We start from the raw sequence: 56856 nt of genomic DNA, 5'->3' as shown, positions 1-56856 counted from the left end.
TCGTCCAGCACGATCGCGGCGGACTTGCCGCCGAGTTCCAACGTGACGGGGCGAAGCAGTCGCCCGCACGTCTCGGCGATCGAGCGACCGGCTGCGGTTGATCCAGTGAATGCGACCTTGTCGACGCCGGGGTGCGAGACCAGGTAGGCGCCGACCTCTCGTCCACCGGGGACGATGTTGATCACGCCCGGCGGAATCCCGGACGCAATAACGGATTCCGCGAACGGGATCGAGTCCAGCACGGTTTCCGGCGACGGCTTGATGACGATCGTGCAGCCGGCGGCGAGCGCCGGTGCGTGTTTGAATGCGGCGAGGGTCTGGGGAAAGTTCCACGGTGCGATTGCTCCGACGACACCAATCGGTTCGCGTCTGACGGTGGTCGTACCGCCGAGCATGTGGGGATGTGATTCCTCGAACGTCGCCGTGCGCGCAAGGGAGGCGTAGTAGCGCACCACCGCGACGGGAAAGCCGGCCTCCAATTGCAGCGCAATCGAGATCGGCATTCCGTTCTGTGCGGAGACTGCGCGGGCGATCTGTTCGCCGCGGGCTTCGAGTTCGTCGGCGAGGCGGTCGAGCGCATCGGCGCGGTCGGACGGCTCCCAGTGGCTCCAGCCGTCGGGGGCGTCGAATGCCCGACGGGCGGCCCCGACGGCGGCGTCGACGTCGGCTTCCTGCGCCTCCGGGACCGAACCGATGATCTCCTCGGTACTTGCGGACCGCACATCGATCCGGGAGGAGGAGCTCGGCGGTATCCACTCGCCCCCGATGAACAGCGACTCCGCATGTATTGCTGTGTTCGTATCCATGCATAGATCGTGACGTGGGTCACGGCCGGTGAGTGTTCAGATACTGGACATTCTCTACCCGTGAATGCCCAGTTCCTTCATCCGCTTGTACAGCGTGGTGCGACTGATGCCAAGGCTTTCCGCGGTCGCAGCTTTGTTGCCGCTGCATCGCGCAAGCTCGTGGACGATCGCGTCTCGCATCGCCGAGTCGAGGGCCGTCAGCCGGCTCGACATCCCACGCCCACGAGGTCTGACCAGGTCACGTTCGGTGATGTCCCCGACGGATCTGCGGGACACCGCGTCGGTGACCTCGTCCCGCAGTTCGCCGATGTTTCCGGGCCAGTCGTAGTCGATCAGAGCGCGCATCGCAGCCGGGGTGAACCGGGCATGCGAATCGAGCTCGGCCATCATGCCGCGGACCAGATCGGGAATCTCGTGACGGCGTGACCTCAGCGGTGCCAGTTCGACAGTGTCGGTACACAACGACAGCAGCTGTCGGTGTTCCGGGTCGGAGGGCTCCCGCGACGAACTCGACAGCGCGAACCATCCTCGTGCGCTCTTGAGCAGTGCATGGAGCCGATGCGCGACGGATGCGTCGGCGAGGTGGATGTTCTTCACCACAACGTCGGCTCCGGTTGCCACCTGGGATTCGATCGAGGACAACCATGCGGTAGGTGTCGTGACGAGGATGTCGGCCGAGTCGAACCAGTGGGGATTTCGGGCCGCTGTGAGTCTGGCCAACGTAGTCGACTTCCCGGTTCCGGGCTCGCCGACGACGCACAGCGGCTTCGACGTCGGCACCTGGGCAGACTGTCGGACGGGGAGGTCCTTGATATCGATCTCGATGACGACGCCGGTCGCGGCAACCGGCCGTTCCCATCGAAGGGAGGCGTGCGCACCGGAATTGAGTGTGAGAGAGTCGATCACCCCGCTCCGACGGATCGAATCGTCGGTCAACGAACGCAGTGCGGCGTGGTCGACGCTGTCGATGAGCTGTGCGGCGGCGGTGTTTTCGAGAAGCAGCTCGTCGCCGATGGCGATGACCGGCCCGCCGCGGCGCTGAGCAGACGCGTACTGGAACGCGTGGAACAGACGCTGTTCCCCGCTGCGGGTCTCTTCGAGCAGCCGCCCTTGGATGTCGTTCGCCGAATGGACGAGAAGCGGTTCGAGAAGCGGATTGTCCTCGCTGGCACGAAAAGTAATGTCGAGGACACCTTCGATGTGCTTGGTGATCGGATGGATGAGCGGGTAGCCGTAGCAGCTGAACCCCTTCATCGACTCCATGTAATGCTCATCGCCCCGGACTGCGAGGGGCGAGCGAAGCTCGAACGTCGTCGCAATCGAGTTGGTTCCCGACGCCTCTTCGGTGAACGACCGCCCGACGACCGCACCGACGCCGAACACGAGGTCGCGAAGCTCGCGGGTTCCGAATCGCAGGTCGACGAGGCGCGCATCCCGGTCGGCTAGGAGTACGCAGTACCCGGATCCCTCCAACATGCTTTCCATCCGATCCAGGATCGGATTGGCGGCAGCGAGGAGTCGGCTGCGGCGGTCGACGTCACGCAGGCTCGACTGCTCGAGCGAGTGGGCAGGCTCCAGGCCGCTCGACGCAGAGCGCTGCCACGACAATGCGATCTGACTACGCACCACGATGTGCTCCTCGATCTTCGCGACTTGCCCGACTCTATCGATCCGTGGTGGCCGGCGTTGCGACATTGCGCCACACGGGGCGCTCCGCGCCAGTGACACGGGGCGCTCCGCGCGAGTGGCACGGTTGAGTGCATCGGAGTGCACTCGACCGTCCCACTGGGGGCGTCAGCGCAGGTGATGAACCTCCTGCAGTCCGTACACCGGAGTATCGATGCCCTCGTAGCGCGCCTTGATCTGCAGCGCCAAGTACAGCGAGTAGTGCCGCGACTGATGCAGGTTGCCGCCATGGAACCAGAGGTTCTCCTGCTGCGTCGGCTTCCACATGTTGCGCTGCTCGCCCTCCCACGGACCGGGATCCTTGGTGGTATCCGAGCCGAGACCCCACACCTTGCCGACCTTGTCCGCGGTCTCCTGATCCACCAGGTCGGCGACCCAGCCGTTCATCGAGCCGTAGCCGGTGGCATAGACGATGACGTCCGCCGGGAGTTCCGTTCCATCGTCCAACACGACGCCGTTCTTGCTGATCCTCGACACTTGACCGCCGACGAGCTTGATCTTGCCGTCCGCGACCAACTCCGAAGCGCCGACGTCGATGTAGTAGCCCGACCCGCGCCGCAGATACTTCATGAACAACCCCGAGCCGTCGTCGCCGAAATCGTGCTGAAAACCCGCCTTTTCGAGCCTGTCGTAGAAGTCCTTGTCCTGCTCGGCGATCTGCTGGTACACCGGGATCTGGAACTCGTGCATGATCCGGTACGGCAGCGACGCGAACGTCAGATCGGCTTTGTTCGTGGTCATTCCAGCTTCGACGGCACGCTCGGAGTACAGGTCTCCCAACGCGATCTCGCACAGCGAATCGGACTTGACGATGTGCGTCGAGGACCGTTGCAGCATCGTCACGTCCACGCCCGACTCGTAGAGCGCCTTGCAGATGTCGTGCGCCGAGTTGTTGGAGCCGACGACGACGACCTTCTTGCCGACATACGCGTCGGGACCCGGGTGCTCGCTCGAATGGTGCTGCTCGCCCTCGAACAGGTCCATGCCCGGGAAGTTCGGCACATTCTTCTTGCCGGACATTCCGGTAGCCATGACGAGCTGCTTCGGACGCAGTACAACTTCCTCGCCGTCACGATCGAGGACGACGGTCCACTCCTCGGCCTTCTCGTCGTACGTTGCGGACTTGGCCGTTGTGCGGGTCCAGTACGGAACCTCCATGACCTTGGTGTACATCTCCAGCCAGTCGCCGATCTTGTCCTTCGGCGCGAATACCGGCCAGTTCGCCGGAAACGGCAGGTACGGGAGGTGGTCGTACCAGACCGGGTCGTGCAGGCACAGTGACTTGTAGCGGCCACGCCACTGGTCACCGGGCCGGTCGGCACGATCGACGACGATGGCAGGTACACCGAGCTGCCGGAACCGTGCACCGAGGGCGATACCGCCCTGGCCGCCGCCGACGATCAGTGCGTACGGCTGGATCGTGTAGCCGAGTTCCTTCTCCTCGATCTCCTTCTTCTCCGCCCAGTTCTGGGTGTCGGCGTTGGAACCGTGGACTGCACCCTTGACTCGGGAGTGGCCCTGGCGTTCTTCGTGGCCCTTGAGTTCCTGCATCGTCGTGAGCAGGGTCCAGCCTTCGTCTCCTTTGAGTCGTAGGTGGCCCTTTCCGCGACTGGTGGCGGTTTCGAACTCGATCCACGCTGAGGTGACGCCGTCCGCTTCGTCGGGCGTCTCGGTCGTGTGGAAGTTCGACGGATCGGTGTCGTCGAGACGCGCGCTCAGCATGTCCACGATGCCGTCGCGCCCCTCGACCGTCTTGATGTTCCAGGTGAAGGCGACCAGGTCACGCCAGAAGCTGTCGACGGCGAACTTGGCGGCGACCCGATCGAGGTCGCGGGATGCCAGAGCGGCCTCGAAGTCGGCCAACCAGGCGTCGACCCGTTCCTGGGGACTGGGCGTGCGGGTGATCTCGATCGGCTCGATGGTCTGGGTCATGAAAACTCCTTGCGATGAAGAGGTGCTCGTTGTGTGACCCAGCACACTCCTTTCGGGGTGTCGGGTCGAGAGTTGCAGCGGGTTGCAGCGCGAATCGGGTGCAGCTGACCGCGCTCACCGCGGCGGGTTGCACCCGATTCGACCGAGGCCCAGTGACTGGAATCCGACAACGTAGATCAGCGTCCAGAGCACGAGCCAGTCGATGAACCCCAGCGCGTTACCGGAGATCCCGGCGGCAACTGCGGGTTCGTGCAAGATGTGTTCGGCGGCGAACCGGTAGTAGAACAAGAAGGTGCCCAGTGCGAGCGCGCAGGTGAGTGCCGCACGGACCGCAGGCCTGAACTTGTTGCCGAAACCGTTGGCCCAGAAAATCATCCAGAAAGCCCAGCAAACACCGATCTGAGCAGGGAATTGATTGACGACGCTGCCGAGTTCGGTGGTCGCCGCCGGGCCGAGGAGGAGCTTCGCGAGCGGCACCATCAGGAAGTAGAGGGCGGTTCCGAGCGCAACGTTGCCGACGGTTGCGGCGAGTGCCGTTCTGCCGCCTCCGCCGAACAGCTTCCATGGCCAGTTGTCGAGGGTCTGACCGGTGAGGATCACGGCGACGACCATCGAATAGAACCAACCGAGCACGGTATCGACCGTCATCAGTGGTTCGGTAGCGGACAACGAGACGGACGGTAGCCCGAACACGAAGTACAGGGCCAGCGTCGGGACTGCAACGAACGCGATCTCACACAGCCCGATCAGTGGCTGCTTCATGCCTAGCGCAGTCCACGGCCAATGCTGCCAGTTCAGCACCACCATCACCCACGTGGCAAAACCGAACAGGACGAAGAGCGCGCCGGCGAAATAGCCGAGTCCACCGTCGCGGGTTCCGGCGAAGTCCGGGAACAACGAGCCGACGCCACTGCCGAGCAGCCAGGTCACGGCCACTGCGAAGACCCCGGTCGACGCCAGAATCGCCACTCCGCGCAGCGGTTGGGCGAGTGCATCGAATCCGGCGAATTCGCAGTCGAATCCGATGAAGACGATGAACAGGATCGCCCAGAACAAGGCCGCGTTGAACGGCAGCGGATAGAACGAGAACGGACTCGTCGTCGGATCGGCGAGCAGATACCAGGTGCCGAGCGAGAGTGTCACGACGACGGCGAGATTCACCGATCCGAAGGTGAACCAGTTCCCTGAAGGTTTCGAGACCGGTTGTGCGGAAACAGGACTGGAGCTTGCTGTTGTGGTCATGTGGTCGGCTCTCCTAGGGGCGCGAGGCAAAGGGCGCCGTAACTATGAGCTGGATCACAACGGCTTCGTCAGGGTTGCCGAGGGTTGCAGGGCGCCGGCCGAATGCAACGCGCTGCAACCCTGTTGCCTTGTGGGTCAGGTCACATAGATATGAGTGCATCGAACCGACCGAAGGAGTGAACCGATGCGCGCAGCTGTGTACTACGGCCCGAACAAGGTGGAAATCGCCGACGTACCCGAACCCTCACCAGGCGAGGGGGAAGTGAAAGTGAAGGTCGGCTTCAACGGGATCTGTGGCACCGACTTGCACGAGTTCTACGCTGGACCGATCTTCATCCCCACCGAGCCGCACCCGCTGACCGGCCAGCAGTTGCCGCTGGTGCTGGGACACGAGTTCTCCGGCACGATCGCCGAGGTCGGCAAGGGCGTCACCGGCATCCAGGTCGGAGACCGCGTCGCCATCGAGCCGCTGTATCGGTGCGGCCATTGCGGGCCGTGTCGGGCCGGCAACTACAACATCTGTCAGCAGATCGGTTTTCACGGCCTGATGTCCGACGGCGGCATGGCGGAGTACACCGTCGTCCCGACCGACATGATTCATCAGCTGCCGGAGAACGTGTCGCTCGAACTGGGTGCACTCGTCGAACCGATGTCCGTCGCATTCCATGCCGCGACGCTCGGCGACCCCGCCCCCGACGACACCGCGATGGTGTTCGGTGCCGGCCCGATCGGCATCGGTCTGTGGTTCGCCTTGCGAGGCAAGGGACTCGACAACGTGTTCGTCGTGGAACCGTCGCCGACGCGCCGGGCATCGATCGAGGCGTTGGGTGCGAAGACGCTCGATCCTACGTCGATCGACGTCGTCGGATTCATCGCCGACGAGACCGACGGCCGCGGCGCCGACGCGATCTACGACGCCGCGGGGGTGCAGCCTGCCGTCGAAACCGCTCTGGGATGCATCGGCGCCCGCAAGCCGTTGATCAGTGTCGCCATCTACGAAAAGCCTTTGATGACACCGCTTCAGAAGATCGTCATGAACGAATCACGGATCCAGGGTTCGCTCTGCTATACCTCGGCGGACTACGACGCAGTCATCGATCTGATGTCTCAGGGCAAGTACGACACGACCGGATGGGTGGACAAGATTGGGCTCGAATCGGTCATCGACGACGGTTTCGAGGCGCTCCACGCGGGCACGAAGATGAAGGTTCTGGTCGATCCGAGCGAGGGACGCGCATGAGTGTCGTACTCGTCACCGGTGGAGGTCAGGGGATAGGCCGCGGTATCGCGCTGAGACTGGCCGCCGACGGGCATGACATCGCACTCGTCGACCTGGCGCCCGAGAAGATCGAGAACGTGGCTGCGGAAGTCCGCGAGATCGGCAGCACAGCAACCACATTCGTCGCCGACGTCAGTGACCGTGATGCAGTCTTCGCGGCCGTCGATCATGCGCACGAGGCCCTCGGCGGCTTCGACGTCATGATCAACAACGCCGGTATCGCGCAGGTCGCTCCCATCGACGACGTCCGCCCTGACGATGTGCGAAAGATCTGGGCCGTGAACGTCGATGGTGTGCTGTGGGGAATCCAGGCTGCCGCAGCGAAATTCAAGACGCTCGGCCAGAAGGGGAAGATCATCAACGCCTCGTCGATCGCGGGGCACGACGGTTTCGCGATGCTCGGCGTATACAGCGCGACGAAGTTCGCCGTTCGGGCATTGACGCAGGCTGCCGCCAAGGAGTACGCGGCGCACGGCATCACCGTGAACGCGTACTGCCCGGGAGTCGTGGGCACCGATATGTGGGTGACCATCGACAAGCGGTTCGCCGAGCTGACCGGTGCGGCGGAGGGCGAGACGTACGACAGATTCGTGGGCGGCATTGCGCTCGGCCGGGCGCAGACGCCGGAGGATGTGGCGGCGTTCGTGTCGTACCTGTCCGGGCCGGATTCGGACTACATGACTGGTCAGGCGGGCCTGATCGACGGTGGCCTGGTCTTCCGCTGATCCGCCTTTGCATATACGAAGTGATCTGGAGCACACTTGTCTGTGATGACACAGTCGACGGGTCCCGAACCTGCGCTGGCCGCTGGTGAAGACCCGCGCCGCTATGCGCAGATCCTCACTGCGGTCTACGACGCGACCATGGCAGGAGACAAGGCGCCTGCCCGTCCACGGGATCTTGTCGGGGAGTCGTGGCGGCGGTTGCAGACCCTCGGTATCGACCCCGAGCAGCGCAGCGTCGCCTATCAGCAGATCGACGTGTCGGATCTCGAGCTAAGCCGTCGGGAATCGGGGTTGTTCGACATTCTCGACGACCTCGCCCGCGGTCTCGAGTCCGTGGTGCAGGACGGCGACAACATTCTGGTGGTCGCCGACCGGCGCGGACGGGTGCTGTGGCGTAGCGGCTCGACGGCGGTGCTGGACCGCGCGGATGGGCTCGGCTTCGTCGAGGGAGCAAGCTGGGCGGAGGATTCGGTCGGTACCAACGCGATCGGTACCGCCCTGGTATCGAGGCGTGCGGTGCAGATCTTCTCGGCCGAACACTATGTGCGCAGCCATCATCCATGGACCTGCGCTGGAGCTCCGATCAAGGATCCGCGAACCGGACATGTGATCGGGGCAGTGGACGTCAGCGGTCCGGCGAGCACCGTGCACCCGACGACGCTGGCTTTGGTCGACGCCATCGCACGGTTGGCGGAATCTCAACTGCGGGAGCACCATCGGCAGAATCTCGATCGGCTGAGGTCCGTCGCTGCCCCGATGCTCGCGAGGTTGCAGTCTCCAGCGCTCGCCGTGGACTCCAACGGGTGGGTCGCCGCAGTCGAGTCGGTAGCGCTTCGCAACCGGGTCTTGCTACCGGAAGACCTTGCCACTGGCCGCTTCTGGATGCCTGCTCTAGGCGTGTGTGATTTCGAGCCGCTCCCCGGTGGATGGTTGGTCCGTCCCACGGGCACGGGTGAGGACGGAACGCCCTCGGAAACAGGCAACGCCACCACGGTCTCCATTGATCTTCGGCATCCGCAGCAGACTCGCGTGCAGATTCGCAGCGAGGTCGGTGAGTGGACGCACGAACCCACACCTAGACACGCGGAAATCCTGTGTCTGCTCGCCGTCAACAGAGAAGGTCGCAGTGCAGCGCAGATGGCGGCAGATCTGTTCGGTGACGACGGGCGGGCGATCACCGTTCGCGCGGAGATGTCGAGGTTGCGCAAGCACCTGTCAGGGATAGTCCAGACCCAGCCGTATCGGTTCGACGACTCGGCGAACATCGACCTCCAGCTTCCCGCCGACATGAGTAGGTTGCTTCCGCATTCCACGGCCCCGGCGATCGTGCGGTTGCGCCTGAAGTGACTGCTCGAACATCACTCTTGCCGCATAAGCTCGAGCGATGGCTGCTCGGTTCGTTCAGGAGACGCTCCGCTTCTTCGCGGTGTCCGACCCCGGTCGGCTGCGACTTCGATCTGCATCCACCACCACGATCACCGTCGTACTCGCAATGGCTGTCCTGCTGCCCGGCGCACATCTCGTCGGCCAACCGCTGACCATCGCGTTGCTGGGAACGGTCGTCGCGATGCAAGCCTCGGCGGCGGTCAAGGACAAGGACCAGCGCAGCCGCGTGATCACGTCGATGCTCCTGGTCTTCCCGGCCATCGCGGCCGTGTCGTTGTCGGCGGTACTGTCACAGTTCGGGAAGGTGGCCGACGTCGGATTCATCGTCGTCCTCTTCGCTGCCGTGTGGGTGCGGCGCTACGGCCCACGCGGCACCGCGCTCGGCATGGTCGCGTTCATCTGTTACTTCTTCGCGCTGTTTCTCCGCGCCGAGCCGGGACAGATTCCGATGCTTGCCGTGTCGATCGTGTGTGGGGTCGCGTTGTCGATTCTGGTGCGCACGGTGATTCTTCCCGATCGACCGGGGCTCGAAGTGAAGCGTCTGGTCCGGGCGTTGCGAGCCGCGTCGATCGACGTGCTCGAGGTGGCGTCGAACAGGGGTGATCGGAATCTGGACCTGTTGCGCAAGAGACTCGACAAACTCGGCAGCACGGCCCTGATGATCGACGACTGGCTCGACCGCAACGATGCAGCTCAACTACTCAGCGTCACGAACGACGATCTGTCCGTTCGCATCTTCGACGCGCAGATCGCCACCGAACAACTCGTCAGTGCGCTGTGGGCACTCGACCCGAAGGACCCGTGGCCGGATTCGCTGGGGCAGGCCACGACAGCACTCGGTTCCTGTCTGCAGAACAATCCGTCCGAAGACCAATTGCGGGCTGCCCGACGCCTCGCCGCTGCCGCGGCCGACAGGGCGGATCCATCCACTCAGGCCGGCATCGCAACTGCGGTCGCGATGCGAGCAGTACAGGCACACATCGCTATTCATCGCATCACCAGCAATGCGCTGAAGTCTGCGCCCGTACCTCAGGAGAAGCCCGAGAAGGTCGACGACGAACCGACCGGGTTGAATCCGAGTACGAAGGCTGCGATCCAAGTCGCAGTCGCAACCAGCGCTGCAACGGTTCTCGGTGAGATCATCTCGCCCGACCGGTGGTACTGGGCGGTGTTGACGGCTTTCCTTGTGTTCACCGGTGCATCGACGCGAGGTGAAATCCTCTCGCGTGCGGGCCATCGCGTCGTAGGGACCATCGCGGGAGTAGTTGCGGGAGTTCTGCTGGCGGCGTTGGTCGGAAACAATCAGCCGCTGCAACTTCTTCTGCTCGTGGTCTGCGTGTTCTTCGCGTTCTACCTCGTCACGGTCGCGTATGCGTTGTTGTCGTTCTTCATCACCGTCATGCTCGCCATGCTGTACGGACTGCTCGGCACCTTCAGCATCGAGGTTCTCGAACTGCGGATCTACGAAACGGCAGCGGGTGGGCTCGTCGGAATCGCCTCGGCGTACTTCATCTTCTCCACGGGAACCAGAACGACGATGGTCGACAAGATCGACGACTATCTCGACCTCATGATCGACATCATCGACACCAGTATCGGATCGGTCGTCGAACCGGGTACGCGGACCGACCTGGTGGCCGACATGCGCAAGCTCGACAACGCGCTCAAAGACGTTGTCACTGCGGGCAAGCCGCTGGAGATGGGTCCGACGACGCGGACACGCCGAGGAGTCAAGCGGTTGATGCGGATCATGACCGTCAGCAATCGGTCGTCGCACGCGCTCGCCCGCGCCGGCGTCGGCGCCTCCCGGGGCGAACCGTCGAGCAGGCCGTCCGAGGAGACCTCGCAGGCGCTTCGGGAAGCCGCCGACGTCACCAAGGCGACCATCGTAGAGGTCAAACGGGCCCTCGCAGGCGAGCACGTCGAGCCGCCGGAGAAGCTCACCGATACGTCCGCCTCCGACGTCATGCTGACCTCGGCTACGACGCCAGGTCCGGTCCGCAGTGCGGTCCGATCGCTCGGCACTTTGAATCGCACGATGGGGGAGGCGCTCACACGGGCCTGAGTTCCTCAGTGCATACTGCTGAGCGAAGCACCAAGCTAGCCAGTCGCAGGGGGAAGCCGGTCGAAATCCGGCGCTGACCCGCAACGGTGGGCCGACTCTTAGGCGGAGCCGGCGAGCCCGATTACCCAGCGGCTGTGTGTGCGACACCTATTCGTCGTGGTCTACGAATCGGCAGTCCAGCGCGTGGCCGTTTTCTGCTGCGCACACGACTCTCATTTCGTGGCTCTGAGCTCCAAGTGAGGTACTCATGTCACGCTCCACCCTCTCCGTCGTCTGCGCTGTGGCGATCGGAACCGCTCTCGTCCTTGCGGGCTGTTCCCGCGGCGACACAGCCGACGCAGCGCCCCCGGTGTCCCAGTTCGCGGAACCCGTGTCGATCACCAACTGCGACGTCACAGCAGAGTTCGACGCACCACCTCGACGCATCGTTTCGATGAACGACCACGTCACCGAAGTCCTCATCCAGATGGGCGTCGCGGATCGGATCGTCGGGATGGGCTACCGCAACGCCACGCCCACGGCCGAGACCGCCGAGGCTTTCGCGAAGATCGAAGGACTTGCCGACGAGTACCCCACCAAGGAGCAGATTCTCGATCTCGAACCGGACCTCGTGGTCGGCGGTATGCGCAGCGCGTTCGACGACAAGGAAGGGCGATCGCGGCAGACGTTCGCCGAGCTGGGAATACCGACGTTCCTGTTCTCGGAGTACTGCGGTTCCGGATTCCCGGACATCGGGATGCTCGAGAACGACTTCTCCCAGCTCGGCGACGTCCTCGGAGTCCAGGAGGCCGCGGACACGCTTACTGAGGGGGTCATCGACGGCTTGGACGCGGTCGCCGGCGAGCTGGTCAGGGTCACTCCGACCCCGACCTTCTTCTACGACTCCGGTCAAGACGTACCGATGACGATCGGCGGTGTCGGCGTCGGGCAGCTGATCGCCGATCACGCAGGCGCGGCCAACATCTTCCCCGAAGGTGAACGGCCGTACCTGGATACGACGTGGGAGATCGTCGGTGAACGCTCACCTCAGGCCATCGTCGTTCTCGACTACGGCGATACGTCCGCACAAGAGAAGATCGACTTTCTGAAGAACCAGCCCATCGCAGCGACGACTCCTGCTGTGCGACAGAACAACTTCATCGTCGTTCCGCTCGATGACTTCTTCGAAAGCCCACGGTTGGTGACGAGCGTCGAGACCATCGCTCGCAGCCTTCATCCGGATCGGTTCCAGTCCTGATGTCGACCCTGGCACCGACCAGAACCGCACCGGCGAAACCCCAGGTGCGACGGCGTTCGCGAGTGGGGTTCGGGATGATCGTGGTGGTGCTGACCGCCGTGTTGCTGGTCGCGATCGCCGCGGCGGTGTCCTTCGGGTCCGTGCGCATCCCTATCGGCGACGTGTGGGCGATCGTCGTGCATCGCCTCATGCCGGGGGCCTTCGAATCGTGGTGGACCGAGGCGCGCGCAGTGATCGTCGTCGAATCTCGACTGCCGCGGACGTTGACCGCCGCCGTCGTCGGCGCGTCCTTGGCAATCGCCGGTGGCGTCGCGCAGGCAGTGACCCGCAATCCGCTGGCCGACCCGTACCTGCTCGGAGTGTCCTCGGGCGCGGGCTTCGGCGTCGTCCTGGTGATGACACTCGGAATCGGCGCCGGGACGCTCGGCGCCTTCACGATCCCGACTGCGGCGTTCATCGGGGCGATGATTCCGCTGTTCCTGGCGTTGCTCATCGGCGGTCGATACCCGCAGTCGACGGCGATCGTTCTGGTCGGCGTCGCGCTGGGAAGCGTGTTCTCGGCGCTGATCACCTTCACGCTTCTGGTGTTCGCGGACGAGCACACGTTGAGCGGCGTGTTGCACTGGCTCGCTGGTGGATTCGGGGATGCGCGATGGTCGACACTGACGTTTCCTACGGTGGCGTTGCTGGTGATCGGAACGGCCTTGCTGATCGGAGCGCCGAGATTGGACCTTCTCAAGACCGGCGACGACGGTGCCGCAGCACTCGGGCTGAATGTGCGACGCTTCCGTGTGATCCAGCTTCTCGCAGTCTCGATGCTGGCGGGCGCTGCTGTATCCGTCGGTGGCGGAATAGGATTCGTCGGACTGCTCGTTCCGCATCTGGCGGGGTACATTGTCGGTACCAGGGCACTGAGATTACTGCCGGTCGCCGCGCTGCTCGGGGCGATCGCGCTGGTCGGCGCCGACACCCTCGCCCGGTCGATCGCGCGCAGTACCGAGGTGCCGGTCGGTGTCGTCACGGCGCTCGTCGGTGCACCGATCTTCGTCTTCATGCTCTACCGGCAATACGGGAAGGTTGGGCGATGACGCTCTCGGTGCTCGACGTGAAAGCGCGCCTCGGTAGTCGAGAAGTGCTGCACGGCATAAACTTCAACGTGCAGCCAGGAGAAATACTGGGGCTCGTCGGACCCAATGGTTCGGGCAAGACCACGGCGCTACGATGCTGCTACCGCGCGCTGACGCCGACAGCGGGCACTGTGTTCGTCGACGGTAGCGATGCCCACTCCATCGCCCGATCGGAACTTGCGCGGACGGTGGGCGTCGGGACTCAGGAGCCCGAAGCGTCGGTGGGACTGACGGTTCGAGAATCCGTTGCGCTCGGCCGGGTACCGCACCGTGGTTGGTTCTCCTCGGGGAGTGCGACCGACGACGACCTCGTGACGGACGCGTTGAACCGGGTCGACTTGACGGATCTCGCCGACCGCGACGTCGGTTCGTTGTCGGGCGGCGAGCGCCAGCGCGTCTCCATCGCTCGGGCGCTGGCCCAGCAACCTCGGATCCTGCTGCTCGACGAACCGACGAACCATCTGGACCTGCGGCATCAGCTCGTCGTGATGAACGCCGTCCGGGATCTGGCCGCGGACGGGCTCGCCATCATCGTCACCGTGCACGATCTGCGTCTGGCCGTCGAGTACTGCACGTCGCTGGCCGTGCTCGACGCCGGCCGCGTCGTCGCCTCCGGGGAGACCACCCGGATCCTCACCGATCGGCTGCTTGCAGACGTGTTCGGAATCCGTGCGAGCGTGCGCTCGCATCCGCGTCCCGTCATAGATATTCACGGGCTGGCATGACGATCTACGCGGAGGCAGCGAAGAGGGTGCCGGGTCTGGAGGAGTATCTGCAGGGGCCGTTCGACCTCCCATCGTCGTCGATGCTCGATCCCGACTGGATGCGAGCGCGAGTTGTCGAGACGGGGAGACGCTGGAACTGTGCCGATGCGCGCGTGAACGGAACGCTGTGGTGGTACTCGGCCAGTTCGACGTTGGCGTTCGTGGCCGTCGCGACCGTCATGGTCACCGGGGAGGCGGCCGACCCGTCCCTCGAGGGCGCTCGATGCTTCCTGCGCTCGAACGGCTACCTCGGCGGTGTGATGACGGATCGGACGATCGATGCGGAGCTGATGCCGGAGAAATTGAACTCGGCGTTCACCGGCATCATCGGCGCGCTGTCGGCTGCATCGGGAGCTCGCTCGCGCGCGCTGTGGGCCATTGGAGGGGATTCGATTGCGAACCGAAGTCTGGACGTCGGGGCTGCCTTGGGTGACCGATCGCTCGGCAGTGCGTTTGCCGAACAGCTGGTCGAACGAATGACTGCGCCCCTTCCGGCTCCTCGTTTCGTCGACGTCGGCGGCCGAAGATTCACGCGTCGCTGCTCGTGCTGTCTGTTGTACCTCACGGAAGGGGCGGACAAGTGCACGAGTTGTCCGCGTCGCTCACCGTCGGACCGGCTGCGCGGCCTCGAAGCCGCAGCTCGCTACTAGCTCCTGTAGTAGTCGTCTAAGGTATCTGCATGACTACCGGGCCCGACGCTCGCGCACGGATACGTGGCGCCTTCGTCGGTGCTGCGTCCGGCGCGTTGAGTATCGCTGCGCACGGTATCGGCGGCGGTGTCATGATGCCGAGCGAATCGGCGATCGTGCTGCTGGTGGTCGTCAGTGCGGCTGTCGGCGGCGCCGTGACGATTCTGGGTGACCGAGTCCCCACCGTGTTCGTTCTCGCCCTGGGTCAGGTTCTCGGGCACGCGATTCTCACCATCGCGAGCGAACACCACCACGACACGAACCTCACGCCCTCCATGCTGGCGGCGCACGCGTGCGCGACGGTGCTGTGCGCAATACTCATCCGCGGCGCCGTTGTCGGCTACGGCCATGCACTGTCCGTACTGCGACGGATTCTTCCTGTCCTCGGTGTCGTACTGCCGGTGTCGGACACCGAGCGTGCGATTCAGACGGACTACCGACCGAAAGTTGTTCTCCGACTGCTGGTGTGCTCGGGGTCAGGTACTCGCGGGCCTCCCTGCCCCGTCTGAATTCTCCTTCCTCATCTCTCGGTGATGGGGGCTCCGCCCCCAGTGGCACGGTTAAGTGCACTCCAGCGCACTTAACCGTGCCACTACGGCGGAGCCGTAACCGCCGAGCGATTTTCGAAAACTTCAGACGAATCGAGTACACCCATGTCCACAACCGACACAGTCGTGCCCAAAATCGGGCCGTCGGCGTCCGATCCTTCTCCGCCTCCACCGTCCCTGGTGATGCGGCTCCATTTCTATGCGGGAATCTTCATCGCACCGTTCATTCTCATCGCCGCACTCAGCGGAGGCCTCTACGCACTCGCGCCTACGGCCGAGAACATCCTCTATTCAGACCTACTGCACACCGATTCGACCGGACCGACCGTCTCGGTCGCCGAACAGGTCGACGCCGCGGCACAGGTCAGACCCGATCTGACGGTCCAGGCGGTGCGGCCCGCCGCTGAGCCAGGCGACACCACTCGCGTCATGTTCACCGATCCGTCGTTGGGCGAATCCGAACGACGAGCAGTATTCATCGACCCGGTCACAGCGGAATCGGTCGGCGAATCCGTCGTGTACGGCAGCAGTGGCGCACTTCCGATGCGCACGTGGATCAGCGGCTTCCACCGACACCTGCACCTCGGTGAACCGGGACGCATCTACAGTGAGCTCGCCGCCTCGTGGATGTGGATCGTCGCACTGGGCGGTGTCGTCCTGTGGGTGCGCCGGTATCGCCGCGGAGGCCGGCTACTCACAGTCGACAGGTCTGTTACCGGTCGCGCGCGGACACGCAACTGGCATGGTGGCGTTGGGATCTGGATCGCAGTCGGATTGATTTTCCTGTCGGCGACCGGCCTCACCTGGTCCAAGTATGCAGGCGAGAACATCAGCGAGCTCCGAACCTCGCTGAGCTGGACGACCCCGTCGGTGAGTTCCTCCATCAGCGGCAGTGCGGCGCCGGCAGCCGGTGATCACGGCGGACACGACATGTCGGCGATGTCGGCCGAGGACGGTGTGGTCGACGCCGGAATCGGACGCCTGGACTCCGTCCTCGGCACTGCCCGCGCAGCCGGGATCGACGGGGCCGTCGAAGTGACTGTTCCCGCCGCAGCCGACACGGCGTTCGTCGTCTCGCAGACCAGGCAGCCCTGGGTGTTCTCGACGAGTTCCGTAGCTGTGGACGCAAGCACCAACACCATCGTCGACAGCAACTGGTTCTCCGACTGGCCGTTGGCCGCGAAACTCGCAGCGTGGGGCATCACCCTGCACATGGGGATCCTGTTCGGCCTCGCGAACCAGATCGCTCTGGCACTCCTTGCCGTCGCCCTGGTCAGCGTCATCGTGCGCGGGTACCTGATGTGGTGGCAACGGCGCCCCAAGGGGCACTTGCCTTCGCGCGGGGCGATGCGCCGCATGCCCGCCTGGCAGATCGCGTTGCTCGCGGCCGGCACTGCGGTGGTCGGCTGGTTCGTGCCGCTGCTCGGGATCAGCCTTCTCGCATTCCTTCTCATCGACGCCGTGATCGGCCTTCGGCATCGCACTCGTACATCGGAGAAATCATCATGAAGATACTCACAACAACCCTCATCGCCCTGTCGTCACTCGCCTTGTTGGCGGGTTGTAGCACTGAAACGCCGAGCACAGAGGCAGATTCGGTGACCGTGAGAGAAGCGTGGGTCAAGGCCACCGACACCGGAATGACCTCGGCCTTCGCCGAGATCCAGAACACCGGTGATACGCAGGTACGGGTGGTATCGGCGGCATCTCCTGTATCCACGATGATGGAACTACACGAGATAGTAAGTGCTGCAGATGGTTCGATGGTGATGAAACCCAAGGAGGGCGGTTTCACCGTTGCTGCCGAGCAAACGAAGATCCTGCAGGCAGGCGGTGATCACCTCATGTTGATGGACGTGACGTCACCGCTCACTCCCGGTGTCGACACCGATATCACGCTGACGTTCGAGGACGGTTCCTCCTCGACGTTCACCGCACAGGTGCGCGAGTTCGCGGGCGCAGAAGAAAACTACGGTGGGTAGCTCGGTCCCACAGCGCGGCACGGAGATCAGTCGGCGACGCCTCCTCGCAGGAGGCGTCGCTGCCCTCGGTGCTGCGGGAGTGGCCTACGGATACACGCGAGAGCCGGAGGAGCCGGTATTCGGTCGAGAGTCGTTGTCGTTCTACGGAGTACACCAAGCAGGGATCGCGACGCCCCCTCAGGCTCACGGTATGTTCGTCGCGCTGGACCTGCGCGACGGTGCCGGACGGGATCAGTTGATCTCCGCTCTGAAGATCTGGACGACGGATGCTGCGCGGTTGACGCAGGGACAACCGGCGCTGGCGGATACGGAACCTGAACTGGCCGCGGAGCCTTCGGCTCTGACGATCACGGTAGGTCTCGGGCCGGGGGCATTCACCGCTGCCGGTACGCCTTCGCCGGTCGAGGGATTGCCTCCGTTCGGAATCGATCGACTCGAAACCCAGTGGAGCGACGGCGATGTGCTGTTGCAGGTCTGCGCCGACGACCCTCTTGCCGTCGCACATGCGGTGCGGGTGCTGACGAAGAATGTCAGAACCATGGCGTCGATCCGATGGGTTCAGCGGGGCTTCCGCTCGGCGCGAGGTACGCAGAAATCGGGGACCACGATGCGCAACCTCATGGGGCAGGTCGACGGCACCGTCAATCCCGACCCCGCGGTCGACTTCGACTCTCTCGTCTGGAATCGAGACGGGGGAACAACGATGGTCGTTCGTCGAATCGCAGTCGAACTCGATACCTGGGACGAATTGGATCGTGGTGGAAGAGAATTCGCAGTCGGGCGCAAGTTGGATACCGGTGCGCCGCTCACCGGGCAGTTCGAGCACGACGATGCAGATTTCGACGCCACGGATCGGTTCGGAATTCCGGTGATCTCGCCTGCGTCGCACATCGCTCGAGCACGCCACACCCATGCCGGTGAACAGTTCTTTCGGCGGGCGTACAACTACGACGAGCCCGCAGCGGGTGGAGCAACAAGCAACTCGGGGCTGATCTTCGCTGCATTTCAGCGTGATATCGGGACCCAGTTCCTGCCGGTGCAGCAACGGCTCGACGAGCACGACGCGCTCAACGAGTGGACGACGCCGATCGGTTCGGCGGTGTTCGCGATCCCGGCGGGTGTGCCCGAGGGCGGATTTCTGGGTCAGGAGCTCCTATAGGGAACGACTAGAGCGTGTCTCCCAAATTTGAGAGGTGCTGTCAGCGATGATATTTCGATGACGCGCGTGGGAGTGATCAGTGACGAGTTCTGGGAGATCGTCGAGCCAGTGATACCCACCGACGTGGGAAAACGTGGGCGGCGGTTCGCCGAGCACCGGCGAATTCTGGAGGGCATCGCATACCGATTCCGTACCGGGTGTCCGTGGCGAGATCTGCCGGAGGACTTCGGTCCGTGGCAGACGGTGTGGAAACGCCACCACCGATGGTCCTTCGATGGCACCTACGACGAGATGCTTGCCGCGGTGGCCGAGGTGTTCGGTCTCGACCCGGAAGAACTCGACGGCGATATCGGGGCGGTGCTCTCGATCGACTCGACCAGCGTCCGGGCGCATCAGCATGCGGCCGGTGCGCGAGCCGACACTCTCACAGGGGGCCTTGTCGAATTACAAGAAATCCGTCGACGAACCCGCTGACCACGCGTTGGGTCGATCTCGCGGAGGATTCACCACGAAGATCCATGCACTGACCGACCTGACGTGCTCGCCGGTGACGATGCTGCTGACCGGTGGGCAAGCCGGGGACAATCCACAGTTGGTGCCGTTGCTCGATGCCCACCGAGCTGCCGGTGGGGACCAGGACTACCGATTGCTCGCCGACAAGGCGTACACCCATCCCAGTACCCGCACCGAACTGCGTCGCCGCAAGATCAAACACACCATTCCCGAGCGCAGCGACCAGAAGCAGCGACGGGCCGACAAGGGGTCCGCCGGTGGTCGTCCACCGGGTTTCGATCCGACGATGTACAAGCACCGCAACACCGTCGAGCGTGGCTTCGGGCGGCTCAAACAGTGGCGTGGTGTGGCCACTCGATATGACAAGTACGCCATGACATTCCTCGGGGGCGTTGTCCTGTGCGCGGCAGTTCTGCACTCCCGCAACCACAACCACCGCCCGGCGATGAAAACGAAAACGGACCCAATTTAAGAGACACGCTCTAGAGACCCACCAGACTAGGGGACCCACCAATTGCCCACACCGCGGATGAGCGTGAACCCGCCGGGGATATCGGTCCAGGCGGAGACGTCGCCCGAGCCGGTTCGGATCGGGCCGGCGGGCAACGGCCCTGGGAACGCGACGCCCCCTTCGCCGGTGGTGTGGTTGAACCAGTTGATGGCGCAGTTGCACCAATTGTTGAGGGAGAAGTCGGTGAGGCCCGGGAAGTAGGGGTCGGTGCGCACGAAGATGGGCTGGTTGATGATCGACTGGTCCAACCGCCACTCGATGACCGCTGCCGGGTCGAATCCGATGGTCGGACTGATCTGACCGGCCGGAGCGAACTGTGTGGGCCGTGCCTGCGCGGATGTAGCGCCGAGAATTGCCGTCGCAAGGACGATCAGCAGTGTCGCCAACGCAGCGGCGCTGGTACGGGCACGGTGTGACGTCATGAAATTGGTGCCTCTCGGTCGAACGATTCGGCCGTGATGTTACCCGAGCTCATGAGTCGGCACCTGTTGTCGCTTCCGGTCGCATGCAATGCCCCACCCTCGGCGGGTGAAATATCACGATCGGCGAGCGTGTAGCACGCAAAGCAGGCAGTGTGACCTGCCATGAAGTTCGGTCAGATGGTTCTCGGCTTGGTGCCGTGGTTTCTGTTTTCGATCCTCACTGCCAGGCTCGGCGACAACCAGGTCGCCCTCGCTGCGACCTTGTCGGCAGTTGCAGCGATCGCGGTCGCGTTCTACCAACGCGGCAGTGGAGTGAAACTCCTCGATATCGCCGGAGTGGTGACGTTCGCTGCCATCGCGGCGGTCGGGTTCATCGCAGGCCATGACGTCGACGAGTTCCTCGCCAACTTTGCACGTGGTGGGACCACACTCATCCTCGGCGGGGTGATGCTTGTGTCTGCCTTCACCGTCCCGTTCACCGAGCAATATGCACGGGAGAGCGTGCCCAAGGAATTCTGGGATTCCCCGCGATTCCACGCGACCAATCGGAAGATCAGCGCGGGATGGGGAGTCGTGTTGCTCGTCATGGCTGCCTCGCACTTCGTCGCGGGAGTCCTCGATCCGATCGGTGAGGCCGAAGCCAGCGGCGCCCGCACTATCGATCTGCTGTGCAACTGGGTCATCCCGATCGTGTTGCTGGTCGGTGCCGTGAAGTTCACCCAGAGGACTGCAGCGCAAGCCAAGGCGGAAGGGGACGCGCAGGCCGCCGAACACGCCGGTCCGTAACGTAGAACGGGTGAGATCACCGTTCGCCATGCTGGGTGCAGTTCTTGTTTTTTCGACGATGGTCGGGTGTTCGTCGGACGTTGCCCCGGAGCCGGCGGCCCCACCTGTGCCGAACCAGGTGATCGTCGCCGATCGCTCGTATTCGCCTTCGGAGATCACGGTCTCGGTCGGGGAGACGGTGACCTGGCTGTTCGACGACGGCGGTATGGCCCACGATGTCGTGGCCGACGACCGCTCGTTCCGTAGTCCATTGATGGTGTCCAGCACCTTCACACGTACGTTCACCGAGCCAGGGACCTACAGCTATCACTGCACGCCGCATCCCGACATGATCGGGAGTGTGATCGTTCTTCCCTGACCCAGATGGTTGTAAACCATCGGTTTACACGCTAGGTTCACTGCTGTGAACCAAAAGTTGTCAGAACTCGATCCAGGGGACAAGTCCACCGATGTCGGTGATGAACGGCGTCGCCGCCATGATGCCCTGTGCGCGCTTCGGCACGCTCTCGTGGAGGAGGAACGCGTCATCCGGCAGGCTGCGGCATCGACCGAGGCTGCGGCGTCGACGGCGATGTGGTTGGGTGCGAGTCTGGCCGACCTGGCCACCGTCACCGGCAAGAGTCGCCAGGCCGCGCGAAAGCGCTGGCCGTCCCTCGGTGTCGTGCATCGCCGACGCCTGTGGCTGGGGAATCATGTCGACGAGATCAGGTGGGCGGTGCGGGTCGTACTCGAGAACCAAGCGGACATCGTGGTCGTCGATCGAGGCGTGTTCGACGAGTTGGCCTCGCTCGATGCCCGTGTCGGCAGAGACTTCGACGAGACTGCCGTGCAGGGCACGGTCGACGCCGCCGAGCGTTGGCACATCCTCGACCGCGTGGTCACCTCGGTTCTGCGCGGGCTCGTCGAGAGCGCCGAAACGACGAGCGGTCAGGCCGAATATGCGGTCTTCGGTGCGAAGGGAATCGTCGGCTACTACGACCACGCGTCCGAGGGTTAGACCGTGACGTCGATCGGCAGTCCGCGCGCCCGCTCCGGTCGACGCAGGTGGCGAAGGGAGTATCTGCCGGTACTCGGATCGTAGGGACGATGCAGAACGAAGAGCAGGATGTGGAACGCCCAGTGGATCCGCAACGCACGAGCGGTGCGCTTGGTCGACTTTCCGTGCAGTTCGAGTGTCTTCCTGCCTGAATCTATGTATTTGGAGAATTCGATGGGCGGAGTGAGGGCGCGCCTCGGGGAAATGTCGACGTGCATTTCGGTCAATTGTGCTATTTCGACATTTCGGCGAACGAGGGTGAGTGCTAGGTCGAGATCCTCGTGAATATCGGATGCGACGCTGACCGAATCGGACACCGTATTCCACACGGACTTTCGAATTGCCATGTTTGCACCATGGAGATTCTTTATTCTGCGCTCGCCGCCGAAGACTCCGCGCTGGATTTGTTTGCGAACGAACCAGCCCTTCAGGGAACGAAACGGTGAGTCGTAGGAATTGTTGAGGCCGCTGACCGCGCCGACATCAGCGGTGTCCTCGCGTCCTAGGAAGTCTTTGACGGAGCGTGCCCAGCCTGGGCTGACGCGGCTGTCGGCGTCCACGCGACCAAGTATTTCGGAGGTGGCAGCATCGAATCCGGCATTTCGGGCATACGCGACACCTCGTCGTGTTTCGTGCAATATCTCGACTTTGGGTGACCGATTTACGAATTTCTCGACAATGCGAAGCGTCGAATCGGTCGAACCGTTGTCCACTACAATTATTTCCGAGATTTCGTCCGCTTGAGCCAGTAGCGCCGCGAGGCATTCTCCGATGTAGTTTTCCTCGTTGTACACGGGCACGATTGCCGACAGCGTGGGTGTTGCCATGGTCGAGCACGGTATTCGGGAAATTGCTTTCGGTCAACAAACCGAAAGGTCTCTGAAATCGAACGCGCTATTCGATATACGGCCCGCGAGAACGGCACCGAACGTACTTTCGGTTTCTTTCGAGCGCGGTTCGGGCGATCGCGATATCGTGGGCCGATGGTCGTCGCCGCGCCGCGTAGGGCTCGTGCTGCGCCTCTCGCTGTCGCAGCGCTGGCGATGGCAGCAGGGGCGACGCTCTACGTGCGCGACCCGCGTACCTCGACGTATCTTCCGTGTCCGTTTCATGCGCTGACCGGGCTCTGGTGTCCTGGATGTGGAGCGACGAGGGCTTTCGGGGATCTAGTTCGAGGAGATCTCGGGTCTGCCGCGTCGTCGAATGTGCTTGCCGTGGTACTTCTCGGCGTCGGAGTGATCGCATGGGTCCTCTGGGTGAGGGGTCGCAGGCTCCGGGCTCCGTCGCGATGGATCGTCGTGTCCGGGGCTGTCGTCGTTCTTGCGTTCACTGTGCTCAGGAACTTCCCCGCTGGTAGTTGGCTGGCCCCCTGAAAGAGAGGAGTAGACCGTGTGGCTCGAAGTGTTCTCGGTAGTGGTTCTGGTAGGCGCGCTGGTGGTGTTGATCCCGACGGCGCGTCGCGTGTTCAAGAAGGGTGACGACGAATGAGCGATCCCCTGAAGGTCCGCGTGCGCGCGAAGATGCTCGAGCAGCTCGACGGCGACGGCGGCACCGATGCCGAAGTGGCCGAGGGTGACGACCCTCGCTTCGTCGCAATCAGGGATGACCTCGCTGCGCTCGACGAGGTGGCCGACGACGACCCGCTGGTCGACCAGCTGGCTACGAAGTACTGGGCGCCGTGACCTAACTGCAGGACACCCCACGGTGGTCGCCCCGACAGTGCGCCATCTAGTATCTATGTCGTGTCCAAGTCGTATTCAGCATCCGAGCAGGCCTATGTGACGGTCAAGGAAATGATCGTCACGGGCGAACTCCCAGGTGGTGAGCTGGTCAGCGAGGGCGACATCGCCGGCCGCATGGAGATGAGCCGAACACCCGTCCGTGAGGCGTTCCTCCGCCTGCAGGTCGAAGGCTGGATGCGGCTCTATCCCAAACGTGGCGCGCTGGTCGTGTCCATCGCGCCCGGCGAGGCAGAGCATGTGGTCTCCGCGCGGTGGCTCGTCGAAACCGGTAGTGTCCGCGCCTTCGCAGCCGACGAGCGAATCCGCGAGCACCTGGTCGTCCAGTTGAGGGCCAACCTCGAACGACAAGGCCAGATCGCAGCCACCGGAACGAGGGCGGAGTTCAGCGCGGCCGACGCCGATTTCCACCGTCTCATCGTGCGGGCAGGCGGCAACCCGTTGCTCGATGCGTTCTACGACGGACTCCGCGAGCGACAGCGACGGATGACGACGCATTCGCTCGAGCGAGATCCGGATCAGCTCTCGCGGATCGTCGACGAGCATCGCGTACTGGCGGACTCGATCGAGGCGGCCGACGTGGACGGATTTGCGACCGCCGTCGACGCGCACATGCGTCGAACGCACGGACTGAACGACAGGGGCACGAGATGACACTCACGGCGTCGATCGAGACGAAAACCCGGCAGTGGATTCTGGTTGCAGCCGGGTTGTTCGCGGTGGCATGGGGTGGAAACGAGTTCACTCCTTTGCTGGTGATGTACCGCCTCGAACATGGGTTCTCAGCCGTTGCGGTGGACATGTTCTTGTTCGCGTACGTCATTGGAATCGTTCCGGCTCTGCTGATCTGCGGATCCTTGTCCGATCGAGTCGGTAGGCGTCCGATCATGTTGCCCGCGACGGCGGTGGCCGCCGCCGGGTCGATCCTCATCGCGCTCGGGGCAGACACGGCGGGCATTCTGTTCGGTGGACGCGTTCTCAGTGGCGTCGCCCTCGGGATCGGCATGGCGGTCGGCGGTAGTTGGATCAAGGAACTATCCGCGTTGGATCCGCAGAGCGCCCCGGGGGCAGGGGCCCGTCGCCAGGCGATGAGCCTAACTGCAGGATTCGCACTCGGCGCCGGTGTCGCGGGAATTCTCGCTCAGTGGGCGCCGTGGCCGACTCATCTTGCCTACGTGGTGCACGTCAGCATCTGCATCGTCGCGGGTGTCGGCATGATCGCCGTGTCCGAGACACGCAGCGCGGTGCCCCGTGCGATGCGCGCCCCGCTGGTCGACGACTTGAAGATTCCAGCCGCGACGCACCGGCGCTTTCTGGCAGTCGTCGTCCCGCTCGCACCGTGGGTGTTCGGCGCGGCCAGCGTCGCGTACGCCGTGCTGCCCTCGCTGATGGCCGACCGAAGCGGTGGTCACCCGATTGCGTTGTCCGCGTTGATGTCCGTCATCGCACTCGGTGCCGGCTTTGCGATTCAGGCCGTCGGACGCAGAATCGACACTCCCGATGCAGCGCGCGGTGCCCTCGTCGCATTGACGATTCTCGTCGTGGGCATGCTGCTCGCGGCGTGGGCGGCGTCGGTTCTCACCATCGCCGCCGCATTGATCGCCGCCGCTGTTCTCGGGTGCGGCTACGGCATGGCGTTGGTTTCGGGATTACAAGAGGTGCAACGGATCGCGGGCCCCGACGACCTCGCGGGGCTCACCGCTGTCTTCTACTCGCTGACCTACCTCGGCTTTGCGATTCCGGCGATCCTGTCGGCGCTGACGGAGACGTGGCCGGGCGTCGTCACCTATCCGGCGATCTTCGTGGTCGGTGCCGTGTTTGCCGCGATCTGCTGGGTGTTCGTTCGTACCCGCTCGACTTCCCACCTGCCCGCCGAAGGGGCTGAGCTCAGCTGAGCCCTACGGCAATGCCGGCAGCTGGGTGGAGTTCAGCCACTCGTCCCACAGAGTGCGAGGACAGCCGTACCGTGATGCCAGATCCGTGAAGTCCGCAGTGCTGACGGTGGAGTACCGGTATTCCGACGTCCATTCCTGGATCAGCCCGAAGAATTTCTCGTCGCCGATCATCGTGCGTAGCGCGTGCAGCGTCAGTGCTCCGCGCTTGTAGACGCGATCGTCGAACAACTTGGCAGGGCCGGGATCTCCGAGAACCAGGTCTCGGGGGAGGCCTCGCTGCATCGTGTGTACGCGTCGCGCCTTGTCCCGCGCCGAGCTGCCGCCGGAGTTCTCGGCCCAGATCCATTCGGAGTAGCAGGCGAAGCCCTCGTGCAGCCAGATGTCCTTCCACCTGCCGAGCGTCAGACTGTTGCCGAACCACTGGTGTGCCAGCTCATGCGCGACGAGCCGTTCGAAGTACCGCGTACCGGAACAGTGGTTGGCGCCGAAGATCGACAAACCCTGTGCCTCGACGGGGATTTCGAGATCGTCGTCGGTGATCACGACGGTATAGGCCGCGAACGGGTAGGGGCCGAAGAGGCGCGTGAACGTGCTCATCATCTCGGTCTGACGGCCGAAGTCGTGGTCGAAATTCTGCCGAAGCCGATGCGGCAGAACTGCTTTCATGACGACCGGTCCTGCAGAGGTGGTGTGCTGGCTGTAGGGGCCGATCTGGATGGTTGCGAGGTACGTCGCCATCGGCTCGGGCTGCTCGTACACCCATGTCGTGCGGCTGGCGCGTGTCTGCTTGCGCACCAACGTCCCGTTGGCGACGGCGTAGTAGGGCGAATCGGTGGTGATGGTGATGCCGTAGCTAGCTTTGGAGACCGGGTGGTCGTCGCATGGAAACCACGACGCCGCGCCGTTCGGCTGACTGGCGACGATCGATCCTTCGGTCAGTTCGTCCCACCCGACCTCGCCCCAGAACCCGTGGATCGGCTTCGGAGTTCCGCTGTATTGGATCGTGACGACGAGGGCAGCACCGGATGCGATGGGTTTCGCGGGAGTGATCTTGAGCTTGCCTCGCTGCTGACTGAACTTGACCGAACGAGATCCGTTGACCGATACCTTCGCCACACGGAGCGCAGGCCCGAGATCGAAGGAGAACTTCGCGATGGTGGCCGTGGTGACCGCGGTGATCTTCGCTTTGCCTGCGAGCCGGTTGCTCTCGACCTTGTATTCGAGATCGAGTTCGTACCGGGACACGCGGTATCCGCGATTGCCGTTCTGTGGGAGGTACTCGTCGATCGGCGCGTCGGAACGATCGAGATCGAACACCGGAGTCACAAGTTTGGAGCCACCGAATTTCATAGGCTGTCCTGAGCGGCCACGATGCGTGCATACGGGTCGCCCTTCGCCCACGGTGCGATCGGATTGCCCTGCCAACGAGTGTGCGCCGGCACGGTGTCGCCGCGCATCACGAGAGACGCAGGTCCGACGGTCGCGCCTTCGCCGATACCGGCGGCAGGTAGCGCGACGCAGTGCTGACCGAGAGTTGCTCCCCGACCGAGTGTGACGCTGTCCATGGACATAATCCGATCATGGAACAAGTGCGTCTGCACAACGCACCCTCTGTTCACCGTTGCGCCATCTTCGAGCGTCACCAGATCCGCCTCGGGAAGCCAGTACGTTTCGCACCACACGCCGCGGCCGATGTCGGCTCCCAGCCAGCGCAACCACATGTTAAGCACGGCTGTTCCCTCGGCGGCACGGGCGAACCACGGCGCGGCGACGGTCTCGACGAATGTGTCCGCGACCTCGTTGCGCCACACGAACGAGCTCCACAGTGGGTGTTCGACCTTGTCGATCCGGCCGACCCACGCCCATTTCGCCGCGGCCGAAACAGCTGCAGCGACCGCCCCCGCCACGAGCAGCACGACGCCACTGAGCAGCGCGGCGAGCCAGTACCCGAACTCCTCGGCCAGCGCGGTCAATCCGAACAGCACCCCGAGCCCGATGCCGAACGTCACCATCACTGGAATTAGACGGCAGGTCTCGACGAACGACCGGGCCAATTTGAGCTTCATGGATGGATCGAAGGTGCGAGAGGAATCGGCGCGCCCCGCGGACCGCCGCAACCGCACTGGCGGACTACCGAGCCACGAGGAACCCGACTTCGCTTTGTCCGGCGTCGCCGACAGCACGGCGACGAGCCCGTTCTTGGGGACGGTTCGACCGGGTCCGGTCATGCCGGAGTTGCCGAGAAATGCCCGCTTGCCCACCTTGGCGTCGCCGAGGTGCATCCATCCGCCGCCGAGTTCGTAGCTCGCAACCATGGTGTCGTCGGCCAGGAACGCGCCGTCGGCGACGGTGGTGAACTTGGGGATCATCAGCACCGTCGACGCCTCGACGTCCTTGCCGATCTTCGCACCGAGCGCCCGCAGCCAGTGCGGGGTCAGCAGGGAGGCGTAGAGCGGGAACAGGAACGTGCGGGCCGAGTCCATCAAACGCTCGGTGGCCCACACCTGCCACCCGATCCGACTACGCACCGGGTGATAGCCCGCGGTGAGACCGATGCTCAGCAGACGGACCGCGACCAGTGTGATCAGCGCGAATGTTCCGAGTGAGACGAGTGTCGCGACCGGCAACATGATCGCGGCGCGTCCGATGGCGCCGAGGAGTGTCGTCGCCGTGTGCAGCCACCAGCCCATCAGCACCAGCGAAACTCCGAGGGAGAAGATCGCCATGCCCGAGAGGAACAACGATGCGACGCCGTATGCGAACACCCAGTGGGTGGCCCGCGGGGGAGCGTGTTCGGGCCACGGATGCTCGGCTTTGCCGACCTTGGTGGCGGGGGATCCCGCCCACAGCTGACCGGCTTTCACACGTCCGACGACGGCTGAGCCTGCACTCACGACCGCGTTCTTGCCGACGGATGTCCCGGGAAGCAGCGTCGACCTGGCGCCGACGGTTGCGCCCGCGCCGATCTTGATGGCACCGATGTAGACGATGTCGCCGTCGATCCAATGGCCGGTGAGATCGACCTCGGGTTCGACGGAACAACCGTCGCCGAGTTCGAGCATGCCGGTCACCGGGGGCAAAGTGTGCAGGTCGACGCCCTTGCCGATCTTCGCGCCGAGTGCTCGGGCGTAGTAGACCATCCACGGTGCTCCGGACAGGTTCGACGCCCCGCTGGCGTCGGTGAGACGCGTCGCTGTCCACAGGCGAATGTGGGCGCTTCCGCCTCGGCGGTAGGCACCGGGCTTCAGGCCTGCCAGCAGCAGACGGGAACCGACGACGGAGATCGCCATGCGGCCGACCGGTGTGATGAACAGCAGGAACGCGATAAGAACCCACCACCAGGACAGCGTCGGTGCCCAGGGCACGTCGGCGAACCACGACATCACGTTGAACAGGATTCCCACCCATGTGATCCACTGCAGCCCCGTCAACGTGGTCAGTGGAACGGTTGCGGCAATCTGCGTCCACTGAGCTGTACGGGACGTCGGCTCGACGTCGCGGGGTACGACCTCCACGGGCGGCTTCAACTCGTCGAGATAGCGGGCGAGAGATCCCAGCCGGGGGTGGTCGTAGAGCTGCGCGACGGTGATCTCCGGGAACCGTTCGCGCAGTGCCGTCACGAGCTGGGCAGCGGACAGGGAACCGCCACCGTTCTGGAAGAAGTCGGCATTCTCGTCGGAGACCTGGGCGCCGAGAATGTTGGTCCACAGTTCGGCGACCCAGCCTGCCGTACCACTCAGATCCGACGTCTCGCTGGTGCCGGGGAGCGGCCACGGCAAGGCGTTGCGGTCGACTTTGCCGGAGGTTCGCGTCGGCATCTCCTCGACGAGCGCGAGTCGAGGGACGAGAGCCGACGGCAGTTGCTCGGCCAGAATCTTCCGCGCCGCATCGAGATCGAAATTGGGGTCGGTGCTGGCGAGGTAGCCGACGAGGACGGAGTTGCCCGCGCCGGTCTTTCGGACGGCTGCTGCGGCTCCGCCGACGCCGGGTAATGCCTGCAGCGCGTTGTCGATCTCGCCGAGCTCGATGCGTCGGCCGCCCAGCTTGATCTGATCGTCGGCGCGGCCCTGGAAGAGCAGACCCTCGAGTTCGAGCCGGACGAGATCGCCGCTGCGGTACGCCCGGTCCCAGCCCAGCGTCGGCATCGGGGCGTATTTCTCGGCGTCCTTGGCCGGATCCAGGTAGCGCGCGAGCCCGACGCCGCCGATGACCAGTTCGCCGACCTCCCCGACTGCGACGGGATTTCCCGACGCGTCGACGACGGCGAGATCCCAGCCGTCGAGTGGAAGGCCGATCCGAACCGGACCCTTGCCGTCCATGATCGACGCGCAGGCGACCACGGTCGCTTCCGTCGGCCCGTAGGTGTTCCAGACTTCGCGGCCGTCGACGGCCAGGCGCTCGGCCAACTCGGGTGGGCAGGCTTCACCGCCGAAGATCAGCAGACGTACTGCTTCGAGGGCGACCGCTGGCCACAGCGCTGCAAGGGTGGGGACCGTCGAGACGACGGTGATGTCCCGCGAGACCAGCCACGGCCCGAGGTCGAATCCGCTTCGAACGAGAGCCCGAGGGGCCGGGACGAGACACGCGCCGTGGCGCCAGGCCAGCCACATCTCCTCACACGAGGCATCGAATGCCACCGACAGGCCCGCCAATACGCGGTCGCCAGGTCCGAGTGGATCGTCCTGCATGAACATCGAGGCTTCGGCGTCGACGAACGCCGCTGCGTTGCGGTGGCTGACGGCGACTCCCTTCGGGGTGCCGGTCGAGCCGGACGTGAAGATGACCCAGGCGTCGTCGTCGGGACTCGGCGTTGTGAGAGTGTCGGGGGCCGGGGTGTCCTGCTTGTCGGCCGTGCCTGCGGCGATACCACCGGCCGTCACGACTGCGGTGACCTTGGCATCGCCGAAGACCAGTTCGGCGCGCTCGTCCGGGTCGTCCGCGTCGACAGGTACATAGGCGGCACCGGCGTTGAGTATCGACAGAATCGCGACGTAGAGCGAGAAGGAACCCGACGGCATCCTGATTCCGACGCGGTCGCCGCGGCGCACTCCCGCTCGGGCCAGCCACTGCGCACCCTCGTCGATGTCCTCCAGTAGCTCACGGTAGGTGACCGAGACCGTGCCGTCGTCGATTGCCGGGGAATCGGGGAAGCGAGAGGTGGTCGAGCGCAGGACATCGATGAGCGTCCGCTCCTGGGGAGCGCGCTCGGATCGCAAGAATTCGGCGGGCACCGCAGCGGAGCGCTGCGTGCCTGTCGAATCCGATTGTGATTGCACAGACAACCGGGTGTCCTTCTTCTCGTATAGCACCGAAATGCAAGTGGAACGTCAGTACGCGTGACGGTGGTTATCTCATATTCGGTTGGCCAGAAGGTGAACGGACGTGGTTTTCGGACGGGCTCGGCACTGGGGCAGTTTAGTCCAGTTGCAGGTTTCCTACCTGCCGGGTTGACAATCCCTCACTGTGTTTGCCATCCTCGTGTCCAGGTCATGAGTACCAGCATCAAGCCCCGGCTTGCTGGTCGGCAACCCTCCTCCGCGGTGGGGTGCTCCGGGTGACGACCAGGCTGGCATCGGAAAACCGGTGCAGCAAGCGCGGACTCGACGGTATTCACATGTGATCGGTCTCTACACGTGACTGGCTATTTCCGTGTGATCTCCCCAGGGTCCCTTGATCGACAAGGGTTATTTGTCATGACTGCTGTTCTCGACCACTCGTGTGCCTCGTTCGCTTCCGTCAGCGGAGCTGATCTGTCGGTGCCACTCGTCGACGGAAGTTCCTGCACTTACGTCAATTTCGACTACGCGGCCAGTGCACCCGCGCTCGCTGCGGTGACCGAACGCATCGCCGAACTCCTACCGTTCTATTCGAGCGTGCACCGTGGCGCGGGATATACGTCGCGGGTGTGCACTGCAGCCTACGAGAAGGCGCGGGTGACGGTATCGGATTTCGTTGGTGCACAAAGTGATTCCGTCGTGATTTTCACCAGGAATACCACCGATTCGCTCAATCTCCTGGCCGGATGCGTTCCAGGGGACACCGTGGTGCTCGATATCGAGCATCACGCGAACCTGTTGCCGTGGAACGATCGTCGGGTCGTCGTTGCGGCCGAGTCCATTGCCGAGACGCTTGTCCGGCTGGAAGTAGAACTGTCTACGAAACCTGCTGCGCTGCTGGCAATCACCGGTGCATCGAACGTGACCGGCGAGGTGTTGCCGATAGCTGAACTTGCCGCGCTTGCGCACCGGTACGGTGCGCGCATCCTCGTCGACGGCGCCCAGCTCGTTCCGCATCGGCGCATCGACATCGGTGATCTCGGTGTCGACTATCTCGCGTTCTCCGGCCACAAGCTGTACGCACCGCACGGGGCAGGCGTCCTCGTCGGCCGTCGCGATTGGCTGGACGCTGCCGAGCCCTATCTGGCCGGCGGGGGCGCGGTGCGATCGGTCGGCCTCGACCGCACCGAGTGGGCGCCGGTTCCCGCGCGGCACGAGGCCGGCACGCCGAATGTTCTCGGTGTCGTGGCACTGGCGGCCGCGTGTGAGGCGCTCGCACAGCATGAGGCTGGCGGCTCGGCGGACCACGAGCGGGTGCTGTCCGACCGATTGCGCGACGGGCTGAGCTCCATCGGCGGAGTCCAGCTGTTGACGGTGTGGAACGATGCTCCCGAAAGTGTGGGCATTGTCACATTTTCGGTCGACGGTTATGGCCCCGGTGAAGTCGCGGCGTATCTCTCCGCCGAGCATGGAATCGGCGTTCGCGACGGGAAATTCTGCGCGCATCCGCTGTTGGCTCGACTGGGACATCCAGATGGTGCCGTACGGGCCAGCCTGGGCCTCGGCAGTTCAGGCGCCGATGTCGACCGTCTGATCGACGCCGTCGGCGAGCTAGTCGCACAGGGACCATCGTGGACGTACGAGGAGGAAAACGGGTGGTGGAATCCGGTTCCCGACCCGCGTCCATTTCCAGCTCTCGCAGATGGCGCCGCAGGTGTGGGAACCCCGTGCACCGGCCAAACAGCTAGCATCGCTTCATGACAGCAATTGTCTTGTCGCAGAGCCGCCTCTGGCGTGATCGATACGTCGATCTGTGCCGGACGGCATCGGGGTCGTGTAGGCCGTCGGCGTAGCCCGCAGACCTCGCTCACCTCGCTCGCACGACAGGACAACACTTCATGTCGAACACCTCAGCTGTCCGAGTTGCTCTCACGGCATCCGGAACCTGGACCGAAATCACCGATGCTCGACCGACCGCGACGTTCACACGCGTCCGCGCCTCGGATCTCCGTGAAGGACAGCAAGCCCGTTCTCGCGCCCGTGCCGAGGTCGTCGAGGTAGGCAAGGACGCCGACAGCGTCGCGGTCTTCCTCGACATCGAGATTCACATCGCCGACGACGCACGAACCGCGCGTCGGGAGTTCGAGGCGCTGAAGGCGCCTGAGCGGCCTGATTCGATTCGGTACGTCGGTACGCCGTCGGGATTGGCAGGGCTTATCGCCGACGTGAAAGCCGCCGATGTGGCCGACGGTGTGACGTTGATACCGATCGGACCTGAGCAGCGGAACCTCGAGCGGGTCGTGGGTGGCGTCGTTCCGTGGCTCGAAGACCGCGGCGTCACGTTCTCGGACGACGCTGTTGTGTCGGCTACCGGATCGCGCCTGCCCAGCAGAGTTCTGGCTTCCTGACGCCGGATCAGGTGACGTCCACCGCAAGCCCTGCGGTGATCCGGAGTAGTTCGGAGTACGTCGTCCTGAACACAGTGTTGGGATGTCCGGCTGCGGCCCACAACTCGGGATAGCCGGACAGGGTCTCGTCGACGAACGTCGGCAGATTGGTCGGGTGACCGACCGGTGCGATGCCTCCGATCGGCTGGCCGGTGGAGTGCTTGACCAATTCCAGCGGAGCCCGCGTCAGGGTGCCGTCGAGTCGCTTGCCTGTTGCGTCCAGGTTCACCTGGTGCGCTCCCGAGACGAGCAGCAGCACCGGATCGTCGTCGAGCAGAAAGACCAGTGACTTCACGATCGCGCCGACGCTGACACCGTGCGACTCGGCGGCGGCGGCGGCGGTCGGCGTCGGCTCGGGTGATGTGACGACGACCCCGTGATGTCCGCGTGAGATCAAGATGTCGGCGACGTGTGCTGCGTTCGGGTGAAGAAGCCGTGGCATCTTCCAAGAGTATTGCTACGGCGGCGAGTTCGCAGTCAGGCCGTCAAGTCTCCGAACAGTCTGAGTCTGGCCATGCCGCCGTCGGGAAAGATGTCCATGCGGACCTCGGACACCGGCTCGGTGCGGTCGAGGAGGAACCGGTGACGGGTGTCGGGCTGCAGTCGAGTACGAGGAAGGAGTTCGATCCACTCGCCGTCGCCGAGCCTGCCCTTCAGCGACGCTGCACCCGGTGCGTTTCCGAGGAAGCATGAAGTGTCCAGCTCGGCGAGGTTGATCTTGCCCGTTCCGGCCAAGTTGACCTGCACCCAGTCGTTGGCGTCGTTGCGCCTGCGTGAGGTCTCCCAGCCTTCGCCCATCGACCGCGGAGGGCCGGGAAACAGCAGGTTGTTCGGGGAGCTGTAGAACATGTTCGAGCAGGCCGAGACATACCCGCCGTTCTCGAGCGCCGCGAGGTCGAACGGCCCCGCCGCGATGAACTGCGGATCCGGACGGCCACGGCCGAGAACGCGCAACCGTGCAACGCCGCCGTCGGGGTAGATCGACAGCTTCACGTGGGTCCAGCGTTCGTCGGATGCAACCTTGAAACGGTTCTCGGTGTCACCTTCGACCGGGCTCTTTGCGACGATGGTCTGCCACTCGGTCTCTTCGTGCAGCTCCTGCGCGGATGGGAAGCCCTCGACCGAGGCGGCTTCGATGGAAATCTCCGGTGGATAGTTGCCGGTGAACCACGCAGTGTCGACGATGACAGCGTCCACGACGCCGGGAGCCCCGAGGCGGACGATGGCCTCGTCGTAACCCGCTTCCCGACGCCTGCGCGTCTCCCAACCGTCGTAGATCTGGCCTTTGTGGCCGAACGTAGCGGTCTGGTAATCGGCTTTGCCCGGCTTGACCAAGTTCTCCTTCTCCGCGAACGTTTCGTCGTTCGCCCACACGACTGCGCCGCCGAGGGTGCGGACGGCGAGATCGGGCAAGGGGAGGGGGAAGGTTGCTGTCATAGGGGTCAGGATACGGGGAGCGGCTCGGGCTTCTCGATCTCTGGTGACGCCACCCGGGACTTGGAGAAGGCGAACAGCAGTCCGATACCGACGACGGAATACAGGGCGAGTGCCAGTGCAGGTTGGCCCAGGCCGGTTCCGGAGAAGTACACGATGCTGCGTACTCCTTCCGTTCCGATGCCGGGGGTGATCCAGCGCCCGACGGCTGCGTAGAACTCGGGGAGTACATTCGGGCCGAATGCTCCACCTGCACTGGGGTTTCCGAGGATGACGAACACGATGATCGCGATCGGAACCGCCGCGACTCCGATCGCTGCGCGCAGGCCGAGTGTGAAGACCGATGTCGCGAACACGACCGCAGTCCCGAGCAACCACAACGGGAACCAGTGACCGGCGAACGTGCCGAGCAGGTGGGTGACGATGAATGCTCCCAGCGCCCCCGACAGGACCGAGTAGCCGGCGAAGATCCCGAGTTGGGCTGCTGCATCTCGACGAGATTTCGGTGCTCCGACGAGCAGGCCGATTGCGGCGGCCAGCAAGTATCCGCCGACGACCCATCCGACGGCCAGGTAGAAGCCGGACAGGCCACGGTTGTCGTGAATACCGACAGGAATGTCGTCGCGAACGACGAATTGGCGGTTCTGAGTCTGTTCGATCTCCGTGAAGACCGACTCCAGTGCAGCGGATATCGAGCTGCCCGCAGCGCTGGCGGTGATGAGTGTGTCGGTGCCGGCCGGACTGACGATGTAGGCGCCGAGGACGTCGCGGTTGCGGATGAGGTCACGGGCTTGCGCGGTACTGGACGCGGTTCGAGCGGACAGGGGAGTGCCCTCGATGGCGTTGAGCTTGGCGACGGTGTCGGTATCCAGCCCGGCGGGTAGTCCCTGTTCTGCGACCACGGCGATGGGGATCTCGTGCGGTGAAGGCTGGTGGAAGGCCGCCACGTAGCTGGCGATGAAACCGAGCTGGAGTATCAGAACCCCGATCGCAATCCAGACGACCTTGCGCATGTGTACTCCTTCGCGAGCTGTGTGATTCTCCGACTGTTCAATACCTCGGGTATTGAATACTCTAGGTATCGTGACGACTGAGGGTCAAGCAACGTGGGCATCGACACAGCGGCCGGGCCGGGAGAACGTTCGAGAACGGCTCCTGGAGGCGGCTGCCGACGAGTTCACCGAGAACGGTTACGCGGCAGCAAAATTGCAGGACATCGCCCGGAGGGCGGGCTTCACCAAGGGTGCGGTCTACTCGAATTTCGATTCCAAGCAGGCGCTGTTCGCCGAGCTGCTGTCCAAGCGGTCGATGGATCTTGCAGCGCGGGTGATCGACACTGTGTCCGGTCTCGGCCCCGGCGACGCCGCAGGTAGGGGCGGTGACGCTATCGCAGACTGGGTCGTCGACGAGCCGCGGTGGCCACTGCTCGTCACCGAGTTCGGTATCCAGGCCGGTCGAACCGCAGAGCTTGCCGAGGGATACCGGCGTGAGCGTCGTCGCCTGCGCGACGAACTCGAGCGACTGATCGCCGAACGGGCCGCGGCGTGGGGCGTAGCTGACACTCTCGATGCCCGCAGGGTAGCCACATCGCTGCTCGCGTTGATCTCGGGCCTGGCCGTCGAACACTCCGTCGATCCCGAGGAGATCGATCAACAAGCGATCGGCGATGCGATCACCGAACTGTTCGCCGGCGCGATCGCGCGCGCGCAGCACTGACATCCGGCAGCACCCGGAGTCGTGCCGGTTCCTTTCTGGCGGTCGGTCAGAAGGGTGGGGGTTCGTTGCGTTTTTCGTGTTGTATGCGGAGTTTGTGGATGTGTTTGTGTTGTCGGAAGTGTCGGCGGAGTATGCGGATTCGGGTGCGGGCGGTGTCGGTGTGGGCGGTGTTGAGGTCGGTGCGGGTGGGTGGGGTGGTGTGTGGGGGCATGTTGGTTTCCCACCAGGTGGCGGTGGTGAGGTCGGGGGTGGTTGTGTCGGGTGTGGTGTTTTTTCGGGCTCGTTTTCGGGTGCGGGGTGGTGTGGGGCAGCCGAGGTTGGGGAGGGTGATCGTGCGGAGGCCGGCGGGGCTGGTCCAGAGGATCGCGCCGCTGGTGAGCATGGCGGCGGTGAAGGTTTTGGTGGTTTTGAGTTGGTGGTGTCCGGTGCAGACGGGGTGGAGGTTTTCTTCGATGCTCCAGCCGCCGTGTCGGGGGTTGGTGTGGTTGTAGGGGACGATGTGGTCGAGTTGGCAGCGGGTGGAGGGGATGTCGCAGCCGGGGTGGGTGCAGGTGCTGTAGGTCATGCGGATGCGGGCGGTGAGTCCGGAGCTGGGTCGGTAGGTCAGTGCTCCTGGGGGTGGGCTGGTGTGGCCGCCGTGTCCGTCGGGGTGCAGGCCGGCGGCGAGGGCGGGGTTGTCGGTGATCGCGGTCAGGAGTGCGGTGATCAGTTGTGTGCGTGCGTAGTGCCCTCCGGGGGTCCTGCCGGTGCCGGCGGCTCTGCCGGTGCGGTGGCCGCGGTGGTGTTGTTTGGTGGTGGTGGGTCGGTGCGCCGGGACGGTGGCGGCGGGTCTGATGCGGCCGCGGAAGAGTAGTCGCCATACTCGGGCGCCGCGGGTGGTCGGCCCGGTTGTAGTGCTTGTTTGGCCCGCAGTGTTTGGTTCGTCCGTTGCGTCAGGGGCGGGTTCGGGTGGCGGTGCTGTGGTGGTGTTGTTCGCGGAGTTCGTCTTTCGGGAAGCATCGACATTCGCACCGCCACCTACGTCGCGGCCACCGTCGGAACCGCCGTCGTTCGGATCTTCGCCGTTCGGTTCACCGTTGTCCGGTTCATCGTTGTCGTCTGGCTCGTCGCTGTCGGTGTCGGTGTCCTGGGTGGACTGTGTTCGGCGGGCGTTCTGGAAGGCTTCGGATTGGGTCAGCTCGACCAGTAGGGCTTGCCATTTTCCGTCGTCGGCGAGCATCCGCGCCAACTCCGGATCCAGTGGTGTTCCGTCGGCGAGGACTGCGGGAGTCTGGCTCAACCCGAGCAGGGTTTCGACTTCGATCAGGATCTGGATCAGATGTCCGCGGCGGCCGTCGGGGAGATCAGCGACCCCGAACTGCGGACACTGCTCACCGCGATCGCAGCGGCACTGCAGAGCGTGCTCGCCGTGCAGCAACGCCAGCAGTGCATCGACGCGTAGTTCCCGCGCCGACCGCGGGTCCTGAGCGCAGACCGATCCGACCAGTTCTTCGATCAACGCTTCCGCTTCGGCGCCTTCGACGTCGGTCATGGTGACTTTCAGCTGTGAGGATCCGTCTCCTTCCTGGGTCATCGACAGTCCGCGTTGCCCTCTCACCGATGCCGATCGGACCCTGGAGGCTTCTTGTGGGTCGTAGTCCATCCACATCTGCCACAGCATCAGCCGCAGGATCCGCGGACCGACCGTCTCGGCGAGCGCGAGGGCCTCGAATTCGAGGGCGTCGATGGTGTCATCGCAGGCTCTGCCGAGTACCGATGCGATCGCGGTCACTCGTGCCCAGTCGAGGACCCCGCACACCATCCGTAGCGCGGTCAGAGGCAGCCTGTTCAGGGTCAATCCGACATCGACGAGTGGACGCGCGACGCGTTGGGAGACCCCGAGTGCTGCCGCTACTTCGCAGACCACCGACCGCATCACCGTCAACGGATCCCCGTCGCTGGTGTCGGCGTCGGCGAACCGGATTTCGGCGATCTCGCACACTGTTTCCACCATCTGTGCGCGGGAACGGTTCTCCCTCGACCGGCAGCGGGCAGCGAACACCGACAACCCGGCTACACAGGCATCACTGACCGCCGCATCCACCGACGGATTTATCGCGGTGTTGTGGCTGGTGGAGATACCCGCCGCATTCCCTTTCTCGAACATACGTTCGAGGATATCGGACCCCACCGACACCTTTCCGGCGTCGAAATTCAGTGTCGACATCACGGAGATCGGTGGTACCCGCAACCCGGTGACCGAGGACTCGATTGAGCAAGTCGCCACCGGGTACCCGAGATCTCATGACTGCCCAGAATCCCGAACCCGATGACACTGCCGGCCTCGAAGCCGGTGGCGGAGTCACGCCCGGGGACACCCCGCCTGCAGAGACGAGCGTTGGCGGACCGCAGCACGAACCGCCGCAGCGAGGACTTGCGCTACCAATAGTGTTCCTCGGCTTGATCGGCCTGGTCGTGGTGGTCATCGTCCTCGGACTGATCGGAAGGATGGTCGGTCTGTTCTGACGGCTGGAGGACCTGGGCTAGTTCTGTGGACGGATCGGGCTACCTTTATGGTCTCCGTCGCCACAGGCATCACCTCACCGCTGCCGCATCGCGACGCACCCGTAAAGCAATGAACGGAGGGTGGAGTGGTTACTCGGTCATGGGACCTGGGCGCGCCGGGAATCCTGCGACTGCCCTCTGGTCCCGTCGTCCGCGGACGTGGGTTGCGTGCGCCGACCCCGCTCGGCCCAACACCTGATTTCGGTGTGTATCTCCAGGGGAAAGAACCCGCGGCGTTCGAGTGGGAAAGCCGCTGGATTCGTTGGCCGGACTTCTGGCTGCCATCCGACCGGAGCGCCTTCGGCAACGTGCTTCGTGACGTGCTGCGTCGCTGCGAAGGTGAGCGTGTCGAGATCGCGTGCGGCGGGGGCTACGGGCGAACTGGGACCGCATTGGCCTGCCTCGTTGTCGCTGACGGGCTTCCCAACGACGAAGCAGTGAGCTATGTCCGACAACACTATTCGCGCCGTGCTGTGGAGACACCCTGGCAGAAGCGATTCGTAGAGAAATTTCGCGTCTAGGGCACCTAGCGTGCTGCGAGGAGAATTGTCGCGTGACGCAGCAGGAACGTGCGCTCATCGAGTTTCTTGCGCCGGAGCCACCCAGTGACTTCGCTGTTGTGTTTGCTCGCGTTGCAGGACGGGCACGCAGGAACCACGTTCTCGAATGTGTAGCGGCCGCCACGAGACACTGGAGTGATGCAGTCACGCTGTAGCGCTGTGCTTGTCGCCTGACAGTAGGCGCACCCTCCCCAGGCGGCGACAAGATCGGCCCACTGCGAGTCGGTGAGGTCATTGTCGACACGGTCGAGCCGTCGTTTCCGCCGTTTCGCGTACCGTGCTCGAGCTGCCGCTGGCAGCTTGGCGGTCGGAAATTTGCGGCGAGCGTGCACACCTCGACCGTACTTCGATCGGGTACTTCGAGTGCGCATGGGCAACTCAGTATGGCGGCCAACCCTCTTCCGGGCCGAGGACGCGTTCGATGCGCGTTCGATTGACCTTCGCGAGTTCGTCGCGCATCACCTTGCGCTCGGTTTCGTGACTGTTGTCGAGCCGATGGCCGACGTCGATGAGGACTTCCCGGGGCTCGTCGCCACCACCGGGGAGGGCTGCCGAGCACACGATGTATCCGTAGCCGAACCGCTCGATGTACATCCGGCAGGCGTCGATGAAGACGCTTTGCGTCGCTGGGTCCATCCCCGCGCACGTCCGTCCGACGGGTCGGTGCGTCGAGGCGAGGTGATCGATATCGGCGTCGGACAGCTCTCCGAGCTCGGCGTCCGCTCGTGCGAACAGTTCCGCGTGGGATCGGTATGGACGAGCGTCGGCGACTCGCGACGCCCACGTGTGCGAACAGCAGCATTCGTAGAGTGCGTGCACCGCCTTGCGACGAGGCAGGTCGTTGAACGTCTCCAGCCCAAGTCCTTGGTGCATCATCATGATTCAAATAATGGGCCGCTCGAGGCGCGAACTCCAGGTCTGAGCAGGGTCTTAGCCCAGGTGTAACGCGGCGTAACACAGCATGGGCATCTGTGGTCCGTTGGAACGACGCCATTAAGTAGGCTCGGCGACATGACGGAACGCAACTGGAACGCATTCTCGGTCGAGATTTCCGACAAGATCGCAACGGTGACGCTGCTCGGGCCCGGCAAGGGCAATGCCATGGGCCCTGACTTCTGGAGCGAGTGCCCGCAATTGTTCGCTCAGCTCGATGTCGATCCGGATGTCAGAGCAGTGCTGCTCACGGGTTCCGGAAAGCACTTCACCTACGGCTTGGATCTGGCTGCGATGGGTGGCGAGTTCGCACCGCTGATGGCGGACAAAGCGCTGGCTGGACCGCGCACGGTGTTCCACGACATGATCAAGCGCATGCAGTTGGCGACGAACGCGGTCGCGGACTGTCGCAAGCCCGTTGTTGCGGCCGTGCACGGCTGGTGCATCGGCGGGGGTCTCGACCTCATCTCTGCAGCGGACATTCGGTACGCGAGTGCCGACGCGAAGTTCAGCGTGCGCGAGGTCAAGGTTGCCATCGTGGCAGACATGGGCTCACTTGCCCGGCTTCCTGCCATCATCGGTGACGGCCACCTGCGGGAACTCGCCTTGACGGGCAAGGACATCGACGCTGCCCGCGCGGAGAAGATCGGCCTGGTCAACGACGTCTTCGACGATTACGACGCGCTGCTCGTCGGCGCCCGCGCGACGGCGGCGGAAATAGCCGCGAACCCTCCGCTCGTCGTTCACGGCATCAAGACCGTGCTCGATCATTCGAGGTCCGCGGCGGTCGACGACAGCTTGCGGTACGTCGCGGCGTGGAATGCCGCATTCCTCGCCTCGAACGATCTGACGGAGGCCATCACCTCGGTCTTCGAGAAACGTCCGGCCGACTTCAGTGGCAGCTGACATGGGTGGGGAGCCCGACATCGACACAGCCGAGGAGCTCGGTACCCAACTCGTGCGGTTGCAGCGAATTCGCGACCGCAAGCTTGCTCAATTGTCCGCCGAATCCGGAGGCGTCGAAGGTGCCGCATTCGTTTGTCTGTTCCGACTGGTACGCGACGGACCGATGAGATCGAGTGAGTTGGCCGCCCTGGTGAACTCCGACCCGTCGACTGTGAGCAGGCAGGTAGCGCAGCTGGTGGATCACGGGCACGTCGAACGCGTTCGCGACGAAAAAGATGGTCGCGCTTACGTTTTGGCAGCGACCGAATCCGGACGTAATGTTGCTTTTCGACTCCATCGCAAGCGCACAGCGCATCTCGCACTCGTCCTCGAGGACTGGTCGTACGAGGATCGGGTGTCGTTGGTCGAACTCATGGACCGTTTTCTGACCGACTACGAACGCGTGAAGCCGGGCGGCAACTAAGAAACGAATCGGACGATTCGCGTATCTGCGGGTAATGCTGCGAATCGGGTAGGGAGGAGTGGTGGGAATCACCGGTCGGTGGATTCCGCGCACTCTGCGTGGGCGAACGGCAACCAATCCGGCGGCGCAGCTCGAACGCAAGGTCGGTCGCGGGATCGCGGTGCTGGTACCCGTGTTCGCGGTGATCGGCACAGTGGTCTTGTTCTCCGGCGAGGGCCCGTCCACCGCGGCTGCTCGGGCGGTGTGCGTTGTCGTGTTGCTGTCCACCATCCCGGTCGGACTCTGGTGGTGGGTGCACGGCCGAGATGTGGTCCGAATGCCGGGATGGTTCGTGTTCTATGCCGACGTCGGTGTCGCGACGGTTCTGCTCACGTTCGCCCAGCGTGGACTCGCACTGCACGCGACCGGACTGTTCGCGGTCATCGGAATCTACATTGCCTACTTCTCCAGTAAGTCGGTTCTACGCGCACATTCGGGGTTCGTCAGCGTCGTCATCGTTGCGTTCGCGGTCGCGGCGGCATTCGAGGGGACTCATTCCTCGCTGTCGATAGTGGCTCAGGCCTTGGTTGTCCTGGTCGTCGCCAATTCCGTTCTGGTGTTTCGCGCCGTGATCAAGGCGCAGCTGGAACTCGCGATCACCGACTCGCTCACCGGCCTGCTGAACCGTCGCGGCTTCGAGATCCGAATCGAAAGGATGTTGCTCGAGGCGAAACCTGGTGAGAGCGTCACAGTGTTCGTCGTCGATCTCGATCGATTCAAATTCGTCAACGACACGTGTGGACACGCTGCTGGCGACGCAGTTCTTCGATCCACCGCATATCGGCTGGCGAATGCGGTGCCCGAGGGTTCTTGCGTGGCACGCACAGGTGGCGAGGAGTTCACGATTGCGGTCTTGATGGAACCGTCGGATGTGCTCACGCTTGCCGACTCCATCTCCGGGTCGCTGAGCGAGTCGACGGACGAGATATCGATAACCGGCAGCGTGGGGGCGGCAATGATCTCGGTGGACAAGTGGAAAGCTCGAACCCCATCGGATGGCTCGGAGATGGTGCACGCTGTGTTGCTGAAAGCGGACAACGCGATGTACGAGGCCAAGCGGGCCGGCGGCGACCAGGCGAAGGTATTCGGAGCCTGAGCGCGCCGACCGATCGCCGCCGGGTTCAGCGCAGTGCGCTCTTGGGGTCGTTCCAGAGCTGGTCCGTGAAGTCTTCCAGAGCGACCAGCACCAAATTGTCCTCGGCCCGCCGCAGGATCGACTTGCTTGCGCGGACCTGCACGACATCGCCGGTCTTGTCCGTCATGCGCCACAGCGAGTCGGCGCGCGTGGCCACCGTCGTCAGGAACATGTCGGCGACGTTGACACCCTCGGGAGCCTGATCCGGGAAGATGTCGTGCAGGTGGAAGTCCGAACGCTCCGAGCGGTCCGTTCCGAAGAGTTCGTCGAACGCCTCGTTCGCGAACACGATGCCACCGGTGGGGTCGACAGCGAGGATCGGAACCGGGATTCGATCCAAGACAACGGTGACGGGCAAGTCGGGAAACTGTGCCGGGTCGGATATGGCTCGTGACTCCGAGTTACGCCGCTCACCCGTCGTATTGCTGTCGGTCATAGTGCTCCCCACCTGGTTACTTCGCTCGTCTAACGGTATTTGTTCGTTGTGCCCCCGAGAAGTGTGTTTGCTCTTCTCAGTGCTCCGGATTGTCCGCCAATCGCTTGAACGACGCAGCGATTTCGGCTTCTGCCTCGGCCCGACCCACCCAATCCGCAGCCGTGACGTGCTTGTTCGGCTCCAAGTCCTTGTAGTGGACGAAGAAGTGCTTGATGGCGTCGAGTTCGAAGGTCGAGACATCACCGAGGTCTTGAACGTGGTCCCAGCGCTTGTCGCCCGCAGGTACACACAGCACCTTGTCGTCGCCGCCGGCCTCGTCGACCATCTTGAACATGGCGACCGGGCGGGCCTCGATCAGGACGCCGGGGAACACCGACTCGGGGAGCAAGACGAATGCGTCCAACGGGTCGCCATCTTCGCCGAGCGTGCCTTCGATGAAGCCGTAGTCGGCCGGGTAGCCCATCGCCGTGTACAGGTAGCGGTCCAGGCGCACACGACCGGTTTTGTGGTCGACCTCGTACTTGTTGCGCTGGCCCTTGGGGATTTCGATGGTGACGTCGAACGGCACGTGCAGCCCTCGCTCTTCTTCTACTCGCTTGGCGTCTCGTATGACGCACGATGGTGGCGGCGCAAGCGTACCGGACCCGAGGATACTGTTGAGGTAACTGCCGCTGGGCAGATGAAGAGTGCGATGGAGGAACGGGTGGCGGGGTTGACCAAGCGATTTCTCGGCCCGACCGCCGGGCGCAAGCGACGTCGGACACGAATCTTGCTCGTTCTGGGTGCCGTCGTCGTTCTCGCTGCGGGGGGCACGGCGGTGGCCGCGATAGTCCCAGGCTCGTCCGGCAACGACACGGCTGCTCCGACGGCGCCCGAGCCGGACCCGGTGATGCTCGCACCGGCCATCGCCCCGATATCGGATTCTGCGCCCGCACCCACCGAGGCGGGCATCGCCCAGGCGTTGGCTCCGGTCGTCGCTGCCCCCGGGCTCGGGTCGTTCACCGGCGTCGTCGCCGACGCCGGGACCGGCCGAGTCCTGTGGTCCCAGGGCAGTGACACACCGATGACTCCTGCGTCGACGGCCAAGGTACTCACCGCTGCCGCTGCAATGCTGGCTCTGTCGCCGGAACACCGAGTGACAACGCGGGTCGTCAAGGGCCAGAGCGACGGCGAAATCGTCATCGTTGCGGCCGGCGATCCCACGATCACGGCGCAGCCGACGGGAAGCCCTGGGTTCTACCCGGGTGCGGCGCGAATCGACGACATGGTCGAACAGATCGTGCGGTCGGGGACTCCGGTCGACCGAATCGTCGTCGACACCTCGATCTACGACGGCCCGACGATGGCGCAGGGCTGGTTCACACCGGACGTCGCGGCCGGCTACATCACCCCGATCGAGCCGATAATGATCGACGGTGGCAGATCGGTGCCCTTGGAGGACGAGTCGGCGCGAAGTGCCGAGCCCGCACTCGACGCAGGCAGGGCGCTCGCCCGTGGCCTCGGCATCGACCCGGCTCGGGTATCCACCGGAACGGCACCGGCCGGTGCCGACCAGGTCGCCAGCGTGCAATCCGCTCCGTTGCGCGACCGTCTCGGACAGATGATGGGACGGTCCGACAATGTCCTGGCCGAGGCGGTCGGTCGCGAGATAGCAATCGAGACCAACACTGCAGCGTCGTTCGCGGGAGCGGTGGATTCCGTCGGGCAGACCTTGTTCGCCGCGGGCTACGACCTGACCGGGATGAAGCTGCACGACCTGAGCGGGCTTTCGGTCGATGATCTGATCCCCGCCAGAATCCTCGATCAGATCCTGACCTCGGCTGCGGGTCCGGAGAAGCCGGAGCTGCGACCGATGCTCGACTACCTGCCCGTCGCTGGGTCGACAGGCACGTTGACGGACCGGTACGCAAGCAACGACCGAGTCGGCGCCGGATGGGTGCGCGCCAAGACTGGCACACTGTCAGCAGCAAGCGCTCTCGCCGGGTACGTCGTCGATGTCGATGGCAGGGCACTCACGTTCGCTCTGATGTCCAACGACGTGCCGCCGGAAGTCTCGCGGCCGGCGCTGGATGCGGTGGCGTCGACGCTCAGAATGTGTGGCTGCCTGTGATGTTCAGCAAAGACACGAAGACTTCGCGCACGGACGCGGCAGTTCCCCACGAGGAGGCTGCGTTGTCCGACAAGGATTCGAATGGGCTCGGCGTCTCCGTCGATTGGGCGTTGGCGTCGAAGACCGGGGCAAAGTTGGCGCCGAAGGAACCGTCGACGTCCCGCTACACATCGGATGCGGTGTTCGCCGAACTCGCCGCTGCGTCGATTCGTGCAGAAGGCCCGGTCCGTGACACGACTGGGCTCGCCGACGGCTTGCCGGTGCCGGAGGCGCAGATCGTGGGTCGTGCCGGGTGGATCGAGGCGGCAGCAGCCTCCATGAAGCACTTGACCGGCGAGTCCGATGTCGAACCTTCCGGCCTGCTTGCTGGTAAGCCTGCAGGTCTCCAGGCGGGCGCGATGCTTGCGTTCCTGTCGAGCGCGATTCTGGGACAGTACGACCCGTTCACCGGTGAGCATGGAACGCTTCTGCTCGTCGCGCCGAACATCATCGCCGTCGAACGTGCGCTTCGAGTTCCACCGAGTGACTTCCGATTGTGGGTGTGCCTGCACGAGGTGACCCACCGGGTCCAGTTCTCGTCGGCGCCGTGGCTCGGCGAATACATGCGGAGCTCGGTCGCCGTGCTGTCGGATGGGGTGGACGAGCCGATGAGCGAGTTCGCCTCGAGGCTGACGAACGCGTTGAAGAATCGGAGAGAATCCGACAGAGCCGAGGACGCGGGCATCGTCGGACTGTTGCGGGCTACCCAACCTGTGGCGGCGCGCGAGGCCATCGACCGGCTGCTTGTGCTCGGTACGTTGTTGGAAGGTCACGCCGATCACGTCATGGATGCGGTCGGCCCGGCGGTCGTTCCGTCGGTTGCGCAGATCAGAAGTGCATTCGACGCTCGTCGTCGACGCAAGCAGAATCCGTTGCAGCGAGTGGTTCGTGCGCTGCTCGGCATGGACGCGAAAATGGCGCAGTACGTGCGAGGGAAAGCGTTCGTCGATCAGGTGGTCACGACGGTCGGTATGGAGCGATTCAACACGATCTGGACCGACGAGAGCACGCTGCCGTTGCTCGACGAGATCGAGAATCCTGACCGGTGGATCGCGCGCGTACTGGGCTGATGCTGCCGGAAGAACCTGCAATTCTCGCGATTCGGCACGCGGTTCGTGCCTGGATGGAGAAGCGGCCGGGCCCGGTTGCCGTCGCGCTGTCGGGTGGTGCGGATTCGTTGGCGTTGACCGCCGCGGTGGTCGCCGAAGCGCCTCAGGTTGTCGCACTCGTCGTCGATCACGGGTTGCAGACAGGTTCGGCAGACGTAGCGACGAGGGCTGCCCAGCAGGCCACCGCATTCGGCTGCGCCGACGCGACCGTGTTGACGGTATCCGTCGGCACCGCAGGCGGGATGGAAGCCGCTGCGCGACGGGCGCGCTACGACGCGTTGGATCAAGCGCGGGGAGATCGTGCGGTTCTCATCGCGCACACGCTCGACGACCAGGCTGAAACGGTGCTCCTCGGATTGTCACGAGGATCTGGTCCCCGTTCGATCGCCGGGATGTCGCCCTGGGACGAGCCATGGGGACGGCCATTGCTCGATGTCCGCCGGTCGGTGACGAGGCAGGCCTGCGTCGAACTGGGGGTGGTTCCGTTCGAGGATCCGCACAACTCCGACGCGGCGTTCTCCAGGGTGCGGCTGCGGCACGAGGTGTTGCCGCTGCTCGAGGACGTGCTCGGCGGCGGCGTCGCACAGGCGCTCGGACGAACTGCAGCGCAGGTACGCGAGGATTCGCAGGTCCTCGACGCCTTGGCGGTGGAACTCCTCGACTCTGCGACTGTCGGCGACGAACTGACCGTGACGGCGCTCACGGGCGTCGCACCCGCACTTCGGCGCCGCACGCTCCGCGCCTGGCTGCTGGTTCGTGGCGCAAAAGGTCTGTCGGACAGGCAATTGAGACTCGTCGACGATCTCATCGGCGATTGGCGCGGTCAGGGCGGCGTCGCCGTGAGCGGTGCGCCCACAGGTGCCAGGTTGGTGGTGGGGCGTCGACGTGGCAGGCTTGCAGCGGAGCTGGAGTGGAGCCTGCCTACGGGGTCCACAGAGAATCCGTGAACCAACGAGAACCTACGAAGGGACCGCCGTGTACGAGGGCGACATCGAATCCATTCTCATCTCCGAGGAACAGATCAAAGCCCGCACCATCGAGCTCGCGGAAGAGATCGCCAAGCGGTACCCGGTCGATGCGCCCGAAGGTGATCTGCTGCTGGTCGGTGTTCTCAAAGGTGCCATCATGTTCATGACCGACTTCGCTCGCGCGCTACCCATTCCGACGCAGCTCGAGTTCATGGCGGTCAGTTCCTACGGATCTTCGACGTCGTCGTCCGGTGTCGTCCGCATCCTCAAGGACCTCGATCGCGACATCAACGGACGCAATGTCCTCATCGTCGAGGACATCATCGATTCCGGACTGACGCTGTCGTGGCTCAAGCGCAACCTGGCGACGCGCAATCCTGCATCGCTGTCGGTCGTGACGCTGCTGCGAAAGCCGGACGCGATCAAGGTCGACGTCGAGGTCGCCAACGTCGGTTTCGACATCCCCAACGAATTCGTCGTCGGATACGGTCTCGATTACAACGAGCGGTACCGCGACCTCCCGTACATCGGAACCCTCGAACCCCGCGTGTACGGCGGCTAGTTTCTCGAGACCACACGGCGCAGCGCGTCGCGGTCACGTTCGATCAAGCGGAAGATCGCGTAAGAAGCCACGAAGGCTGCGATACCACCGACGCACACGACCCGCACTACTCCGATGATGTCCGGAATATTCTCTGCGGGAACGAAAGTCAGACCGGCCACTGCGACAAGTGGGATCGCGGCGGTGACCGTCAGATAGCCGATGCTGCGGCGTCCGAGCGCGCGGAGGAGGGCCTCGTCGGCGCTCCCGGCTCGCCCGAAGGGCAAGAACGACGGATACAGGCACCGGATGGTGAACAGTGAGACCAGGAAGAACGGGTACGCCGTCGCCATTGCACCGCACACCACGAGTGACGCAATGAAGTGCACGTACGCCTGCGCAGGCACGGACCCTGCCGCGATCTGCAGCGAGAGTGGGAATGCAATTCCCGCGCACACCCACAGCCCGAGGCATACGGCTACGATCCGATCCGCAGCCAACAGGGTGTCGGCACGGGCCTCGGCAAGTCGCTTCTCCGGCACTGTCCGGCCGGAGCGCAACGCTCGTGGAACGGACAGCACCCGTCGAAAGAAGTAGACGATCAGTACGAGGCCTATCGGCCAGAAGAGTCCGTTGATGACTGCCGTCACGGTCTCGAACCGATCCTGTGCGACGGCCGGCAGGTCACCGATGATCAGCGCCTTGTTGTGCTGGTAGTTGTAGATGGCTGCGACAGCATTGGGGATTCCGATCGCGGCAGTCATCACCGGAACAGTGAACGGCCGCAATCGAAATCGGGCGCTGGATGGCGGCGGATCGACGAGATTGCGTGCGTGTTGGTCGAGGCACAGATCGAACTGTTGCGCCAACTCCTGGCCGGTCGACCAGCGGTCCCCGATACTGGGCGACAGACACTCGGCGAGAACTCTGCGCAACGTCGACGGGCAGTGCGCCGGAAGTGTTGCGATCGCGGAGTCGGTGATGCCTGTTCGACGGGTGTCGAGCAACCCGTCGATGACGGTTCGGTCGCCGTCCTCGACGTTCGAATTCGAATCGTCGAACGGCTTGACCCCGGTCAAGAGTTCCCAGAGCACGACGGCGAGTGAATACAGATCACTGCGCGTGTCGAGGTCCTCCGCCCGGCCAGGATGACCAGGATGGCACGCCTCGAGCTGCTCGGGGGACATGTAGGACAGTGAGCCTCCGAAATACGCAACCGGGCTGTCACCGTCGACCTGATCGGAAAAGCTGATGTTGAAATCTGCGAGCTTGGGCACGCCCTCCGCGGTGAGCAGTACGTTCGCCGGTTTGATGTCGCGATGCAGAACGCCCCGCTCACCCGCGTAGTGCAAAGCCTCCGCAAGGCGGCGCCCGAGCCACGCAACAGTCTCGGGCCACGACAAAGTGGAGAGCGATTCGCGGACAGTGGAATCCGTGGGGCGAAGGCTGCCTCGAGCGTCGAGTGCGGCGTCGACGGTGTCGAGAAGAAGGGTGCCGCTACGTTGGTCGGCCGGGCAGGCACGCACACGCTGGAGCAGATCGAGCAGGGTCCCGCCCGGCACGTACTGCATGTAGAGAAGTCGGAGGCCTTTGTCGGGCAGGACCCGCTGGTCGAATACCCGGACGATGTAGTCGTGGTCGAGTTGCGCGAGCGTCTGCGGTTCGCTGCCGCGATCCTCCGATATCTTCACCGCGACGATCCGTTGCATCGACCGTTGTCGAGACAGGAAGACTCGTGCGAACGCTCCGCGGCCGAGGCCCATCAAGAGGTCGAAATCGTCGACGCGATCGCCCACGTCGAGGTCTTCGAGTTCGTCGCTCGAGCCCGGCCGCGTCCACGCGAGGGCTCCGGTGGACGTGCCGGTCATGTCCGCGGTTGCAGGCCCAGCGACTGTGGCAGCGCTGACGCTGACCCGCGACTCACCGATGACGGTTGCCTCCAGCGCGGGCGTCCTTTGCTCGGTCGCCTCACCGAGCATGGTGTTCAGCATTTCCGCTAGGTCGACCGACTGCGCCGGATACTCGGCGGCGTAGAGCTGCGGGGATACAGAGTCGCCGGCCTGGCGCCGAATGCAGAACTCCTCGTAGATCAGCCAGGCAGGAAGCGACGCGGGAGCGAGGTCCTCGAACTCGTCGCAGTACTGTCTCAGCCGTTTCGGAACGCTGGCCCGTAGCCATCGTTCCTGCAGATCGACCGAAATCAGCTGTTCGAGCAGACGCCGTCGGACATCGGCGGAGTCGGGAAGGAAGTTCGACAGAATCGGCGGGGTGAGTGGGTCACCGCCCCGCGCGGCCTTCCACGCGAGGCGAAGTCGATCGGCTGGATCGTGATCGGTGCCGTGCGAGTCGGTGCCGTGCGAGTCGGTGCCGTTTGTGGCCGCGGCGGTCACTGTCGACGTCCCGTCGGATCGAACCGATGGGGCGTCGACGTCGGAGGTGACCCGATCCGAGCCTGGTTGCACGCCCACAACCATAAACCTGCACGAGGCGTTCTGCCTGGTAGAAGCGTAGATTCGAGTACCGGGGAAGGTTGCCGGGGCAATCGAATCTTACGACGTGACCCGAAGGGGTCGCCTTTGACACAATGAACGCTGGTCCGCAGGGGGCGTGCTGCGAGGTAGCTGGGGAACCTGTGAGGCGAGACCGACGTTGGACTGGGGAGAAGCGTGACGCATGCAGCAGCACTGCAGGTCCATGGCCGCTGCGCTGTGGCTCTGACTCAGGTCAGGTCCATGCACTGCAGGTACATGGTGGCCGCTCGCGGTAGCCTGAGGCATCCGAGGGCGGCCGTAATCCGCACATCGGAGATGACTGGAAAGGACGAGGCCGTCTCGGCTGAAGCTGTATGAATCGGAAGACAGTTATACGGAACCTGGCCATCGTTTTCGGCATCCTGTTGGTGATCTTTGCCATCAGCTACTTCGGAAGCGACACTCGCGGCTGGAAGAGCGTCGACACCTCGGTGGCGATCGCGCAGCTCGACTCGCAGAACGTCGAAAAAGCGCAGATCGACGACCGCGAGCAGCAGGTCCGTCTGTACCTGAAGAACGGCAACGAGGCGACCGGCAACGAGACGCAGATCCTTGCCAAGTACCCGGACTCCGCATCGGAGACCATCTTCGACAAGGTCAGCTCCGACGGACTCGAAAGCTACAACACCGTCGTGAGCCAGGACAGCTGGGTGTCGTCCCTCCTGCTGTTCGTCCTTCCGATGATCCTTCTGCTCGGTGTCTTCATCTTCGTCATGAGTCGTATGCAGGGCGGTGGTCGCGGCGGTGTCATGGGCTTCGGGAAGTCCAAGGCCAAACAGCTGAGCAAAGATATGCCGAAGACGACGTTCCAGGACGTCGCAGGTGCCGACGAGGCCGTCGAAGAGCTGTACGAGATCAAGGACTTCCTGCAGAATCCAGCCCGGTATCAGGCGCTCGGCGCGAAGATCCCGCGCGGCGTTCTGCTCTACGGCCCTCCGGGAACCGGTAAGACCCTCCTCGCGCGCGCTGTCGCAGGCGAGGCGGGTGTCCCGTTCTTCACCATCTCGGGTTCCGATTTCGTCGAGATGTTCGTCGGTGTCGGCGCTTCCCGCGTTCGCGACCTGTTCGAGCAGGCGAAGCAGAACAGTCCGTGCATCATCTTCGTCGACGAGATCGACGCCGTCGGTCGCCAGCGTGGAGCGGGCATGGGCGGTGGGCACGACGAGCGAGAGCAGACGCTCAACCAGCTTCTCGTCGAGATGGACGGTTTCGGTGAACGAACCGGCGTCATCCTGATCGCCGCGACCAACCGTCCCGACATCCTCGACCCCGCCCTTCTCCGTCCCGGCCGCTTCGATCGCCAGATTCCCGTCGGAGCACCCGATCTTGCCGGCCGCCGCGCAATTCTTGCGGTGCACTCGGCAGGCAAGCCCGTCGCGCACGACGCCGACCTGGAGGGCTTGGCCAAGCGCACCGTCGGGATGTCCGGAGCGGACCTGGCCAACGTCATCAACGAAGCGGCGCTCCTCACTGCGCGCGAGAACGGCACCGTCATCACCGAGGCCGCTCTGGAGGAATCGGTGGATCGCGTCGTGGGAGGACCACGCCGCAAGAGCCGCATCATCAGCGAGCACGAGAAGAAGATCACGGCGTACCACGAAGGCGGGCACACGCTCGCTGCCTGGGCAATGCCGGACATCGAGCCCGTCTACAAGGTCACTATCCTGGCTCGCGGTCGCACAGGTGGCCACGCCATGACGGTGCCCGAGGACGACAAGGGTCTGATGACTCGGTCCGAGATGATCGCGCGACTGGTCATGGCAATGGGCGGACGTGCAGCAGAGGAACTCGTCTTCCACGAGCCGACCACAGGCGCGTCCTCGGACATCGATCAGGCAACCAAGATTGCGCGTGCGATGGTCACCGAATACGGCATGAGCAGCAAGCTCGGCGCGGTTCGCTACGGCCAGGAGCAGGGCGACCCCTTCCTCGGTCGTTCGATGGGCGTGCAGTCCGATTTCTCGCACGAGGTCGCACGCGAGATCGACGAGGAGGTGCGCAAACTCATCGAGGCGGCGCACACCGAGGCGTGGGCCATCCTCAACGAGTACCGCGATGTGCTGGATACGCTTGCCACCGAACTCCTCGAGCGGGAGACGCTGACGCGCAAGGACCTCGAGAAGATCTTCACCGGCGTCAGCAAGCGTCCGCGAATCACCGCATTCAACGATTTCGGCGATCGAGTTCCTTCTGACAAGCCCCCGGTCAAGACTCCGGGTGAACTCGCAATCGAGCGCGGCGAGCCGTGGCCTCCCCAGTCGATCGCACCGAAAGTTGCTCCGCCGCAGCAGTTCCCGCAGCCGAGCTACGCCGGTTCGCCGCAACTGTCGAAGGGCGCGCCGGACAGTTACAACGGCGGTAGCCGGCAGCCCGGCTACACCAACGGTGCCCCGAACGGCGCTCACAACGGGGGCGGATACAACGGCGCTCCCAGCAACGGTGCACCCAGCCACGGCGCCCCCACAAACGGTGTTCCCACAAATGGGGGCCCGGGTAATGGCGCTCCAAGCCATGGTGGCTCTCATGCCGGCGGGCCGGTGCCGACCGGAACACCGTACGGAAGCGCGCCCTACGGCGGGGGCCAGGGCAGTGGCGGTCAGGGCAGTGGCACGCAGGGCAGTGGCACGCAGGGCAGCACGGGCCAGAACGGTGGCGGCCAGCACTCGGGCGGCAACTACAGCGGTGGTTCCTACCGGAACCCCGAGCCACGGCCGCAGAGTTCACGTCCTGATTACGGTGCTCCAGCGGGATGGTCAGCGCCAGGATGGCCGCCGCGTGATCCCGCTGGATCCGCCGGTGGTTCGGACAGTGCAGGCAGGAACGGCGGCAACCGCTACTCCGACCCTGTAGCGCCGTACCAAGCCCCGCCGACGTACCAGTCGCCGCAGTACCGTCCGCCGCAGTACCAGCCGCCGGAGTATCGCGATCCGAGCGGCGACCGCGAGGCGCCCAGTGGTGATCAGCAGCCTCCGAACCCCGCACCGCAGTACCGTGATCCTGCTGGATCGCAATGGGATCCTCTCGGTGGTCTGCCGCTCGGTGGGCAGCCGGACCCGGATCGTCGTCCCGACACACAGGAATCGGACCGTGAGGGTGACGAAGGTCCGCGCACTCAGCGCTGGGAAGGTCCGAACGGCCACCAGTGAGCCAGCGATAGCTCGGCGATAGGCTTCAGGAGTGGATCCAGTGTGGAGCCTGCGGAATGACCCGCAAGCTCAGGGATGCGGAGGTAGGGCACGTGTCAGTCAGGCAGATCGATGAGAACGGTGTAGCTGTTGCACCCGGCGATGTGGTGGCGGTCGCAACCGGCAACACCTTCGATCAGCCGCGGGCTGAAGCAGCCGTTCGAGAGCTCCTGATCGCAGTCGGCGAGGATCCGGATCGAGCGGGACTGGTCGATACTCCCGCTCGGGTGGCGCGCGCCTACCGAGAGATGTTCGGCGGCCTGTACACGGACCCGGATTCGGTGTTGAACACGACGTTCGACGAAGGTCACCAGGAACTCGTGCTCGTCCGCGACATTCCGATGTACTCGACGTGTGAGCACCACCTTGTGTCGTTCCATGGCGTCGCGCACGTGGGGTACATCCCGGGTAGCAGCGGGAAGGTGACTGGGCTGTCCAAGCTGGCACGCGTCGTCGACCTCTACGCCAAGCGGCCTCAGGTGCAGGAGCGGTTGACCAGTCAGGTGGCCGACGCCGTGATGCGCAAGCTGGATCCGCGCGGCGCGATCGTGGTGATCGAGGCCGAGCACCTGTGCATGGCGATGCGCGGCATTCGCAAGCCTGGGGCCAGCACGACGACGTCCGCTGTCCGGGGCCTGTTCCAGTCGAGTGCTGCGTCGCGTTCCGAGGCGTTGGATCTCATCCTGCGCAAATGACGCTGCCAGTCACATTGTCCTCCTCCCCGGTCGTGATGGGTGTCCTCAACGTCACCGCTGACTCGTTCTCGGACGGGGGACGCTATCTCGACGTCGATGCTGCGGTCGCGCACGGCGTCGAATTGCACGATCTCGGTGTCGACATCGTCGACGTCGGCGGAGAATCGACCCGTCCGGGCGCCGAGCGGATAGATCCGGGAGTCGAGGCCGAACGGGTGGTTCCCGTCATCAGAGAGCTCAGTGCTCGTGGCATCTCGACGAGCGTGGACACGATGCGTGCTTCGGTCGCGGCAGCGGCCGTCGAGGCTGGAGTGTCGATCGTCAACGACGTTTCAGGCGGACGCGCCGACCGGGATATGGCCTCCGTCGTCGCAGATTCCGGTGTCCCGTGGATCCTGATGCATTGGCGCTCGGCGCAGGACTACGCGCACACCGGTGCCGCAGAGCATTACGACGACGTCGTCGCGGACGTTCGTCGTGAGCTCCTCGAACAGGTCGACCACGCGCTGGAAGCAGGGGTGGACGCCTCGAATATCGTGCTCGATCCCGGCCTCGGATTCGCCAAGACCGCTCGTCACAACTGGCAGCTGCTTCACGCCATACCCGTGTTCGTCGAGCTGGGAATGCCGGTATTGATCGGGGCGTCGCGAAAGCGTTTCCTCGGATCGCTCCTGGCAACGAACGACGTTCCGCGTCCGCCGGACGGACGGGAGATTGCAACCGCGGTCGTCTCGGCGTTGGCGATCGCGGCCGGCGCGTGGGGCGTGCGGGTGCACGACGCCCGCGCGACTCTCGACGCGGTAGCCGTTGTCGAGGCATGGCAGGGAGGCGGAAGATGAGTGACCGAATCGAATTGCGCGGACTGAAGGTCCGAGGACACCACGGGGTCTTCGACTTCGAGAAGCGAGACGGCCAGGATTTCGAGGTCGACATCACCGTCTGGATGGACCTCAGACAAGCCGCCGCCACCGACGACCTGACAGCGACGATGCACTACGGCGAGCTGGCCGAGGCCGCAGCTGCGATCATTTCCGGTCCCGCGCGCGATCTGATCGAGACCGTTGCCGCAGAAATTGCCGACGACGTAATGAAAGACGACCGGGTCGACGCAGTCGAGGTGACGCTGCACAAACCGTCGGCTCCGATCCCGCTCGAATTCGCCGACGTCGCAGTGGTGGCGCATCGCACTCGGGCAGGCACATGACGCGCGTCGTCCTCTCGATCGGAAGCAACGTCGGAGATTCGCTTGCCCACCTCCGGTCCGTGACCGCCGAACTCGGGCCACGCCTTGTCAGTGCGTCAGCAGTGTTTTCGTCGGAGCCCTGGGGAGGCGTCGAGCAGCAGGATTTTCTCAACGCCGTCGTCGTGGCCGACGATCAGGCGCGTGGGCCGTACCAGTGGCTCGAGTTCGCGAGGGAGCGAGAGGAAGCAGCCGAACGTGTGCGCGCCGTACGGTGGGGGCCTCGAAGTCTCGATGTCGACATCGTCGTCTGCAGATCGCTCGTGGGCGACGACCTGGTCAGCGCCGACCCCGAGTTGCTCCTGCCGCATCCGCGCGCTCACCAGCGGGCCTTCGTTCTCACGCCCTGGTTGGACATCGAGCCCGACGCAACGTTGACGGTCGGTGACGACGCCCGCAGCGTCTCGACGTGGCTTGCATCGCTCCCCGACTCCGAACGCGCGAGCGTACGACGGACCGACATGACGCTGGACACATCCCGATGAACGAGATGAAGACGACTCGCGTGTTGGACCTGCTCGGTCTTACCGTCGTCGCAGCGATTGCGACGTGGTTGCTGGTGCGGTCGTTCTACGGTTCGCTCCCGCCGATCTCGGTACTGGCTGGGGCGTCGCTCTATCCGATCGCAGTCGGCGAACTGATCCTGGGGTTCGTCGTTCGATCTCGGATCGGCGGAAGCCGAGTCGGAGACGGGCCGCAGCAGCTGCACCCGATTACCGCAGCACGGGCTCTTGCGCTGGCGAAAGCGTCAGCTCTGGTCGGGGCAGGAGTGACTGGAGTATGGATCGGGTTTCTGCTGTACGTGGCGCCGCTGGCTTCGACTGTCCGCGCCGCATCCGACGATGTCGGCGGGGCAATCGTGGGTCTCGTCGCGGGCCTTGCGCTCGTCGGATCCGCGTTGTGGCTCGAACAGTGCTGTCGAGCGCCGAAGGATGGATCCGGCGAGTCACGATGACACGGCTTTTTTCCGGTGGCGCGCTGCGGATAAGTGAAATTCTTACGACTCCTGTTGCGAACCAC

General features: G+C 64.2%; 54 protein-coding genes, 1 pseudogene and 2 riboswitches (1 of these 57 cut by a window edge). Of the genes and pseudogenes, 38 read left to right on the top strand and 17 right to left on the bottom strand.

The window, feature by feature from the left end; translation table 11 throughout:
- The 4 genes from WDS16_RS19290 to WDS16_RS19275 form a co-directional block, all read right to left on the bottom strand.
- A protein-coding gene (locus WDS16_RS19290) for an aldehyde dehydrogenase (RefSeq protein WP_338886887.1) crosses the window boundary here: on the bottom strand, window positions 1–806 show its 5' portion. 652 nt of this gene lie to the left of the window's left edge; 806 of the gene's 1458 nt are visible here — the first part of the coding sequence; the start codon lies at window positions 804–806; the stop codon falls past the left edge of the window.
- Between the two features lie 54 nt (window positions 807–860).
- Window positions 861–2435: a sigma-54-dependent Fis family transcriptional regulator gene (locus WDS16_RS19285; RefSeq protein ID WP_338886885.1), complete on the bottom strand. Its 1575-nt coding sequence runs from the start codon at window positions 2433–2435 to the stop codon at window positions 861–863.
- Between the two features lie 165 nt (window positions 2436–2600).
- The gene (locus WDS16_RS19280; protein ID WP_338886883.1) at window positions 2601–4424 is read right to left on the bottom strand and encodes an NAD(P)/FAD-dependent oxidoreductase; all 1824 of its coding nucleotides are present in this window, start codon (window positions 4422–4424) and stop codon (window positions 2601–2603) included.
- A 114-nt stretch (window positions 4425–4538) separates the two neighbouring features.
- Window positions 4539–5666 (bottom strand): hypothetical protein, encoded by a 1128-nt coding sequence (locus WDS16_RS19275; RefSeq protein WP_338886881.1) that lies wholly within the window; start codon window positions 5664–5666, stop codon window positions 4539–4541.
- A gap of 184 nt (window positions 5667–5850) precedes the next feature.
- Between WDS16_RS19275 and WDS16_RS19270 the strand changes: the two genes are divergently transcribed.
- The 13 genes and pseudogenes from WDS16_RS19270 (at window position 5851) to WDS16_RS19210 (ending at window position 19612) form a co-directional block, all read left to right on the top strand.
- The gene (locus WDS16_RS19270) at window positions 5851–6906 is read left to right on the top strand and encodes a 2,3-butanediol dehydrogenase (protein WP_338886878.1); all 1056 of its coding nucleotides are present in this window, start codon (window positions 5851–5853) and stop codon (window positions 6904–6906) included.
- Window positions 6903–7670: an acetoin reductase gene (locus WDS16_RS19265; protein ID WP_338886877.1), complete on the top strand. Its 768-nt coding sequence runs from the start codon at window positions 6903–6905 to the stop codon at window positions 7668–7670. The genes WDS16_RS19270 and WDS16_RS19265 overlap by 4 nt, the downstream gene beginning before the upstream one ends.
- Before the next feature lie 45 nt (window positions 7671–7715).
- The gene (locus tag WDS16_RS19260; protein ID WP_338886876.1) at window positions 7716–9017 is read left to right on the top strand and encodes a GAF domain-containing protein; all 1302 of its coding nucleotides are present in this window, start codon (window positions 7716–7718) and stop codon (window positions 9015–9017) included.
- A gap of 37 nt (window positions 9018–9054) precedes the next feature.
- Entirely contained in the window at window positions 9055–11121 is a 2067-nt protein-coding gene (locus WDS16_RS19255) for an FUSC family protein (RefSeq protein WP_338886874.1), read from the top strand.
- Window positions 11122–11123: 2 nt separating this feature from the next.
- Window positions 11124–11268, top strand: a riboswitch (cobalamin riboswitch).
- 100 nt (window positions 11269–11368) lie between these two features.
- The gene (locus WDS16_RS19250) at window positions 11369–12358 is read left to right on the top strand and encodes an ABC transporter substrate-binding protein (protein WP_338886872.1); all 990 of its coding nucleotides are present in this window, start codon (window positions 11369–11371) and stop codon (window positions 12356–12358) included.
- 74 nt (window positions 12359–12432) lie between these two features.
- Window positions 12433–13446, top strand: coding sequence for a FecCD family ABC transporter permease (locus tag WDS16_RS19245; protein ID WP_422395845.1), 1014 nt, complete (start codon window positions 12433–12435; stop codon window positions 13444–13446).
- Window positions 13443–14210 carry an ABC transporter ATP-binding protein gene (locus WDS16_RS19240; protein WP_338886868.1) on the top strand — a complete coding sequence of 256 codons (768 nt, stop codon included), beginning with the start codon at window positions 13443–13445 and terminating at the stop codon, window positions 14208–14210. Before WDS16_RS19245 ends, WDS16_RS19240 begins: the two co-directional genes overlap by 4 nt.
- Complete coding sequence (locus WDS16_RS19235; RefSeq protein WP_338886866.1) at window positions 14207–14899, top strand: (2Fe-2S)-binding protein; 693 nt, start codon at window positions 14207–14209, stop codon at window positions 14897–14899. Before WDS16_RS19240 ends, WDS16_RS19235 begins: the two co-directional genes overlap by 4 nt.
- 29 nt (window positions 14900–14928) lie before the next feature.
- Entirely contained in the window at window positions 14929–15447 is a 519-nt protein-coding gene (locus tag WDS16_RS19230; protein ID WP_338886864.1) for a hypothetical protein, read from the top strand.
- A 144-nt stretch (window positions 15448–15591) separates the two neighbouring features.
- On the top strand, window positions 15592–16995 hold the full coding sequence (locus WDS16_RS19225; protein ID WP_338886862.1) for a PepSY domain-containing protein: 1404 nt from the start codon (window positions 15592–15594) through the stop codon (window positions 16993–16995).
- Window positions 16992–17468 (top strand): copper chaperone PCu(A)C, encoded by a 477-nt coding sequence (locus tag WDS16_RS19220; RefSeq protein ID WP_338886860.1) that lies wholly within the window; start codon window positions 16992–16994, stop codon window positions 17466–17468. Before WDS16_RS19225 ends, WDS16_RS19220 begins: the two co-directional genes overlap by 4 nt.
- Entirely contained in the window at window positions 17461–18627 is a 1167-nt protein-coding gene (locus tag WDS16_RS19215) for a Dyp-type peroxidase (protein ID WP_338886859.1), read from the top strand. Before WDS16_RS19220 ends, WDS16_RS19215 begins: the two co-directional genes overlap by 8 nt.
- A 57-nt stretch (window positions 18628–18684) precedes the next feature.
- Window positions 18685–19612 (top strand): annotated as a pseudogene (locus WDS16_RS19210) (IS5 family transposase).
- A gap of 26 nt (window positions 19613–19638) precedes the next feature.
- Here the strand turns inward: WDS16_RS19210 and WDS16_RS19205 are convergent.
- Window positions 19639–20073, bottom strand: a complete 435-nt coding sequence (locus WDS16_RS19205; protein WP_338886857.1) for a hypothetical protein — start codon at window positions 20071–20073, stop codon at window positions 19639–19641.
- Between the two features lie 162 nt (window positions 20074–20235).
- Here WDS16_RS19205 and WDS16_RS19200 point away from each other — a divergent pair, with 162 nt between their 5' ends.
- The 3 genes from WDS16_RS19200 to WDS16_RS19190 are packed head-to-tail and all read left to right on the top strand — an operon-like array spanning window position 20236 to window position 21856.
- Window positions 20236–20859 (top strand): hypothetical protein, encoded by a 624-nt coding sequence (locus WDS16_RS19200; RefSeq protein ID WP_338886855.1) that lies wholly within the window; start codon window positions 20236–20238, stop codon window positions 20857–20859.
- A 10-nt stretch (window positions 20860–20869) separates the two neighbouring features.
- A complete protein-coding gene (locus WDS16_RS19195; protein ID WP_338886853.1) occupies window positions 20870–21217 on the top strand; it encodes a plastocyanin/azurin family copper-binding protein in 348 nt (115 codons plus the stop codon).
- Window positions 21218–21262: 45 nt separating this feature from the next.
- Window positions 21263–21856 carry a hypothetical protein gene (locus WDS16_RS19190; protein ID WP_338886852.1) on the top strand — a complete coding sequence of 198 codons (594 nt, stop codon included), beginning with the start codon at window positions 21263–21265 and terminating at the stop codon, window positions 21854–21856.
- On the opposite strand, the gene WDS16_RS19185 is transcribed toward WDS16_RS19190, so the two are convergent.
- On the bottom strand, window positions 21853–22722 hold the full coding sequence (locus WDS16_RS19185; protein WP_338886850.1) for a glycosyltransferase family 2 protein: 870 nt from the start codon (window positions 22720–22722) through the stop codon (window positions 21853–21855). The genes WDS16_RS19190 and WDS16_RS19185 overlap by 4 nt on opposite strands.
- Before the next feature lie 156 nt (window positions 22723–22878).
- On the opposite strand from WDS16_RS19185, the gene WDS16_RS19180 reads away from it, so the two are divergent.
- From WDS16_RS19180 to WDS16_RS19165, 4 genes are all read left to right on the top strand, one after another.
- Window positions 22879–23268, top strand: coding sequence for a DUF2752 domain-containing protein (locus WDS16_RS19180; RefSeq protein ID WP_338886849.1), 390 nt, complete (start codon window positions 22879–22881; stop codon window positions 23266–23268).
- 111 nt (window positions 23269–23379) lie between these two features.
- Window positions 23380–23577, top strand: coding sequence for a hypothetical protein (locus WDS16_RS19175; RefSeq protein ID WP_338886848.1), 198 nt, complete (start codon window positions 23380–23382; stop codon window positions 23575–23577).
- A gap of 60 nt (window positions 23578–23637) precedes the next feature.
- Window positions 23638–24288, top strand: coding sequence for a GntR family transcriptional regulator (locus WDS16_RS19170; protein ID WP_338886847.1), 651 nt, complete (start codon window positions 23638–23640; stop codon window positions 24286–24288).
- Entirely contained in the window at window positions 24285–25529 is a 1245-nt protein-coding gene (locus WDS16_RS19165) for an MFS transporter (protein ID WP_338886846.1), read from the top strand. Before WDS16_RS19170 ends, WDS16_RS19165 begins: the two co-directional genes overlap by 4 nt.
- Window positions 25530–25532: 3 nt before the next feature.
- On the opposite strand, the gene WDS16_RS19160 is transcribed toward WDS16_RS19165, so the two are convergent.
- Window positions 25533–26879: a M1 family metallopeptidase gene (locus tag WDS16_RS19160; RefSeq protein WP_338886844.1), complete on the bottom strand. Its 1347-nt coding sequence runs from the start codon at window positions 26877–26879 to the stop codon at window positions 25533–25535.
- Entirely contained in the window at window positions 26876–30811 is a 3936-nt protein-coding gene (locus WDS16_RS19155; protein WP_338886842.1) for a Pls/PosA family non-ribosomal peptide synthetase, read from the bottom strand. The genes WDS16_RS19160 and WDS16_RS19155 overlap by 4 nt, the downstream gene beginning before the upstream one ends.
- Window positions 30812–31014: 203 nt before the next feature.
- A riboswitch (SAM riboswitch) is annotated at window positions 31015–31130 on the top strand.
- A 92-nt stretch (window positions 31131–31222) separates the two neighbouring features.
- Between WDS16_RS19155 and WDS16_RS19150 the strand changes: the two genes are divergently transcribed.
- Together WDS16_RS19150 and WDS16_RS19145 are read left to right on the top strand one after the other, a co-directional pair.
- A complete protein-coding gene (locus WDS16_RS19150; RefSeq protein ID WP_338886841.1) occupies window positions 31223–32566 on the top strand; it encodes an aminotransferase class V-fold PLP-dependent enzyme in 1344 nt (447 codons plus the stop codon).
- 137 nt (window positions 32567–32703) lie between these two features.
- Window positions 32704–33213 carry a hypothetical protein gene (locus WDS16_RS19145; RefSeq protein ID WP_338886840.1) on the top strand — a complete coding sequence of 170 codons (510 nt, stop codon included), beginning with the start codon at window positions 32704–32706 and terminating at the stop codon, window positions 33211–33213.
- A 7-nt stretch (window positions 33214–33220) separates the two neighbouring features.
- Here WDS16_RS19145 and WDS16_RS19140 read toward each other — a convergent pair whose 3' ends face one another.
- The 3 genes from WDS16_RS19140 to WDS16_RS19130 are packed head-to-tail and all read right to left on the bottom strand — an operon-like array spanning window position 33221 to window position 35699.
- Window positions 33221–33694 carry a YbaK/EbsC family protein gene (locus tag WDS16_RS19140; RefSeq protein WP_338886839.1) on the bottom strand — a complete coding sequence of 158 codons (474 nt, stop codon included), beginning with the start codon at window positions 33692–33694 and terminating at the stop codon, window positions 33221–33223.
- A 35-nt stretch (window positions 33695–33729) separates the two neighbouring features.
- Complete coding sequence (alc, locus tag WDS16_RS19135; protein ID WP_338886838.1) at window positions 33730–34689, bottom strand: allantoicase; 960 nt, start codon at window positions 34687–34689, stop codon at window positions 33730–33732.
- Window positions 34690–34694: 5 nt separating this feature from the next.
- Window positions 34695–35699 carry a hypothetical protein gene (locus WDS16_RS19130; RefSeq protein ID WP_338886836.1) on the bottom strand — a complete coding sequence of 335 codons (1005 nt, stop codon included), beginning with the start codon at window positions 35697–35699 and terminating at the stop codon, window positions 34695–34697.
- A gap of 70 nt (window positions 35700–35769) precedes the next feature.
- Here WDS16_RS19130 and WDS16_RS19125 point away from each other — a divergent pair, with 70 nt between their 5' ends.
- On the top strand, window positions 35770–36402 hold the full coding sequence (locus WDS16_RS19125) for a helix-turn-helix domain-containing protein (protein ID WP_338886834.1): 633 nt from the start codon (window positions 35770–35772) through the stop codon (window positions 36400–36402).
- A gap of 46 nt (window positions 36403–36448) precedes the next feature.
- Here WDS16_RS19125 and WDS16_RS19120 read toward each other — a convergent pair whose 3' ends face one another.
- Window positions 36449–38608: a DUF222 domain-containing protein gene (locus WDS16_RS19120; protein ID WP_338886832.1), complete on the bottom strand. Its 2160-nt coding sequence runs from the start codon at window positions 38606–38608 to the stop codon at window positions 36449–36451.
- Window positions 38609–38685: 77 nt separating this feature from the next.
- Between WDS16_RS19120 and WDS16_RS19115 the strand changes: the two genes are divergently transcribed.
- Both WDS16_RS19115 and WDS16_RS19110 read left to right on the top strand, forming a co-directional pair.
- Window positions 38686–38907 carry a DUF6480 family protein gene (locus WDS16_RS19115; RefSeq protein WP_338886830.1) on the top strand — a complete coding sequence of 74 codons (222 nt, stop codon included), beginning with the start codon at window positions 38686–38688 and terminating at the stop codon, window positions 38905–38907.
- A gap of 125 nt (window positions 38908–39032) precedes the next feature.
- Window positions 39033–39467 carry a protein-tyrosine phosphatase family protein gene (locus WDS16_RS19110; RefSeq protein ID WP_338886828.1) on the top strand — a complete coding sequence of 145 codons (435 nt, stop codon included), beginning with the start codon at window positions 39033–39035 and terminating at the stop codon, window positions 39465–39467.
- Window positions 39468–39472: 5 nt separating this feature from the next.
- Here WDS16_RS19110 and WDS16_RS19105 read toward each other — a convergent pair whose 3' ends face one another.
- Window positions 39473–39805 carry an HNH endonuclease signature motif containing protein gene (locus tag WDS16_RS19105; RefSeq protein WP_338893537.1) on the bottom strand — a complete coding sequence of 111 codons (333 nt, stop codon included), beginning with the start codon at window positions 39803–39805 and terminating at the stop codon, window positions 39473–39475.
- Window positions 39806–39884: 79 nt separating this feature from the next.
- Window positions 39885–40385: a 2-oxo-4-hydroxy-4-carboxy-5-ureidoimidazoline decarboxylase gene (locus tag WDS16_RS19100; protein ID WP_338886826.1), complete on the bottom strand. Its 501-nt coding sequence runs from the start codon at window positions 40383–40385 to the stop codon at window positions 39885–39887.
- 132 nt (window positions 40386–40517) lie between these two features.
- Between WDS16_RS19100 and WDS16_RS19095 the strand changes: the two genes are divergently transcribed.
- The 3 genes from WDS16_RS19095 to WDS16_RS19085 all read left to right on the top strand — a co-directional run bounded on the left by WDS16_RS19095 (window position 40518) and on the right by WDS16_RS19085 (window position 42943).
- Window positions 40518–41345, top strand: coding sequence for a crotonase/enoyl-CoA hydratase family protein (locus tag WDS16_RS19095; RefSeq protein WP_338886824.1), 828 nt, complete (start codon window positions 40518–40520; stop codon window positions 41343–41345).
- A 1-nt stretch (window position 41346) separates the two neighbouring features.
- Window positions 41347–41808 (top strand): MarR family winged helix-turn-helix transcriptional regulator, encoded by a 462-nt coding sequence (locus WDS16_RS19090; protein WP_338886822.1) that lies wholly within the window; start codon window positions 41347–41349, stop codon window positions 41806–41808.
- Window positions 41809–41869: 61 nt separating this feature from the next.
- Window positions 41870–42943 (top strand): GGDEF domain-containing protein, encoded by a 1074-nt coding sequence (locus WDS16_RS19085; RefSeq protein ID WP_338886820.1) that lies wholly within the window; start codon window positions 41870–41872, stop codon window positions 42941–42943.
- 25 nt (window positions 42944–42968) lie between these two features.
- Here WDS16_RS19085 and WDS16_RS19080 read toward each other — a convergent pair whose 3' ends face one another.
- Window positions 42969–43418, bottom strand: coding sequence for a PAS domain-containing protein (locus WDS16_RS19080; protein ID WP_068376730.1), 450 nt, complete (start codon window positions 43416–43418; stop codon window positions 42969–42971).
- Window positions 43419–43494: 76 nt separating this feature from the next.
- Window positions 43495–43986: an inorganic diphosphatase gene (locus WDS16_RS19075; RefSeq protein WP_068376732.1), complete on the bottom strand. Its 492-nt coding sequence runs from the start codon at window positions 43984–43986 to the stop codon at window positions 43495–43497.
- A 111-nt stretch (window positions 43987–44097) separates the two neighbouring features.
- On the opposite strand from WDS16_RS19075, the gene dacB reads away from it, so the two are divergent.
- From dacB to hpt, 4 genes are read left to right on the top strand one after another with little or no spacing between them, the layout of a single operon-like run.
- Window positions 44098–45528, top strand: coding sequence for a D-alanyl-D-alanine carboxypeptidase/D-alanyl-D-alanine endopeptidase (gene dacB / locus WDS16_RS19070; RefSeq protein ID WP_338886817.1), 1431 nt, complete (start codon window positions 44098–44100; stop codon window positions 45526–45528).
- Window positions 45528–46637: a zinc-dependent metalloprotease gene (locus WDS16_RS19065; protein ID WP_338886815.1), complete on the top strand. Its 1110-nt coding sequence runs from the start codon at window positions 45528–45530 to the stop codon at window positions 46635–46637. The genes dacB and WDS16_RS19065 overlap by 1 nt, the downstream gene beginning before the upstream one ends.
- Complete coding sequence (tilS, locus tag WDS16_RS19060) at window positions 46637–47623, top strand: tRNA lysidine(34) synthetase TilS (RefSeq protein ID WP_338893536.1); 987 nt, start codon at window positions 46637–46639, stop codon at window positions 47621–47623. Before WDS16_RS19065 ends, tilS begins: the two co-directional genes overlap by 1 nt.
- A 28-nt stretch (window positions 47624–47651) precedes the next feature.
- A complete protein-coding gene (hpt, locus tag WDS16_RS19055; RefSeq protein WP_338886813.1) occupies window positions 47652–48206 on the top strand; it encodes a hypoxanthine phosphoribosyltransferase in 555 nt (184 codons plus the stop codon).
- Here the strand turns inward: hpt and WDS16_RS19050 are convergent.
- On the bottom strand, window positions 48203–50647 hold the full coding sequence (locus tag WDS16_RS19050; protein WP_338886811.1) for a serine/threonine-protein kinase: 2445 nt from the start codon (window positions 50645–50647) through the stop codon (window positions 48203–48205). The genes hpt and WDS16_RS19050 overlap by 4 nt on opposite strands.
- 383 nt (window positions 50648–51030) lie before the next feature.
- On the opposite strand from WDS16_RS19050, the gene ftsH reads away from it, so the two are divergent.
- From ftsH to WDS16_RS19020, 6 genes are read left to right on the top strand one after another with little or no spacing between them, the layout of a single operon-like run.
- Entirely contained in the window at window positions 51031–53862 is a 2832-nt protein-coding gene (gene ftsH / locus WDS16_RS19045) for an ATP-dependent zinc metalloprotease FtsH (protein WP_338886809.1), read from the top strand.
- Between the two features lie 56 nt (window positions 53863–53918).
- Window positions 53919–54596 (top strand): GTP cyclohydrolase I FolE, encoded by a 678-nt coding sequence (folE, locus tag WDS16_RS19040; protein ID WP_338886807.1) that lies wholly within the window; start codon window positions 53919–53921, stop codon window positions 54594–54596.
- Window positions 54593–55435 (top strand): dihydropteroate synthase, encoded by an 843-nt coding sequence (gene folP, locus WDS16_RS19035; protein ID WP_338886804.1) that lies wholly within the window; start codon window positions 54593–54595, stop codon window positions 55433–55435. The genes folE and folP overlap by 4 nt, the downstream gene beginning before the upstream one ends.
- A complete protein-coding gene (gene folB, locus WDS16_RS19030; RefSeq protein ID WP_338886802.1) occupies window positions 55432–55800 on the top strand; it encodes a dihydroneopterin aldolase in 369 nt (122 codons plus the stop codon). The genes folP and folB overlap by 4 nt, the downstream gene beginning before the upstream one ends.
- Window positions 55797–56321, top strand: coding sequence for a 2-amino-4-hydroxy-6-hydroxymethyldihydropteridine diphosphokinase (gene folK / locus WDS16_RS19025; protein WP_338886800.1), 525 nt, complete (start codon window positions 55797–55799; stop codon window positions 56319–56321). The genes folB and folK overlap by 4 nt, the downstream gene beginning before the upstream one ends.
- A 5-nt stretch (window positions 56322–56326) precedes the next feature.
- Complete coding sequence (locus WDS16_RS19020; protein WP_338893535.1) at window positions 56327–56791, top strand: DUF3180 domain-containing protein; 465 nt, start codon at window positions 56327–56329, stop codon at window positions 56789–56791.
- The last annotated feature ends 65 nt before the right edge of the window (window positions 56792–56856 follow it).

Origin of the sequence: Rhodococcus sovatensis, from assembly GCF_037327425.1 — a bacterium.
GTDB classification, from domain to species: domain Bacteria; phylum Actinomycetota; class Actinomycetes; order Mycobacteriales; family Mycobacteriaceae; genus Rhodococcoides; species Rhodococcoides sovatense.
The sequence above is the reverse complement of the archived record's forward strand: the minus strand, read 5'-3'. Positions and strand labels throughout refer to the sequence as shown.

Bases quoted from the DNA above. Each gene is read 5' to 3' on its own strand.
- ftsH (WP_338886809.1), top strand. From the start codon at position 51,031: ATGAATCGGAAGACAGTTATACGGAACCTGGCCATCGTTTTCGGCATC.
- WDS16_RS19180 (WP_338886849.1), top strand. From the start codon at position 22,879: ATGGTCGTCGCCGCGCCGCGTAGGGCTCGTGCTGCGCCTCTCGCTGTC.
- WDS16_RS19280 (WP_338886883.1), bottom strand. From the start codon at position 4,424: ATGACCCAGACCATCGAGCCGATCGAGATCACCCGCACGCCCAGTCCC.
- WDS16_RS19265 (WP_338886877.1), top strand. From the start codon at position 6,903: ATGAGTGTCGTACTCGTCACCGGTGGAGGTCAGGGGATAGGCCGCGGT.
- WDS16_RS19165 (WP_338886846.1), top strand. From the start codon at position 24,285: ATGACACTCACGGCGTCGATCGAGACGAAAACCCGGCAGTGGATTCTG.
- WDS16_RS19120 (WP_338886832.1), bottom strand. From the start codon at position 38,608: ATGTCGACACTGAATTTCGACGCCGGAAAGGTGTCGGTGGGGTCCGAT.
- WDS16_RS19245 (WP_422395845.1), top strand. From the start codon at position 12,433: ATGATCGTGGTGGTGCTGACCGCCGTGTTGCTGGTCGCGATCGCCGCG.
- WDS16_RS19130 (WP_338886836.1), bottom strand. From the start codon at position 35,699: ATGCGCAAGGTCGTCTGGATTGCGATCGGGGTTCTGATACTCCAGCTC.
- dacB (WP_338886817.1), top strand. From the start codon at position 44,098: ATGAAGAGTGCGATGGAGGAACGGGTGGCGGGGTTGACCAAGCGATTT.
- WDS16_RS19185 (WP_338886850.1), bottom strand. From the start codon at position 22,722: ATGGCAACACCCACGCTGTCGGCAATCGTGCCCGTGTACAACGAGGAA.
- WDS16_RS19100 (WP_338886826.1), bottom strand. From the start codon at position 40,385: ATGATGATGCACCAAGGACTTGGGCTGGAGACGTTCAACGACCTGCCT.
- folE (WP_338886807.1), top strand. From the start codon at position 53,919: ATGACCCGCAAGCTCAGGGATGCGGAGGTAGGGCACGTGTCAGTCAGG.
- WDS16_RS19230 (WP_338886864.1), top strand. From the start codon at position 14,929: ATGACTACCGGGCCCGACGCTCGCGCACGGATACGTGGCGCCTTCGTC.
- WDS16_RS19200 (WP_338886855.1), top strand. From the start codon at position 20,236: ATGAAGTTCGGTCAGATGGTTCTCGGCTTGGTGCCGTGGTTTCTGTTT.
- tilS (WP_338893536.1), top strand. From the start codon at position 46,637: ATGCTGCCGGAAGAACCTGCAATTCTCGCGATTCGGCACGCGGTTCGT.
- folP (WP_338886804.1), top strand. From the start codon at position 54,593: ATGACGCTGCCAGTCACATTGTCCTCCTCCCCGGTCGTGATGGGTGTC.
- WDS16_RS19270 (WP_338886878.1), top strand. From the start codon at position 5,851: ATGCGCGCAGCTGTGTACTACGGCCCGAACAAGGTGGAAATCGCCGAC.
- folB (WP_338886802.1), top strand. From the start codon at position 55,432: ATGAGTGACCGAATCGAATTGCGCGGACTGAAGGTCCGAGGACACCAC.
- WDS16_RS19175 (WP_338886848.1), top strand. From the start codon at position 23,380: ATGAGCGATCCCCTGAAGGTCCGCGTGCGCGCGAAGATGCTCGAGCAG.
- alc (WP_338886838.1), bottom strand. From the start codon at position 34,689: ATGACAGCAACCTTCCCCCTCCCCTTGCCCGATCTCGCCGTCCGCACC.
- WDS16_RS19250 (WP_338886872.1), top strand. From the start codon at position 11,369: ATGTCACGCTCCACCCTCTCCGTCGTCTGCGCTGTGGCGATCGGAACC.
- WDS16_RS19255 (WP_338886874.1), top strand. From the start codon at position 9,055: ATGGCTGCTCGGTTCGTTCAGGAGACGCTCCGCTTCTTCGCGGTGTCC.
- WDS16_RS19220 (WP_338886860.1), top strand. From the start codon at position 16,992: ATGAAGATACTCACAACAACCCTCATCGCCCTGTCGTCACTCGCCTTG.
- WDS16_RS19065 (WP_338886815.1), top strand. From the start codon at position 45,528: ATGTTCAGCAAAGACACGAAGACTTCGCGCACGGACGCGGCAGTTCCC.
- WDS16_RS19115 (WP_338886830.1), top strand. From the start codon at position 38,686: ATGACTGCCCAGAATCCCGAACCCGATGACACTGCCGGCCTCGAAGCC.
- WDS16_RS19275 (WP_338886881.1), bottom strand. From the start codon at position 5,666: ATGACCACAACAGCAAGCTCCAGTCCTGTTTCCGCACAACCGGTCTCG.
- WDS16_RS19260 (WP_338886876.1), top strand. From the start codon at position 7,716: ATGACACAGTCGACGGGTCCCGAACCTGCGCTGGCCGCTGGTGAAGAC.
- WDS16_RS19225 (WP_338886862.1), top strand. From the start codon at position 15,592: ATGTCCACAACCGACACAGTCGTGCCCAAAATCGGGCCGTCGGCGTCC.
- WDS16_RS19205 (WP_338886857.1), bottom strand. From the start codon at position 20,073: ATGACGTCACACCGTGCCCGTACCAGCGCCGCTGCGTTGGCGACACTG.
- WDS16_RS19090 (WP_338886822.1), top strand. From the start codon at position 41,347: ATGGGTGGGGAGCCCGACATCGACACAGCCGAGGAGCTCGGTACCCAA.
- WDS16_RS19160 (WP_338886844.1), bottom strand. From the start codon at position 26,879: ATGAAATTCGGTGGCTCCAAACTTGTGACTCCGGTGTTCGATCTCGAT.
- WDS16_RS19020 (WP_338893535.1), top strand. From the start codon at position 56,327: ATGAAGACGACTCGCGTGTTGGACCTGCTCGGTCTTACCGTCGTCGCA.
- WDS16_RS19235 (WP_338886866.1), top strand. From the start codon at position 14,207: ATGACGATCTACGCGGAGGCAGCGAAGAGGGTGCCGGGTCTGGAGGAG.
- folK (WP_338886800.1), top strand. From the start codon at position 55,797: ATGACGCGCGTCGTCCTCTCGATCGGAAGCAACGTCGGAGATTCGCTT.
- WDS16_RS19080 (WP_068376730.1), bottom strand. From the start codon at position 43,418: ATGACCGACAGCAATACGACGGGTGAGCGGCGTAACTCGGAGTCACGA.
- WDS16_RS19240 (WP_338886868.1), top strand. From the start codon at position 13,443: ATGACGCTCTCGGTGCTCGACGTGAAAGCGCGCCTCGGTAGTCGAGAA.
- WDS16_RS19145 (WP_338886840.1), top strand. From the start codon at position 32,704: ATGTCGAACACCTCAGCTGTCCGAGTTGCTCTCACGGCATCCGGAACC.
- WDS16_RS19150 (WP_338886841.1), top strand. From the start codon at position 31,223: ATGACTGCTGTTCTCGACCACTCGTGTGCCTCGTTCGCTTCCGTCAGC.
- WDS16_RS19140 (WP_338886839.1), bottom strand. From the start codon at position 33,694: ATGCCACGGCTTCTTCACCCGAACGCAGCACACGTCGCCGACATCTTG.
- WDS16_RS19095 (WP_338886824.1), top strand. From the start codon at position 40,518: ATGACGGAACGCAACTGGAACGCATTCTCGGTCGAGATTTCCGACAAG.